Here is a 55,587-nt window from a genome sequence, read left to right as displayed (position 1 = left end):
GTGGCCGCGGCCGACTATGCCGAGTCGGCGATCCTGCTGCCGGCGCTCGCCGGTCTGCGCGCGGCCGCGCCCCACACGCGGCTGGCCGTGGTGGAGGCGGTGCCCTCGCGCATGGCGCGGCAGCTGGAGCAGGGCGAGATCGACCTGTTCTTCCACACCAGCGTGGGCGCGCCGTCCGGGCTGCACCGGCGCGTGCTGTTCAACGAGCGCTATGTGCTCGCCGGGCGCACCGGCCATCCGCGCCTGAAGCGCCGGCCCACGCTTGCGCAGTTCTGCGCGCTGGAGCATGTGGTGGTGTCGCTCGGCGGCGGCGGCTTTGCCGGGCCCACGGACGATGCGCTGGCGCAGCAGGGGCTCGCGCGGCGCGTGGCGCTCTCGGTGCCGCATTTCCTTTTCATGATGTCGGTGCTGGCGAGCACCGACATGGTTGCGATGCTGCCAGAGCGGCTGGCGCGCGGCGCGCCGGGGCTGCGCGTGGTGGAGGCGCCGCTGGAAGTGCCGGGCTACGAGATGGCGATGCTGTGGCACGAGCGGCGCCATCGCGACCCGGGGCATCGCTGGCTGCGGGAGCGGATTGCGGCGAGCCTGTAGGCGCCGGGCTACTTGGCCTGAGCCCTGAGGACATCGGACTGCCCGGCAGGGCAGGCAAGGGGCGAAGCGCCTGCGCCCTCGAGGCGATAGGCAATCCGAGCCAACTGGCCAGGCCTGTCGGCCGGGTATGGCGGGGCTGCCGGTTCGCGCTGCGGGATGAACCTCTCCAGAACCGGCTCGGCGAGCCCGGGCCGGGCGAGATGCCAGCGGCGGCTGTGCTGGCCCTGCTTCGCGAACACATGGGCGAGGTGCTTCTTGACCGTGTTGACGCTGATCCCGAGTTGCTCGGCGATTTGCTTGTTGGACAAGTCCCGGTGCATCAGCGACAGCACCTCGTCCTCCCGCGCTGTCAGCCGGATTGCAGGCGGCGTCGAACCCGATGCCGGACGCCCGCCCGCCACAGTCCATCGCAGCACGGAAAGATAGAGTGCCTGCAATACCGGCCCCGGAAAGCCCAGGATCCCTGCCAGCACGGCATCGAGCGATTGCGCGAACTGCTCCGCGCTCGCTTCCCATTCGACGCAGCCGCGCGCCTGGATCCGGATCGCCGCATCCAGGCCCTTCGCCGAGGGCTGCTCCCAGCCAAGAAGCCAGTCGGTGGCTGGGAAGTGGCGGCGCAGATCGCCCAGCTTGCCGATCCCTTCCGGGGAAAGAAGCGCGATGTCCACCAGCAGCAGGCGAGGCGCCTGCTGGCGGCAACAGGCTTCCAGGTCGCAGATGCTGTTCATCTGCGCATGTTCGACGCTGTACATCCGCTCGGGACGGTGCCTCGACGCCAACAGGTCCAGTCCCAGCAGCGTTGATGCGCAGCTCGGACAACATGCAATCAGAACCGGAACGCGGGTTGCGAACGCATGCGGCGAAAGAGATGGGCTCTCCACGCGAACGGGATGAAAGCATTTCGATGTCCGCGGTGCGCTCGGCGCGAATGGCGGCAGCGGGCGAGGGTCTGGCGTCGAGGGCCGCGGATCCGCGTTCCAGGCGGAGCCAAGCCCCGCAGACGAGCGTGGGACATGTTCCATGTTTTCCCCCGGGATGCCTGTTCGTTGCACCCTTAAATTAATGATAAAGGGTTACACGATTGTTCGGAATGATTCCTGGGCGTTGCAAGGTATCGAGATGTATGCGGCGGTCCAGGCCGCGATGGCGGCGCGGCGCGTCACCCTATGGGTGACAACTTTCGAACTATGGACAGTGCGCGGGCCCGCGGTTCAGCATCGTCTCCCCTTTGCTGATAAGTGAACCTGCTCCATTGCCAGCAAGCGCGGCCCGTTTCGAGTTGCGCGGTTCTCCGTCGGCCGTATTTTTCCTAACTCGAGGAGCGTTTATGTCTGTGCTGATCACGACGGCCATCTCGACCGTCACCCTGGATGAATCCGCCGGGCTGCAGAACTCTGTCGCTACCCCCGCACCTGCGCAAGACGCTAACGACAATGACATCCTCGCAAGCTCGCTGCCGACCGCTTTCAGCAGCCGCCTGAGCACCCTGGGTGCGGCGGCTCCAACCAAAGCCGCCTTGAGCGGCTATGCGGGGGGGAGCAGCACCGGCGCCAACGCATTCACGTTCACCGCAACCGGCACGGTCACCGATCTTTCGTTCACCGGCTCGACGGGCGCTCCGCTCAATGGCCTGGACAGCGGTCTCAACACCGCCGATGGCGAAGACATCTTCCTGTTCACCGATACGGCCAACAACAACATCGTCCTGGGAAAGACCAGCGCCGGTGTCATCGTGTTTGCCGCCTACCTGGAGGAAACGGGAACCCCGGTGTCGGGCGCCAAGATCTGGATGGTCCAGTATGAAGCGATATCGAACCCCGATCCGGCCAACGCCGACGATTCAGTCAACCTGCTGAACAAGGTCTTCGTGAGCGTCAGCCAGGATGCGGAGTTCAATCTCGAAGGTGCGCCATCCGGCCAGAACCTGTTCCTGATGTTCACGAAGGAGAACCCGACCATCGTCAACGGCCGCATTTCCGACGTGACGATCATCGCGACCGGAAAGGACCCGGCCAATCAGTCCGGGGCCGATGCAGCCGACACCCATGACGACATCAACATCAGCACCGGAGACACGATCAACACCAGCAAGGCCGGCGGACCGACCACGTTCGGCACCAACAGCCAGATGATCACCGAGCAGGAAGGCATCCGCTTCACGTTCGTGACCGGCGCCAAGGCCGATGTCACCATCCCGAACCTGGACCAGAACGAAGCCGATCTGGAGTCGAACATCGACTTCACCGGCATGTTCGGTGCGAGGACCGCCGACTTTGACGTTGTGCAGTTGCAAAGCGGAAAGAGTGCCCAGGTCAAGATCAGCGCGTACAGCACGGCGGTCGAGTCCGGCACCAGCTTCGTCGATGGCTATGCGGGCGACACGGTGATCTCGATCACGAGCGTGCGCGTACTCGACTCCGTGACCGGGGCGGTCTACGAAACCTTCGCGAACGGCGCCGAGGGCGGAGTGAGTTCGGCCATCGGCATCAGCATTACCGGCGGCGTTGCGACGATCACCGGCGTCAAGGCCGGCCAATCCATCGAGTACACGACGTCGGCCGACCACAACCGCGTACTCATCGAAAACGGGGCGGCCCTCAATGCATCGGGCAACACCCACGCCGACTTCGACATCGGGGGGTTCAGGCTGCTGCAGGTCTCCTCCGCAACGGCAGAGGTCGGCTCGACGATGAATTTCGAGGACGACGGGCCGTCCATCGTGCTGGCGACGCCCACCGACACCGCGCTGGTCAACACGCAGGACGCCGACACCATCGGAGCCAACACCGACTCCGCCAACACGAACTTCGCGACCGCCTTCGGCACGGCGTCGAGCAGCTATGGCGCCGATGGAGCGGGCTCCACCGACGCGGCCTTCGCGCTCGGCGTGAAAACGCAAGGTGGGGACTCAGGCCTCAAGAGCGATGGCGCGACCATCTACCTGTATCTGGTGAGCGGCAAGGTCATTGGCTCGACCTCCGGCACCGAAGCCGGCATTCTTGCGACCAACACTATTTTCGACCTGGCCGTGAGCGCAAGCGGTTCGGTGACGCTGCAGCAGTTCTCGGAAATCGACCACGCGCTTCCGGGGTCCTCGTCGAACTACGCGGCCCAGCAGGCCACGATGGCCGACGACCTTGTCACGCTCAGCGATACGGTGACGATCACCGACCAGGACGGCGATACCGCGAGCGATTCCAAGGCGCTCAACATCGGCGGCAACATCAAGTTCGATGACCACGGCCCCTCGGTCGTGCTGGCAACGCCCACCGACACCATCCTGCTCAACACGCAGGACGCCCAGACCATCGGCGCAGCCACCGACTCCGACACGCAGAACTTCGCGACGGCCTTCGGCGTCACATCGAGCAGCTACGGCGCCGACGGGCCGGGCACCACCGGTTCGGCCTTTGCGCTCGGCCTGTCCGCGCCGGGCGGAGCATCCGGACTCACGAGCGACGCCGTCTCCATCAAGCTGTACCTGGTGGGCGGGAATGTCATCGGTTCGACGGCCGCCGCCGCGGGCGCCATCACGGCGGACAACACCATCTTCGACCTGGCGGTGAGCGCGACTGGTTCGGTGACCTTGCGGCAGTTTGCGGAAATCGACCACGCGCTGCCGGGCGCGGGTTCCAACTACGCGGCCCAGCAGGCCACGCTGGCCGACACGCTGGTCACCTTGACCAACACGGTGACGGTCACCGACGGGGACGGCGACACCGCCAGCGATTCGAAGGTGCTCAACATCGGCGCCAACATCAAGTTCGACGACCACGGCCCGACGGTGACCGCCATCTCGGACCTCACCGGAGCGAACGACGCCCAGCCCATTGCCGGCACCTACAACTTCTCCGTGGGCGCGGACGACGTGGACAACGCGTCGATCGACGGCATCGTGCTCAACAGCCTCACGGGAACGACCGCCGGCGGGCGCCCCATCACCGATGCGGCCGTCGCGCACTTTGCCGAAGACGCCACGACGGTCACCTACAACTTCAGCTTCAACTACTACCCCGGGCCGACGTCGACGACGACGCAGGCGGCAACCGGCACGGTCATCTTCAACAAGACGGACGGCACTTTCACCTTCGACCTGGACCAGGTCTTCGGTGGACAGACGACGTTCTCCACGAGTGCGCCGCTGACCTCCTTCAACTACGACACGGAAGGCAACAACTCGCCGGAGATCGTGGTCCAGCAGTACAGCAGCGACTTCTTCGGCGTGCTGTCCGCCAGGGCTGCCACGCCTCCAAGCGACACCAGCGACCTGGTGTCAGGCACCGATCACGCATATACGGCGGGCGAAACCTTCAACAGCGTGAGCGCCGGCTTTGTCAATGTCGCGACCAACACGCTTGGTGTGAACTCCGACACCGTCCAGGCCGGCGAGTTGCTGAACTTCGACTTCTACAGGTCGAATCCGGTGAGCGATCCCAACCTGACGAGTCCGCCGCAGCGGCCCAACGCCACCGTCGTCGGCACGGACAAGGCCTACGCAGACGGATTGAACATCACGATCGATCAGATCACGGACGGCGAAGACGTGGCCGTCATGCTGAAGCTGGTCAGCAAGACGGACAGCAGCGTCTCGATGACCACGCTGCTCGTTGCCAACGCTGCGACGGACTACCAGTCCGCCGCAGGAGGCATGAAGATCGTCAGCATCGGCACGGACGACTACGACAGCGCCCACTACAAGATCGCGGGCGTGCAGGTCATGAGCAGCACCGAAGACATCACCGGCACGGGCATCAGCCTGAGTACCCACGGCTCGGTGAACCTGACGGCGACCGGGATGAACTATGCAGATACGTCGGACAACGACGTGTTCAAGATCATCAAGATCGACGTGATCACATCGGCGACCATCAATTCGGACGTGGACCTGAACTTTACCGGCCAGGTGATCGACGGCGATGCCGACTACGCGAACTTCGACTTTGGTGTCCACCTGGAGATCGATGGCGTGGCCAACCTGATCGGCACACCCACCCAGCAGACGGAGGCCGTCTAGGGTATCGATTGTCGAATCTGCGAGGTGCCATGAAACCTCAGGAAAAGTCTGGCGAACTGCGCGGGGCGGTGACAGCGCTCAACGCCTGCTTCGTGCGGGCGGCCTGGTTCAGCGTGTGCTCGGGCCTTCTCCTGCTGGCGCCTAGCGCGTACATGCTCGAGGTGTACGGGCGGGTCGTGAACAGCCGCAGCACGCTCACGCTGGCCATGCTGACGCTGCTGGTCCTGGCCGCCTACGGCCTGATGGAAGTGCTCGACTGGGCGCGCGCCGAGGTGATGTACCGGGCTGGGCAGAAGCTCGATCAGAGGCTGCGCAATCGCGTCTTCGCCGCCATCTTCGAAGCCGGCCTCAAGCGCTTGCCGGGCGGCACCGTGCAGCCGCTCAACGACCTTCGCACCTTGCGCGAATTCCTGTATTCACCGCCGCTGCTGGCGCTGATGGAAGCGCCGGTGGCTCTGGTCTTCATGGGGCTGATGTTCGCCATCAGCCCCGTGCTGGGCTGGTCGGCCGTGGTGGGCTCGCTGCTGCAGGTGTTCGTCGGCTGGCTCAACGACCGGAACACGCGTCCGCCGCTGGTGGCGGCCAATCGATGCGCGATCGAGGCGCAGCAGTATGCGGATGCGGCGCTGCGAAATTCGCAGGTGATCGAGTCGATGGGCATGCTGCGGGACGTGCATCGCCGCTGGATGGGCAAGCGGCGCGATTTCCTGCAGCGCGAAGCCCTGGCCTCGGACAACGCCGGGGCCTGCCAGGCCGTCGGCAAGTTCATGCAGGTCGCCATGGGTTCCCTGTTGCTCGGCCTCGGGGCCTGGCTGCTGCTGAAGAACCAGCTCAACGGCGATGCCGGGATGATCATTGTCGGCTCGATCCTGGGCGGCCGGGCCCTGGCACCGCTGGTGCAGCTGGTGGCGCAATGGCGCATGGTGGTCCACGCGGGCGATGCATGGCTGCGCCTGGGCAGCCTGTTGAGCGCCATCGCGCCGCGGCCGCAGACGATGGCCCTGCCGCCGCCCAGAGGCGCGCTGCAGGTCGAAAGCCTTGTCGCGGGCGCTCCGGGCGGCGGCCCGGCCATCTTGAAGAACGTGGCTTTCAGCCTGCTGCCTGGCGAGGTGCTTGCAGTTGTCGGCCCCTCCGCCGCGGGGAAGACGACCCTGGCGCGCCTCATCGTGGGCCTTTGGCCGGCCGCGAGCGGCAAGGTGCGGCTGGACGGCGCGGACGTGTTCGCGTGGGACAAGGCCGAACTCGGCCCGCACATCGGCTATCTGCCCCAGGACGTGGAGTTGCTCGAAGGCACCTTGGCCGAGAACATTGCGCGCTTTGGAGAGGTGCGGCCTTCGAAGGTCAAGGAGGCTGCGCTGGCCGTCGACCTGCATGCCGGCATCACGAGCCTTCCGCTGGGCTATGACAGCCCGGTCGGGCGCGAAGGCACGGCACTGTCGGGCGGCCAGCGGCAGCGGGTTGCACTGGCGCGCGCTCTTTACGGCGAGCCCGCGCTGGTGGTGCTCGACGAACCGAACTCGAGCCTCGACGATGCCGGTGACGCCGCATTGACGGCCGCCATCCTGAAACTCAAGGCGCGCGGCACCACGTTCGTCGTCATGACGCACCGCACCAGCGTGCTGGCCGTGGCCGACAAGATGCTGGTGCTGAGCGACGGCGCGATGCAGGGGTTCGGCCCACGCGACGAAGTGCTGGCCGCGCTGCGGCGAGCCGGCGAGCAGGCGATGGAGCGCGTGCGCAAGGCGGCCAACGCCGCGAGCGTCGCGCCAGAAGCGGGCGCGCAGCCATGAACAAGCCTTCGTTCTTCAGCCGCAGCGAACTGGCACGCGCGCTCTGGGGGTTCCGCAGGGAGTTCCTGCTGGTCGGGTCGCTGAGCTTTCTGGCCAACCTGCTCATGCTCGCGCCGACCCTCTACATGCTGCAGGTATTCGACCGCGTGCTGTCCAGTCAAAGCGAGCTGACATTGCTCGCGGTGTCCTTGATCACGCTGCTCCTGTTCATGGCGCTGGCCTTGTCGGAATGGCTGCGATCGCGCCTGCTGGTCCGGGCCAGCCTGCGCTTCGACCGGCAACTGAGCACGCGGGTGTTCAACGGAAGCTTCCTGGCTTATCTGGCCCAGTCGGCGTCCAGCCAGTCCAGGCCGTTCGCAGACCTCAACCAGATCCGCCAGTTTCTCACCGGCTCCGGCGTCTTTGCGCTCTTCGATGCGCCCTGGACGCCGATCTACATTGCGGTGATCTCCTTTCTTCATCCCTGGCTCGGCATCCTGGCGCTGGGGTTCGCGCTGGTCCAGGCCGCACTGGCCTGGTTCGGACAGCGGCAGACCGTCGCGCCGTCGGAAGAGGTCCTGAAAGCCGCGGGAGAGACGGCGGGCGACTTGCAGGACAAGCTCCGGAACATCGAGGTGCTCGAATCGATGGGCATGGTCGCCAATCTGCAAAGGCGCTGGAATCGCCAGCATGCGGCCACCATGGACAAGGGTGCGCTCGCGCAGGGCCTCATCAACCGCGTTGCCGGCTGGAGCAAGTTCATACGCTACAGCCAGCAGTCGCTCGCATTGGGGGCCGGCGCGCTGCTGGTGATCGATGGCCAGTTGTCGCCAAGCGCCATGATTGCGGCGAACGTGCTGATGAGCCGTGCGCTCGTGCCGATCGACCAGTTGGTCGGCACATGGCGCGGCTTCTTCTCCTGCCGCAGCGCGTTCCAGCGTCTCGAAAGGCTGCTGGACGAATTTCCCGAACGCGGCCACCCCCCTTCCCGGGGCCGGCCGACCGGCACCATCAGCCTGGAGGCTGTCTCTGCAGGGGCCGCCGGCCGCGCGGCGCCGATCCTCCAGGGTATTTCTTTTGCGGTTCCCGCAGGAACCGTGGTTGCGGTGCTGGGCCCTTCGGGCTCGGGCAAGTCGACGCTCGCGAAGGTGGTGGTGGGCATCTGGAGCCCGTCTTCCGGCGCGGTGCTGCTCGACGGGGAGCCGATCGGCGGCTGGAACCGCCTGGAACTGGGGCCGCATATCGGCTATTTGCCGCAGGACGTGGAGTTGTTCGGCGGCACCATCGCCGAAAACATCGCGCGGCTCGGGGAGATCGACTCGCGCAAGGTCATCGAGGCCGCAAGCAGCGCGGGCATGCACGAGACGATCCTGCGTTTTCCCAAAGGCTACGACACCCCCATCGGCGATGCAGGCAGTCTGCTGTCTGGCGGGCAGAGGCAGCGCATCGGACTCGCGCGTGCGATCTATGGCGACCCGTCGCTCATCGTCCTGGATGAGCCGAATGCCAACCTCGACGACGCCGGGGAGGCCGCATTGGTGTGCGCCATACGGCAGTTGAAGGCCAAGGGAAAGACGGTGTTCCTGGTGACGCACCGCCAAGGCGCGGTTTCGATTGCCGACCGCCTCATGGTCTTGCGGGACGGCGTGCTGGCCGCGGACGGGCCGCGCGATGCCATGCTCGCATCCCTTCGTCGCCCGCAGCCGCCGGTGCGAACGGCGGTCCTGGTGCAGTCGGCTTGAGCCGGCGCTTTCCTCCTGTCATCGATTCATCTCCGGGAGCTTCAAATGGCCAGACCGAATCTGCGGGACGTCGCTTCCAACCCCCTGCCGGCCGAGGACAACGGTCTGTCGCAGGACGATGCCAACGGCCTCGGAAACGAGTTCGGCCGTGCAGGGCGCATCGGTGCGTGGGCGCTGGCTGCCGGATTCGGCGGCTTTCTGCTGTGGGCTGCCTTTGCTCCGCTGGACGAGGGCGTGCCGAGCCAGGGGCAGGTGGCCATCGACACCAAGCGCAAGGCTGTCCAGCACCAGATCGGCGGCATTCTCAAGGAGGTGCGGGTGGGCGAGGGCGACCAGGTCCAGGAAGGCCAGTTGCTGTTCAAGCTCGACGACGCCGCGGCCAGGGCGAGCTTCGAAACCGTGCGGCAGCGCTATCTGGGCTTTCGTGCCATACAGAGCCGGCTGCTGGCCGAACAGGCGGGCCAGGACACCATCGACTTTCATCCGGACCTGCAGGCGGCGGCCTCGGACCCGCTGATCCGCCAGCAGATGTTCAACCAGGAGCACCTGCTCAGGTCGCGCCGCGCCGCCTTGCGCGCCGACCTGCAATCGATCGAAGAGAACATCCAGGGCCAGCAGGAGCTGTCCCAAGCCTATTCAAGCATGTTGGGCAGCCGCCGGACCCAGCTGTCGCTCCTCGACGAAGAACTGGGCCAGATGCGCAAGATGGTCGGCGAAGGCTTTGCCCCGCGCAATCGCCAGCTGGAGATGGAGCGGCAAGTGGCGGAATCGAACACCTCCATCGCAGAACTCATCGGCAACATGGGCCGGGCGCGGCGATCGGTCGCGGAGCTTCGCCAGCGCGCCATCGTTCGGCAGCAGGAGTACCACAAGGAGGTGGAAACCCAGCAGGCCGAAGTCAGCCGCGAGGTGCTTGGAGATTTCGAGAAGTTCGTTGCCTTGCGCGATGAACTGGGCCGCACCGAAATCCGCTCGCCCGCTTCGGGCCAGGTGGTGGCGCTGGTGGCGCAGACCGTTGGCGGCGTGGTCGCGCCAGGGCAGAAACTGATGGACGTGGTTCCTGCCAACGAGCCCTTGCTGCTCGAGACCAGGGTGCCGCCCCACCTGATCGACCGCGTCCGCGCCGGCATACCGGTGGATGTGCGCTTCTCGAATTTTGCCCATTCTCCGCAGCTCGTGGTGCAGGGCAGGCTGGTCTCGGTCTCCGGCGACCTGCTGGTCGATTCGCAGACCAACGCGAGCTACTACCTTGCGCGGGTGGCCGTGACGCAAGAGGGCCTGAAGAAGCTCGGAAAGCGCTCGCTGCAGCCGGGCATGCCGGTCGAGGTGGTCTTCAAGACGGGAGAGCGCTCGCTGCTCGTCTACCTCTTGCATCCGCTCACCAAGCGCATCGCCGCCTCGATGACGGAAGAATGAAGGTGAAGCAAGACCTGCTGCCGCGGATACGGCTGCAGGCGCTTGCGGGCGGTCCCAAGGCCGATGCGATCGACGAGATCGACGGCTGGCTCGTGTGCCGGCCCAGCCCCCTCAGATCACCGGCACGCTGGTTTCCTTGAGCACGCGCAGCACGAAATGCGACTTGCTGTGGCGGATGCCCGGGATCTTGTAGAGCTTTTCGCGCAGCAGCCGTTCGTAGTCGCGCGTGTCGCGCACCGCAATGCGGATGTAGTAGTCGTAGTCGCCCGACACAAGATAGGCCTCCTGGATCTCCGGAATGGTCGCGAGCACGCGGCCGAAGTCGTAGAGCGTTTCGTCGGTGTGGCTTTCGAGCGTGACCTGCACGATCACGGAATCGTGGTAGCCGAGCTTGGCCGGATCCACGTCGATGGTGTAGCGCTTGATGACGCCATGGGCTTCGAGCTTCTTGATGCGCGTCCAGCAGCTGGTGGGCGACAGGCCGACCTCGTTGCCGATCTCCTGCAGGGTCTTGCGCGAATCGAGCAGCAGCACCCGCAGGATCGCCATGTCGATCTTGTCGAAAGATCCTTCTTCAATGGAGGCTGTTTTCCGAAGAGTTTTCATGAATTGGACCGAAAGAGCCAAAAGAAAGAAGCAAATTCTGCATCAGAAGCGGAAAAATAGACGGCATGCGACTGCTCGACCTTCCCCTCACGCCTTCCCCGTCCCTCCACCCCGAAGTCCCCGGCGCCGCCTTCCGCGTGCGCAACGGCGCCGAGGCCCTGCTCGACACGCTGGTCGAGTGCGGCGTCGACACCATCTTCGGCTACCCGGGCGGCGCCGCGCTGCCGCTGTACGACGCGCTGCATGGCGAGCCGCGGCTGCGCCACGTGCTGGTGCGCCATGAGCAGGCCGCGGTGCATGCGGCCGAGGGCTATGCGCGCAGCACGGGGCGCGTGGGCGTGGTGCTGGTCACCTCGGGGCCGGGCGTGGGCAACACCATCACGGGGCTGCTCGATGCCATGAGCGATTCAGTGCCGGTGCTCTGCATCAGCGGGCAGGTCGCGACCGCGGTGATCGGCACGCAGGCCTTCCAGGAGAGCGATGCGCTGGGCATGTCGCGCCCCGTCACCAAGTGGAACCAGCAGGTGCGCACGGCGGACGATGTGCCTTCGCTGGTGCGCCGCGCGCTGGAGATCGCCGCCTCGGGCCGGCCGGGGCCGGTGCTGCTCGACGTGCCGAAGGATGTCCAGCTCGCGCGCCTCGCGCATGGCACTGCGCCAAAGCCGCTGCGCGCGCTCCGCACGGGCAGGGCGGCGCTGCCGCCGAAGGCCATGCTGCAGCGCGCGGCCGACCTGCTCTCGACCGCGCGCCGGCCCGTGCTCTACGGCGGCGGCGGGCTGATCAACTCGGGGCTGGCCGCCTGCGAGGCCTTCGCGCAGCTGGTGCAGCGCCTGCATGCGCCGTGCACGCTCACGCTGATGGGGCTCGGCGCCTTCCCCGCGTCCGACCCCAAATTCATCGGCATGCTGGGCATGCACGGCATGCTCGAAGCCAACCTTGCGATGCACGAGGCCGACCTGGTGGTGTGCGTCGGTGCGCGCTTCGACGACCGCGTGACCGGCAAGCTCGACGAGTTCTGTCCGCATGGGCGCAAGATCCACATCGACATTGATCCGGGCAGCATCAACAAGGTGGTGAAGGTCGATGTGCCCATGGTGGGCGACTGCGCCGCGATCCTCGACGCCGTGCTTGCGCTGCTGCCGGCCGAAGGCCTTGCGCCCGAACGGCTCGCGCCTTGGTGGGAGCGCATCGAGCGCTGGCGTGCCGAGGCGTGCCTGCGCTTCGCGCAGCGTGGCGACGCCATCCTGCCGCAGCAGCTGATGTCGTCGCTGCAGCGCGCCATCGCGGGCCGCGACGCGATCGTCTCCACCGACGTGGGCCAGCACCAGATGTGGGCCGCGCAATACCTGCGCTTCGACCGCCCGCGCCGCTGGCTCACCTCGGGCGGCGCCGGCACCATGGGCTACGGGCTGCCCGCGGCCATCGGCGCGCAGATCGGCCACCCCGATGCGCTGACGGTCTGCGTGAGCGGCGACGCCTCGGTGCTCATGAACATCCAGGAGCTGTCGACGGCGGTGCAGCACCGCGCGCCTGTGAAGCTGGTGCTGTGCAACAACGGCTACATGGGCATGGTGCGGCAGTGGCAGGAGCTCAACCACGGCAACCGGCTGAGCCACAGCTGGAACGAGGCGCTGCCCGATTTCGTGGCGCTGGCCAAGGCCTTCGGCTGGGGCGCACGCCGCGTGTCGGACCCGGCCGAACTCGAAGCCGCGCTGGCCGAATGCCTGGCCAGCGAAGGCCCGTTCTTCCTCGACGTGCAGGTCGCCGCGCAGGAAAACTGCTTTCCGATGATGCCGGCCGGGCAGGGGCACCACCGCGTGATGCTGGCGAAGGACCGCTGGTACGAAGAAGCCTAGACGCTCTGCAGGCGCACGTCGGCGGCCGGGATCGCATTGAGCTCGGCCCAGTCCATCTCCTCCTCGAGCCGGTGGTAGGTGTCGTCCTCGATCCGGCCACTCGCGCGCAGGCCGTCGAGCGCCTGCCGCTGCGCGCGGATGGCCGTGGCGCGCAGGCGGTCGTGCGCCGTCTTCGCCTGCGGCTCGGCCGTGTCCGACGCCAGCACGCGCGCTGCGCGGTACTCGTCGCGCACGGCCTCGGCCTCGGTGCCGTTCTCGGCTTCGAGCGCAGACAGCGCCGCATCCATCATGGCGGTGCGCGCGAGCGAGATCTCTTCTTCGAGCGATGCATCGGGCGCGATCCTCAAGGCCCTGATCAGCGGCCCGATCGTGAAGCCCTGGATCACCAGCGTGCCGAGCACGACCGCGAACGCGCTCAGCACGATCAGGTCGCGTCCCGGAAAGTCGGGCGGCAGCGCGAAGGCCGTGGCCATGGTGACCAGCCCACGCATGCCCGACCATCCCACCAGCAGCCCGATGCGCTTCGACGGAATCGCGATGCGCCGGGGCTTGAAGCCCAGCCGGTGCTTGGCCGCGCGCATCACCGCACCGTAGAACAGCACCCAGCCCACACGCACGGCGATGACCAGCGCCAGCACGATGCCCGCGAATTGCAGCGCGTGCGCAAGCGCGGGCCCCGAAAGCCGGTCGACGATGCCGCGTGCCTGCAGGCCCATCAGGAAGAACGCGAGCACGTTGAGCGTGAACACCACCGCGCCCCACACCGCGTAGGAATGCACGCGGTCGCGCGGTGCGTTGCGGCCCGGCGCGTATTGGCCCAGCGTCATGCCGAACGCGACCACCGAGATGATCGGCGACAGGTGCAGCCGCTCGGCCACGATCCATGCGCCGAAGGTCATGACAAACTGGAAGATGATGGCCGAGCGCGTGCCGGCAAAGAGCGGTGCGCCCACGTGCAGGTTGAGCTTGGCAAACGCGATGCCGACCAGCGCGCCGCCCGGCACTGCAACCAGCAGCATCGGCAGCGAGCTGGTGATCGGCAGGTGCGCCGAGCCTGCGGCCGACACCGCCACGCCGAACACCAGCAGTGCGACGGCGTCATTGAGCAGGCTTTCGCCGTTGATGACCGACAGCGTGCGCCGCGGAATGCGGAACTGCTGCATCACCGCCGCGGCGGCCACCGCATCGGGCGGTGCGACGATGGCGCCGAGCGTGATGGCCGCGGCCAGCGGCAGGCCGGCGAATGCCCAGCCGGCCCATGCCACCGCAGCGGTGGTCAGCAGCACGGCCACCAGCACCAGCGAAACCAGCGGCAGCCAGTTGCGGCGCAGCTCGCGCGGCGCGGTGTCGAAGGCCGAGTCGAGCAGTGCAGGCGCGATGAAAAGCGCGAGCGCCAGGTGCGGATCGAGGCTGATGTGCGGCACCCAGGGCATCGCGCCCAGCGCCACGCCGGCCAGCGCCAGCATCGACGGGTAGGGCAGCGCAAGGCGCCGCGAAAGCTGCAGCAGCAGGCAGGCCGCGACCAGCATGAGCAGCACGTTTTCGAAGATGTCCACCGGGGCCCCTCAGTTCTTCATGTCGTTCCCAGAATACTAGGAGAGGCTCGGCCGTTTTTTGCGGGATGCCGTCGGTGCGCGCCGCTCAGGCGAAGATTTCTTCGGGAAGGGACTGTGCTTCGGGCGATGCGAGCGAGGCCAGCGGCCGCGGCGTGGCCTCCAGCAATGCCCGCGTTTAGCCATGGCGCGGCGCATCGAACACCGCGCCGCCGCTTGCAGCTTCCCACGAGGCGATGCGCTTTTTTCCTACGCGAGCACAGCTTTACAAAAAAGGAGCATCGGGTTTCGTTTGTTGCGCAGGGTACGGCAACGGGCCCATGCTCGTCTTTGCAGAGAGAGAGAACACGATGGAACCTCACGAACATGCCCCGCAGCACCAAGGCGGGCACCCCTACGGGATGTTTGCAGTGAACATGCTGCTCAGCCTCGCCGTCATGTACCTGGTCATGTTTTCGATGATCGACGGCTGGGGCGACTTCCGGAACAACCTCAACATGTTCTACATGGCGCTCACCATGGTCGCGCCGATGGGAATCATCATGCTCGCCACCATGCGAGGCATGTACCGCAGCAAGGCGCTCAATGCGGCGCTCCATGCGGGGCTCGCGATCCTGTTTGTCGCCGCCCTGGCCGGGACTCGGCAGCAGGGCCTGATCGGCGACAGGCAGTTCATCGCCTCGATGGTGCCGCACCACTCGGGCGCCATCCTCATGTGCCGCGAGGCCGAGCTCAAGGACCCGGAACTGGTCAGGCTGTGCGGGCAGATCTCGAGCTCGCAGCGCAAGGAGATCGATGAGATGAACGCAATCCAGAAGCGACTGGGTGCGAGGTAGCCCGAGCCGCGGTCCCGGCAGCCCGTCAGCGGATCACCAGCCGCGGCGCGCTCCCTTGCGCGCTGGCAGTGCCAATCACCGCGGCGTCGTCGAAGCCATGCCGGCGGAAGATGGCCAGCACCTCGTCGAGCGCCTCGGGCGCGCACGAAACCAGCAGTCCGCCGCTGGTCTGCGGGTCGGTGAGCAGGGCGCGCTCTTCCTCGGCAAAGTTCTGCGGCAGCGCCACATCGGAGCCGTAGCCGGCCCAGTTGCGGCCGGATGCGCCGGTGACGTGTCCCGACTGCACCAGGCCGCGCACGCCTTCCAGCACGGGCACCTGCTGCCAGTCGATCTCCAGCGACAGCTTTGCGCCGCGTGCCAGTTCCAGCGCATGGCCGGCCAAGCCGAAGCCCGTCACGTCGGTCAGCGCATGCACGCCGTCGAGCGCCGCGAGCTCGGGGCCGGGCGTGTTCAGCCGCGTCGTGGTGGCGATCATGCGTTGGTAGCCGGCCGCGTCGAGTGCCTCCTTCTTGAGCGCCGCCGACAGGATGCCCACGCCCAGCGGCTTGCCCAGCACCAGCAGGTCGCCGGCCTTGGCGCCGGCATTGCGCTTGACGCGCTTCGGGTGGACCAGGCCGAGCGCGACCAGCCCGTAGATGGCCTCGACCGAATCGATGGTGTGGCCGCCCGCGATCGGAATGCCCGCCGCCCGGCACACCGATTCGCCGCCTTCGAGGATGCGCCCGATGGTCGCCGTGCTGAGCACGTTGATCGGCATGCCGACCAGCGCGAGCGCCAGGATCGGCTTGCCGCCCATCGCATACACGTCGGAGATCGCGTTGGTGGCCGCGATGCGGCCGAAGTCGAACGGATCGTCGACGATCGGCATGAAGAAGTCGGTGGTGGCGATCAGCGCCTGCTCGTCGTTGAGCTGGTAGACGGCCGCGTCGTCGGCCGTCTCGATGCCGACCAGCAGCTCGGGCGGCATCGGCATGCGCGCCGTGCCCTTGAGGATTTCCGACAGCACGCCGGGCGCGATCTTGCAGCCGCAGCCGCCGCCGTGCGACAGCGAGGTGAGGCGGGGCTCGGCGGCGGGGGCTTGCGGGAGGGCAGCGTTCATGGTGGTGGTGGCTGGAGTTCGTTCAGGAGTTGGAACAGTGCGGCCTGCTCGGCCCTGGGGTCGAACAGCGGCGCGCGCAACGCGCATTGTGTGCGCAAGCTGTCGAGCAGACCGGCCGCGCGGTCTTTGGAGCCCTGGCCCGCGCGGCAGGCCTCGAGCAGCGCCGCCAGTGCGGCGGCATCCCCGTGCGGAAAGTAGCCCGCGTAGTCGTTGCCGAGCATGCCGACATTGCCCGGCACGCGCGACGCCAGCACCGGCGTGCCGCTGCGCACCGCTTCCATGATCACGTGGGCCCCGCCTTCCAGCGCGCTGGTGTGCACCAGCACGTGGGCGCGCTGGATGCGCTGGCGGGTCTGCGCATGGGGCAGGGCGCCGAGCCAGCGGTAGCCCGGGCAGTCGCTTGCCAATGCGCGCGCAAGCTCGCCCAGCCCGGCATCGCCCGCGTCGCCGATGTGGTCGATGCGGATGTCCTCGCGCCCGCACAGCAGGCGCGCCGCGTCGAACAGCGTCTGCGGCGACTTGACCTGCCGCAGGTGGCCGACCATCACCGCGCGCAGTTGGCGTGCGGACTTGGGCAGCTCGGCGCGCGCGGATGTCGACTGGTACACCACGCGCGCCTTGGCCCGGCACTCCGGCGGCAGGGCCTCGGCGCCCAGCGCCTGCAGCACGACCAGGCGCTGCGCCAGCTGCAGCGAGCGCTGCGCCTGCGGGTCGCTGCCGATGTCCTGGTACAGGTCGGTGCCGGTCAGCACCACGCCCAGGCCGCGGCCGGGGTGGGCGTGGGCCCAGTGCGCGATCGATTCCGCGGAGCGCCGCGCGTGCAGCGCCAGCATCACGGTGTCGGCCGATGCGTCTGCATCGGGCCATTGCTGCACCACGCGCGCGCTGCAGACGGGCGACAGCAGGGCCTTCCAGCGCTGGGCGGTGCGCCAGTTGCCATTGTTGGCGCCGGGCAAGGCCGGGCTTACGATGACAAGCGATGGATTCGACATTGCCTGTTTATAGCGTGGCCGGTGCGCCCGAGGCACTCGCGCTGCGCGCGGGGCCGCCGGCATCGGTGCGCGCGGCGCTGCTGGCTGCACGGCGGCGCACGCTCGACCTCGCGGACGATTTCCGGGCCGCGCTGGGGGATGCCTATCCCGGCATCGGCTACGCGCCCGAACTCAATCCGCCGCTCTGGGAGCTGGGCCACGTGGCCTGGTTCCAGGAATGGTGGATCGGCCGCAACCGGCAGCGCGCACGCGGCGTGGCCTGCGAGCCGGACCACGCGCGCGAGCCTTCGCTGCTGCCGCAGGCCGATGCCTGGTACGACTCCGGCCGCGTGGCGCACCGCACCCGCTGGGCGCTCCCGCTGCCCGATGCCGAGGCCACGCGCGACTACCTCGAACGCACGCTCGCGCAAACGCTGGCCCTGCTGGACGAGCTCCCGCCCGATGCGCACGACGATGCGCTCTACTTCTTCCGCCTGGTCGCCCTGCACGAGGCCATGCATGCGGAAGCGGCGGCCTACATGGCCGAGGGCCTGGGCATCGCGCTGCGCGAGGGCGGGGTTGCGCCGCAGCTTGCAGAGGATGCCGAACTGGAACTGCCGGCGCAGCGCTTGCGCATGGGTTCCGATGCAGGCACCGGCTTTGCGTTCGACAACGAGCTCCTGTCCCACGACGTGAGCATCGAGCCGCTGCGCATCGATGCGCAGGCCGTGAGCTGGGCGCGCTTCCTGCCGTTCGTGGAAGCCGGCGGCTACGAGCACCCGGCGTGGTGGTCCGACGCGGGCCGCGACTGGCTCGCGCGCCAGCTGCTGCGCCACCCTGCCCATCTGCGTGCGGCGGGCACCGGCTGGCAGCAGCGGCGCGGCGGCCGCTGGCTGCCGCTCGACCCGCAGGGCGCAGCGGTCCACCTGAACGCGCACGAAGCCGAGGCCTGGTGCCGCTGGGCCGGGCGGCGGCTGCCGACCGAAGCCGAATGGGAGTGCGCGGCGCTCACGCTGCCGGGCTTCGCCTGGGGCCGGGTCTGGGAATGGACCTCGAGCCCGTTCGAGCCTTACCCAGGCTTCGCGCCCCATCCCTACCGCGACTACTCGGCGCCGTGGTTCGGCACCCGGCGGGTGCTGCGCGGCGCCTGCCACGCCACGTCGGCGGCGCTCGCGCATGCGCGCTACCGCAACTTCTTCGAGCCGCACCGCCGCGACATCTTCGCCGGCTTCCGCAGCTGCCGGGCCCCCGGCGGGTGATTGGGGTCTTGCGGTCTAATCCCCGCCTTGTTCTTCGCTTTTCGGGAGTCTCATGAAATTCGCTGTCTTGCCGCGCTTCGTGCTGGCGCTGGCCCTGCTGGCCGGTGCCATCGCCGCGCAGGCCCAACAAACCTTCCGCATCACCGCGATCCCCGACGAATCGCCGACCGAGCTCGCGCGCAAGTCGGCGCCGCTGGCCGCCTACCTGGAGCGCAAGCTGGGCGTGAAGGTCGAATTCACGCCGGTCACCGACTACGCCGCCGCCGTCGAGGCCCTGGCCAACAAGCAGGTCGACCTGGCCTGGCTCGGCGGCTTCACCTTCGTGCAGGCCAGCCATCGTTCGGGCGGCAAGGTGGTGCCGCTGGTGCAGCGCGAGGAAGACGAGAAATTCCGCTCGGTGTTCATCACGACGAATCCGGACATCCGCTCGCTCGCCGACCTCAAGGGCCGCAACCTGAGCTTCGGCTCGCAGTCCAGCACCTCGGGCCACCTGATGCCGCGCAGCTTCCTGCTGGCGGCCGGCATCGACCCCGACCGCGACCTCAAGCGCGTGGCCTATTCCGGCGCGCACGATGCCACGGTGGCCGCGGTCGCATCCGGCAAGGTGGACGCGGGGGCGCTCAACATCTCGGTGTGGGACAAGCTCGTGGCCGACAAGAAGGTCGATCCGGCGAAGGTGCGGGTGTTCTACACCACGCCCGCCTACTACGACTACAACTGGACCGTGCATGCCGACATGCCGGCCGCCCGGCGCGAGCAGCTGGTGCGCGCGTTCATCGAGCTGAGCCCGGCCACGCCTGAGGGCAAGGACATCCTCGCGCTGCAGCGTGCCACGCGCTTCGTGCCGACGCGCGCCGAGAACTACAAGGGCATCGAGGCCGCGGCGCGCAACGCCGGGCTGCTGAACTGACCGGCGCAATGCAGGAGCGAAGCTGGTGAACATCGAGCTGCGGTCGGCCTCCGGCCGGCACCCGGCGGCCCCCGCCGCGGCGCCGCCGGCGCTGCGGGCGCTGGACCTGCACGTGGCGGCGGGCGAGCAGGCTGCGGTGATCGGCCCTTCGGGCGCCGGCAAGACGACGCTGCTGCACCTGATGGCCTGCGCGCTGGCGCCCGCGGCCGGCAGCATCGAGCTCGACGGCCGCGATCCCTGGCGGCTGCCCCGGCGCGAACTGCAGCGCCTGCGCGGCCGGCTGTTCCTGGCGCCCCAGGTGCCGCCGCTGCCGCCGCGCCAGCGCGTGGTGACCGCGGTGCTGGCGGGCCGGCTGCCGCGCATCGGGCTGTGGCAGGCGCTGCGCAGCCTGTTCTATCCGACCGGCATCGCGCAGGCCGACGCCGCGCTCGCGCGCTTCGACATGGCGGACAAGCTCTTCGCGCGCGTGGACCGGCTGTCCGGCGGCGAGCGGCAGCGCGTGGGGCTGGCGCGCGGCCTGCTGTCCGAGGCGCAGCTGGTGCTGGTCGACGAGCCCTTGTCGGCGCTGGACCCGGCCCGCGCCGGGCAGGCGCTGGACACCCTCACGCAATGGGCGCGCGACAGCGGGGCCACGCTGGTGGCCACCCTGCACGACGTGCCGCTCGCGCTGCAGCACTTTCCGCGCATCATCGGCCTGCGCGACGGATTGCTGGCCTTCGACCTGCCGACCGCGCAGGTGACGCCGGCCTTGCTGCGCGAACTCTATGCGCAGGAGCCGGCGCAGGCCGGCGTCCTCGACGAGGGTCCGGTCGCAGCGGCTCCTGTCGTGATGCACTGCCGCTGAGCATGGCCGCCGTCCCGTCACGCACAACACCGGCCGAGCGCGACCCCGCCTGGGCGCACCGCGTGTTCTGGCTGCTGGCCGCGGCCGTGGTGCTGTGGCCCATGCTCGTGCTGACCGAATTCAAGCCCTGGCTGCTGCTGGCGCCTGGCGGCATGGAGCCGGCGCTGCAATTTCTGGCCGGCTTCGTGCCGCCGCGCATGGACGCGGAGTTCCTGGCGCTGGTGGCGCGGGAAACCTGGCGCACGGTGGCCATTGCCACGGCCGGGCTCACGCTGGCCATGGTGCTGGCGGTTCCGCTCACGCTGCTGTCGGTGCGCTCGCTCTCCATCTCCGGCCTGGCCGGCCGCATGGCGGCGCTGCCGGCGGTGCTGCGCTTTTCGGTGCGCGGCCTGCTCATCGTGCTGCGCAGCGTGCCGGAACTCATCTGGGCGCTGGTGTTCGTGCGCGTGGTCGGGCTGGGCGTCACGGCCGGCGTGCTGGCCATCGCGCTCACCTATGCCGGCATGCTGGGCAAGGTCTACGGCGAGATTTTGGAAAGCGGCGATGCCCATCCGACCGAGACGCTGCTGCGCAACGGCGCCGGCCGCATCCAGGCCTTTTTCTACGGCCTGCTGCCGCAGAACGCGGCCGAGCTCACCAGCTACACCGTCTATCGTTGGGAGTGCGCCATCCGCTCGTCCGCGGTGCTCGGCTTCGTGGGCGCGGGCGGGCTCGGCCAGCAGATGGATGCGTCGATGAAGATGTTCAACGGCGCCGAGGTCAGCACCATGCTGCTGGTGTTCGTGCTGCTGGTCGCGGCCACCGACCGGCTGAGCGCCTGGCTGCGGCGCGCCCTGGCCTGAGAGCCTCCTCGCCATGCCCAAGACCGAACCGCAACCATCCGCCGCCAACGAGGTCTACCGGCTGCCGCCGCCGCTGTTCGATGCGCGCTGCCGCGCCTGCTGGATGGTCGCTGCCTTGGCGGCGCTGGTGGTCGCGAGCTTCTGGTCGCTCGACCTGCAGTGGGCGCGCTTCTTCTCGATCGATTCGCTGGCCCGCATGGGCCGCTTCGCCGGCGAGCTCGCCAAGCCGGCCCTTGGTGCGGCCTTCCTGCAGAAGCTGCTGCCGGCCGCGCTCGAGACGCTGGCGATGTCGGTGGTCGGCACCTTGCTGGCCGTGGTGGCCGGCCTGCTGCTCGCGCTGCCCGCGAGCAAGCTGCACGCCGGCGACCCGGCGCGCTGGCGCGGCCCCACGCGGCTGCTGCTCAACGCCCTGCGCAGCGTGCCGGAACTGATGTGGGCCGCGCTGCTGCTGATAGCGGCCGGCCTCGGGCCTTTCGCGGGCACGCTGGCGCTGGCGGTGCACACCTCCGGCGTGCTGGGCCGCCTGTTCGCCGAAAGCATCGAGAACGCGGCCCAGGGCCCCGCCTTTGCGCTGCGCGTGCGCGGCGTGCCGGAAGGGCGGGTGTTCCTCTATGCGACGCTGCCGCAGGTGCTGCCGCAACTGATGAGCTATGCGCTCTACCGGTGGGAGAACAACATCCGCGCCGCGGCCGTGCTGGGCGTGGTCGGCGCCGGCGGACTGGGCCAGATGCTGGCCTTCCACCTGGGCCTGTTCCAGATGCGCGAGACCAGCGCGGTGCTGCTGGCCATGATCGTGCTGGTCGCGCTGGTGGATGCCGCGAGCTACATCGCGCGGCGGCTGATGGGGCGGTGAACCGCGCTCGGGCGGCCGCTGCATGAGAAACTACAGCTGAAGGCCATCTGTATGAACGAAAGCGCCAAGCTGTTGAATTTGAAAGAAAAAGTCGTTTCCGTCGCTCCCATGATGGATTGGACGGACCGCCATTGCCGTTACTTCCATCGCCTGATGTCGCGCCACGCGCTGCTCTATACGGAGATGGTCACGACCGGCGCGCTGGTGCATGGCGACGTCCCGCGGCACCTGCGCTTCAACGAGGAAGAGCATCCCGTGGCCCTGCAACTGGGCGGCAGCGAGCCGGCCGATCTCGCGCATTGCGCCAGGCTCGGCGAGGAGTGGGGCTACGACGAGATCAACCTCAACTGCGGCTGTCCCAGCGAGCGGGTGCAGCGCGGCGCCTTCGGTGCCTGCCTGATGGCCGAGCCGGCGCTGGTGGCCGATTGCGTGAAGGCCATGGTCGACGCCACCCGCCTGCCGGTCACGGTCAAGCACCGCATCGGCATCGACAAGATCGAGAGCTACGAGTTCGTGCGCGACTTTGTCGGTGCGGTGAGCGAGGCCGGCTGCCGGGGCTTCATCGTGCATGCGCGCAACGCCTGGCTGCAGGGCCTGAGCCCGAAGCAGAACCGCGAGATTCCGCCGCTGCGCTACGAGCTCGTGCACCGCCTGAAGCACGAATTTCCGGAGCTGGATTTCTCGATCAATGGCGGCATCTCGGCCAACGCGCAGGTGCACGAGCACCTGCGGCTGCTCGACGGCGTGATGGTCGGCCGCGAGGCCTATCACAACCCCTGGTGGCTGGCCGAGTGGGACGCGGAGTTCTACGGCGCCGCGCCGCAGCCGCTCACGCGCGAGGACGTCGAGGCGCTGATGTGCGACTACATGGTCCGCGAGGCGGCCGAACATGGCACGCAGTGGTCGTCGATTGCGCGCCACATGCTGGGCCTGCGCAACGGCCTGCCCGGCGCGCGCCGCTGGCGCCAGGTCTGGAGCGACCATCGCCTCAAGGCGCGTCCGCCGCACGAGGTGATGGCGCTGGCGCACGAACCCGCGGCGCAAGAGGCCTGAAGCCGCGCGGCCTCAGGCTGCCATCAGCGTGGCCTCGGGCACGTCCTCGATGGTGGTGCGGCGCAGCTCGCGGCGCTCGCCGATGTCGTAGCGCCGGCCGCGGTGCAGGGTGCTGCGGTTGTCCCACATCACGAGGTCGCCCACCTGCCATTCGTGCGTGTAGACGAATTCGCGGCGCGTTGCATGCTCGAGCAGATCGGACAGGAACATGCGGCCCTCGGCGACCGGCCAGCCGATGATCTCGCGTGCATGCACGCCCACGAACAGCAGCTTGCGCCCCGAGCCCGGGTGCGTCTGCGCCAGCGGCCACACGGCGGGTGGAATGGCTTTCTTCTGGTCGTCGGTATAGGCCTCGTCGCCCAGCAGGATGCGGGTGTGCAGCGCATAGTGCTCGGCGCACAGGCCTTCGATCTCCGAGCGGGTGCGCTCGGGCAGGGCGTCATAGGCGGCGCGAAGATCCGCGAACTCGGTGTTGCCGCCCCAGCTCGGCAGCACCAGTGCATGCAGCATCGAATAGGCGGCGCGCGGGTTCTGGAAGGAGCTGTCGCTGTGCCAGAGCTGGTTGGCAAAATTCGACAGGTTCTTGGGCGAATCGCGGCGCGCCACCTTGCCTTCTGCATCGACGTTGGAGATGTCGATGAGCCGTTCGTCCTCCAGCCGCTCGGGGCGCTTGAAGACCTTCTTCAGGCCCAGGTCGAGCGGGCCGAACGACTTCGCGAAATCGATCTGCTGCTGGCCCGTGAGCGGCTGTCCGCGCCACACCAGCACGGCATAGCGGTTCATGGCCGCGTTGATCTGCTTCACCTCGGAAGGCGAGAGCGGCTGCGTGATGTCGATGCCGCGCGCCTCGGCGGCGAAGAGCGGGTGCAGGGGGGTGAGTTCGAGGGAGGACATGGGTCTTGCCAATGAGGATGGAAAATGGCGATGCCTATTCGGCCTGGATGCCGGCTTCGGCGATCACGCGCGACCAGCGCTTCATCTCGCTCTGGACGAAGGCGTCGAACTGCGCGGGGGTGGAAGCCACCACGTCCATGCCCTGTTCCTCGACGCGGCGGCGCATCTCGGGGTCGTGCAGCACTTTGGCGGTGTCGGCCTGGATCTTCGCGACCACCGCAGGCGGCGTGGCGCGCGGCGCGACGAAGCCGAGCAGGGCGCTCACGTGGAATCCCGGCAGGGTCTCGGCCACGGTCGGATAGCCGTAGCCCGGAATCCGCTTCTCGCCGAGCGTGGCGATCATCTTCATCCGGCCCGCCTTGACGTATGGCAGCACCGAAAGAAAAGGGTCGAACACGAGGTCGAGCCGCCCACCCAGCAGTTCGGTGTGCGCCGGCGCGCTGCCCTTGAAGGGCGCGTGCAGCATGTCGAAGCCCGCCTCGCGCTTGAGCAGCTCGGCGCCCAGGTGCGTGGTGCTGCCGGCGCCGGGCGTGCCGTAGCTGAGCTTGCCCGGGTTCTTCTTCGCGTAGGCGATGAGCTCGGCCAGCGTGCCGAAGGGCGCATCGGGCCGCGCGACGATCGCGAGCTGCAGGTTGGCGATCTGCGTGATGCCCGCGAGGTCTTTCACCGTGTCGTACGGAAGGCTCTTGCGCAGCGACGGATTGACCGCAAAGGACGAATTCACCATGCCGAAGGTCAGCCCGTCGGCCGGCGCCTTGGCGACGAAGTCGACGCCAATGGCCGTGCCGGCCCCCGGCTTGTAGTCGACGAGCACCGGCTGGCCCCACATCTCCTGCAGCTTGAGCGAGATCAGGCGCGCCACTGTGTCGGTCGGCCCGCCGGGCGCAAAGGGGACGATGAGCTTGACGGGCCCCTTGGGGTAGCCGCCCGCGTCGCCCGCGGTCGCCGCCGGGGCGGCGGCCGCAAAGCCGGACAGCGCCAAGCCGCTTCCCGCCAACAGCAGCAGGCGCCGGTCTCGCGAGGGAAGAAGGGCGGTTGAGCCGCCAGCGGAATGTCTCGAATTTCTGTATAAATGGAACATTGTTTCGAAATAATGATTCCCGAGCGCCGTCACGTCAACCGCTTTTTGCTGAAGAATGAACGAACATCTAAAAAAAAGGGTTTGGATACATGAATGACGCGATTGGCGGCAAAGAAGAAGTCAGCGCGCTTGCCAGGGGGCTGGCCTTGCTCAAGGTCATCGGAATGGCAGCCGCACCCATCAGCAATCGCGACCTGGCCGAAACCACCGGCATCCCCAAGGCCACCGTGTCCCGCCTCACGGCCACGCTGGTGGCCGCGGGCTACCTGAAGCAGTCGCAGGACAGCGACCGCTTCAGCCTCGGGCCCGCGCTGCTCGACATGAGCAGCCGCTACCTGCGCCACTTCGACCTGCGGACGGTGGCCCGGCCGCATCTTTCAGAGCTGTCCGAATTTGCCGGCGCCAGTGTCCACATGGGCGTGCGCGACGAGCTCGACATGCTCATCATCGATTCGCTGCGCCCCCGCTCCGCGCTGATCAGTTCGCGCATCGAAGTGGGCTCGCGCATGACCATTGCCACCTCGGCCGCGGGCCGCGCCTACCTGGGCGCGCTACCCGCCGCCGAGCGGGCCGAAGTGCTGGAGCAGATCCGCCTGGAGAGCGGCGAGAACTGGCCCTCGATCGAACCGCGCCTGATGGCCGGGCTCGATGAATACGCGCGCCTGGGCTATTGCAGCTCGTTCGGCGAGTGGCATCCGCACATCCATGCCCTGGGCTTTGCGCTCAAGGGCCCGCGCGGCGAGCGCTACGGCGTGAGCTGCGGCGGCCCCGCCTACCTGCTGCCCAAGGACGTCATGCTCGGCCGCGTCGCCCCCAGGCTCCTCGAAACCGCCCAGCGGATCTCCCAGGAAGCCGGCACCGTCAGCACCGACTGATCCCCGCCGCTGCCACGGCTCCCTTCGTGAAACACCGGGGATCCGGCTTTGCCGGTCCTCTGGTGTTGCCCCCGGAAGGGGGTTGGCGGAGCGACACGAAGTGCGCGAAGACTGGGGGAGAACTCAGTTCGCGGCTTCCAGGCCGTTCGTGAAATGCTCGCGCATCCGCGCCATCGCCGCCGCGGCATCCCGTGCCTCGATGGCCGCCATCACCGACCGGTGCTCCGCGAGCGATTCCGCGATGCGCCCCGCCTTCAGCAGCGAGTTGTGCCGGTTGAGCTTCATCACCTTGCGCAGGTCGGCCACCATCTGGTCGCGCCACTTGTTGTTCGCAATGGCCAGAAGGCACATGTGGAAGCGCTCGTTGACCGCGAAGAAATGCTCGCGGTCTTCCTTGCCGGGGGCGCCTGCCGCTTCGAGTTCGGCATGCAGCGCCTTGAGCTCCGCGCGCTGGGCCTCGCTCGCGCGCTCGGCCACCACGCCGGCCGCATCGCTTTCCAGCAGCGAGAGCAGGTGGTAGACGTCCGCCAGGTCCTGCTCGGACACCTCGGTGACGTAGGCGCCGCGCCGCACCTTCATGGTCACCAGGCCTTCGGCGGCCAGCACCTTCAGGGCTTCGCGCAGCGGCGTGCGGCTGATGCCGTATTCCTCGGCCAGCTTGAGTTCGTCGATCCAGCTGCCCGGCTCGAGCTCGCGGCGGAAGATCCGCTGGCGCAGCAGTTCGGCCACCTCTTCATAGAGGGCGCGCGGGGTGAGGGTGAGGGCGGACATGGGGCGGACTGTACCGCAAAAACGGGTTTGAATTAATAATTACGGATCGGTTAGACTCGCGGCCGGCTTGCAAATCCCTTGCAGGCGAATTTGCGACTACCCTGCAAGACACTGCGAAAAGCCCCTCATGAGCAGCAAACCCGAACCCACCTTCAAGCCGGCCAACCTCGACGACTGGGCCAAGGCCGCCGCCAAGTCGGCACCGGGCGGCGACCTGGGCGCGCTCAACTGGCTCACGCCGGACGGCATCACCGTGAAGCCGCTCTATACCGCGGCCGACCTGCAGGGCCTCAAGTACACCGACACGCTGCCCGGCTTCGAGCCCTACCTGCGCGGCCCGCAGGCCACCATGTACGCGGTGCGCCCCTGGACCATCCGCCAGTACGCGGGCTTCTCGACCGCCGAGGAATCGAACGCTTTCTACCGCAAGGCGCTGGCCGCCGGCGGGCAGGGCGTGAGCGTGGCCTTCGACCTGGCCACCCACCGCGGCTACGACAGCGACCATCCGCGCGTGACCGGCGACGTCGGCAAGGCCGGCGTGGCCATCGATTCGGTCGAGGACATGAAGATCCTGTTCGACCAGATCCCGCTCGACAAGGTGAGCGTGTCCATGACCATGAACGGCGCCGTGCTGCCGGTGCTCGCGGGCTACGTGGTCGCGGCCGAAGAGCAGGGCGTGAGCCAGGACCAGTTGAGCGGAACCATCCAGAACGACATCCTCAAGGAGTTCATGGTCCGCAACACCTACATCTTCCCGCCCGCGCCGAGCATGCGGATCATCGGCGACATCATCGAGTACACGGCGCAGAAGATGCCCAAGTTCAACTCGATCTCGATCAGCGGCTACCACATGCAGGAAGCCGGCGCCAACCAGGCGCTGGAGCTGGCCTTCACGCTGGCCGACGGCAAGGAGTACGTGAAGACCGCGCTGGCCAAGGGGCTCGATGTCGACGGCTTTGCCGGGCGCCTGAGCTTCTTCTGGGCCATTGGCATGAACTTCTATCTCGAAGTGGCCAAGATGCGCGCCGCGCGCCTCTTGTGGTGCCGCATCATGAAGGAGTTCAACCCCAAGAACCCCAAGAGCCTGATGCTGCGCACGCACTGCCAGACCTCGGGCTGGAGCCTGACCGAGCAGGACCCGTACAACAACATCGTGCGCACCACCATCGAGGCCATGGCCGCGGTGTTCGGCGGCACGCAGAGCCTGCACACCAACGCGCTCGACGAAGCGATTGCGCTGCCTACCGAGTTCAGCGCCCGCATCGCGCGCAACACGCAGCTCATCATCCAGGAAGAGACGCACATCACGAATGTGGTCGACCCCTGGGCTGGCAGCTACATGATGGAGAAGCTCACGCAGGACATGGCCGACGCGGCCTGGGCCATCATCGAGGAGGTCGAGGCGATGGGCGGCATGACCAAGGCCGTGGACAGCGGTTGGGCCAAGCTCAAGATCGAGGCCGCCGCCGCCGAGAAGCAGGCGCGCATCGATTCGGGCAAGGACGTGATCGTCGGCGTCAACAAGTACAAGCTCAAGAACGAAGACGCGATCGACAGCCTCTCCATCGACAACGTGATGGTGCGCGACCAGCAGGTGGCGCGGCTGCAGAAGATCCGCGCCTCGCGCGACACTGCGAAGGTGCAGGCGGCGCTCGATGCGCTCACCGAGGCTGCCGAAAACGGCACCGGCAACCTGCTGGCGCTGAGCATCGACGCGGTGCGCGCGCGCGCCACGGTCGGCGAGATTTCCGACGCCCTCGAAAAATCATTCGGCCGCCATCGGGCCGACACGCAAAAGGTGACCGGTGTGTACGCAGCTGCCTATGACTCGGCCGAAGGCTGGGAAACCCTCAAGACCGAAATCAACGCCTTCGCCGAGGAACAGGGCCGCCGCCCGCGCGTGATGATCTCCAAGCTGGGCCAGGACGGGCACGACCGTGGCGCCAAGGTGGTGGCCACCGCGTTCGCCGACCTGGGCTTCGACGTGGACATGGGGCCGCTGTTCCAGACGCCCGAGGAATGCGCGCGGCAGGCCATCGAGAACGACGTGCATGCCGTCGGCGTGAGCACGCTCGCGGCCGGCCACAAGACGCTTGTGCCCGCCATCATCAACGAGCTCAAGAAGCAGGGCGCCGACGACATCATCGTGTTCGTCGGCGGCGTGATTCCGCGGCAGGACTACGACTTTCTCTACGAAGCCGGCGTCAAGGGCATCTACGGTCCGGGCACGCCCATCCCGGCCAGCGCCAAGGACGTGCTGGAGCAGATCCGCGCGGCGGTTTCGGCCTGAGAAGCAGAGCGTGGGCGATCTCTTGTCGCGGCTGTCGCTGCAGCCGGTTGAATCCAGCGATTTCGAGGCCATGCTGGCCCTGCGCGTCGATGCGATGCGCCCCAGCCTGGAGCGCGTGGGGCGCTTCGACCCGGCGCGCTCGCGCGAGCGGCTGCAGGCCGGTTTCGTCGTGCCCTTCATGCACCACATCGTGCTCGACAGCGAGCTGCGCATCGGCTTCGTCACGCTCAAGCCCGAGGGCGCGGATGCGCTGCGGCTCGACCACCTCTACCTGCGCACCGGCTTCCAGGGCCTGGGCATCGGCGAGTGGGTGCTCGAGTGGGCCAAGTCGCAGGCGCGCGAACAGCGGATGGACATCAAGCTCACCGCGCTCGTGCAGAGCGATGCCAACCGCTTCTACCTGCGGCACGGCTTCGTGCTCGAAGGCGAAGAGGGCGTCGACCTGCACTACCGCTGGCGCGTGTCGTCCCCGGAGGACGCGTGCTGAACAAGCCGGCGGCTGCACTGGAGCGCGCGATTGCCGAATCAGGCGGCATGGCGCAGCGCCGCGCGATTGCCAAGGCCATCACGCTGCTCGAATCGACCCGCGCCGACCACCGCGCGCAGGCCGACGAACTGCTCACCGCGCTGCTGCCGCGCACCGGCCATTCGTTTCGCCTCGGCATCTCCGGCGTGCCGGGCGTCGGCAAGTCGACTTTCATCGAGGCGCTGGGCCTGCTGCTGATCGGCAAGGGCCACCGCGTGGCGGTGCTCACCATCGATCCTTCCTCCACTGTCTCGGGCGGCTCCATCCTCGGCGACAAGACGCGCATGGAGCGGCTCTCGGTGCACGAGCGCGCCTACATCCGCCCCAGCCCCTCGAGCGGCACGCTCGGCGGCGTGGCCGAGAAGACGCGCGAGGCCATGCTGGTGTGCGAGGCCGCAGGCTACGACATCGTGATCGTCGAGACCGTGGGCGTGGGCCAGAGCGAAACCGCCGTGGCCGGCATGACCGACATGTTCGTGCTGATGCAGCTGCCCAATGCGGGCGACGACCTGCAGGCCATCAAGAAGGGCGTGATGGAACTGGCCGACCTCGTCGTCATCAACAAGGCCGACATCGACAAGGATGCCGCGACGCGCGCGCAGGCCCAGATCACCTCGGCGCTGCGCCTTTTCGGCCACCAGGGCAACCCGGACCATGCGCATGCCGTGCACGACGCGCACAGCGGCGCAGAGGTGCGCTTCTGGCTGCCCCAGGTGCTGCAGCTGAGCGCATTGGCCGGCACGGGCGTCGACGCCTTCTGGGATGCCGTCACGCAGTTCAGGCAGCTGCAGAGCGCCAACGGCAAGCTCGCCAGGCGCCGCGAAAAGCAGGCCACCGCGTGGATGTGGGAGCGCATCGACGCCGGGCTCAAGCAGGCTTTCAGGCAGCACGCGCAGGTGCGCGAATTGCTGCCGCAGCTCACGCGCCAGGTGGCGGAGGGCGCGCTGCCCGCATCGACGGCGGCGCGCCAGCTGCTTGCGGCGGCCGCCATCACCGCCAGGCCATGACCCCACACCAAATTCAGGACCACAGCTTCGGAAGCACACCATGCAAGAACTGATCGAACAACTCGAAAAGCGCCGCGCCCAGGCGCGCCTGGGCGGCGGGCAGAAGCGCATCGACGCGCAGCACGCCAAGGGCAAGCTCACGGCGCGCGAGCGCATCGAGCTGCTGCTCGACGACGGCACTTTTGAAGAATGGGACATGTTCGTCGAGCACCGCTCGGTCGATTTCGGCATGGCCGAGCAGAAGATCCCGGGCGACGGCGTGGTCACGGGCTACGGGATGATCAACGGCCGCCTCGTGTTCGTGTTCAGCCAGGACTTCACGGTCTTTGGCGGTGCGCTCAGCGAAGCGCATGCCGAAAAAATCTGCAAGGTGATGGACCAGGCCATGAAGGTCGGCGCGCCGGTCATCGGCCTCAACGATTCGGGCGGCGCGCGCATCCAGGAAGGCGTGGCGTCGCTCGGCGGCTATGCCGACGTGTTCCAGCGCAACGTGATGGCCTCCGGCGTGGTGCCGCAGATCAGCATGATCATGGGCCCCTGCGCGGGCGGCGCGGTGTACTCGCCCGCCATGACCGACTTCATCTTCATGGTGAAGGACAGCAGCTACATGTTCGTCACCGGCCCCGAGGTGGTGAAGACCGTGACGCACGAGAGCGTCACGGCCGAAGAGCTCGGCGGCGCCGTCACCCACACCACGCGCAGCGGCGTGGCCGACATGGCGTTCGAGAACGACGTCGAGGCGCTCATGATGCTGCGCCGCCTCTACAACTACCTGCCGCTCAACAACCGCGAGAAGCCGCCGGTGCGCCTGGGCAACAACGGCCAGGGCGATCCGGCCGACCGGCCCGACTACTCGCTCGACACGCTGGTGCCAGACAATCCCAACAAGCCCTACGACATCAAGGAGCTGATCCTCAAGGTGGTGGACGATGGCGACTTCTTCGAGCTGCAGCCCGACTACGCCAAGAACATCGTGATCGGCTTCGCGCGCATGGAAGGCCAGACCATCGGCATCGTGGCCAACCAGCCGCTGGTGCTCGCGGGCTGCCTGGACATCAAGAGCAGCATCAAGGCCGCGCGCTTCGTGCGCTTTTGCGACGCCTTCAACATTCCGGTGGTCACTTTTGTCGACGTGCCCGGCTTCATGCCCGGCACGGGGCAGGAGTACGGCGGCATCATCAAGCACGGCGCCAAGCTGCTCTACGCCTATGCGGAGTGCACGGTGCCCAAGATCACCGTCATCACGCGCAAGGCCTACGGCGGCGCCTACGACGTGATGGCCTCCAAGCACCTGCGCGGCGACGTCAACCTGGCCTGGCCGCGTGCCGAGATCGCGGTGATGGGCGCCAAGGGCGCGGTGGAAATCATCTTCCGAGAGGACAAGAACGACCCCGAGAAACTCGCCGCCCGCGAAGCGGAATACAAGGCGCGGTTCGCCAACCCATACGTGGCGGGCGCGCGCGGCTACATCGACGACGTGATCCTGCCGCACGAGACGCGCAAGCGCATCTGCCGCTCGCTCGTGATGCTGCGCGAGAAGAAGCTCGAGAACCCGTGGCGCAAGCACGGAAACATCCCACTGTGAGCGGCACGGAGAAGAAGAACATGTTCAAGAAGATACTGATCGCCAACCGCGGCGAAATCGCCTGCCGTGTGATCCAGACCGCGAAGAAGATGGGCATCCTCACCGTCGCGGTCTACTCCGACGCCGACAAGGAGGCCCGCCACGTCGAGCTGGCCGACGAGGCCGTGCACATCGGTGCCGCGCCCAGCCGTGAGAGCTACCTGCAAGCGGACCGCATCATCGCGGCCTGCAAGCAGACGGGCGCCGAGGCGGTGCACCCGGGCTACGGCTTCCTGTCGGAGAACGAGGCCTTCGCGCGCAAGGTCGAGGAAGAGGGCATTGCCTTCATCGGACCCAAGCACTATTCGATCGCGGCCATGGGCGACAAGATCGCCTCCAAGAAGCTCGCGAACGAGGCCAAGGTCAACACCATCCCGGGCTGGAACGACGCCATCGAGACGGCCGAGCGCGCGGTCGAGATCGCCAAGGACATCGGCTACCCGGTGATGATCAAGGCCTCGGCCGGCGGCGGCGGCAAGGGCCTGCGCGTGGCCTACAACGACAAGGAGGCCTTCGAGGGCTTCACCTCGTGCCGCAACGAGGCACTGAGCAGCTTCGGCGACGACCGCGTGTTCATCGAGAAGTTCGTCGAGGAGCCGCGCCACATCGAGATCCAGGTGCTGGGCGATTCGCACGGCAACGTCATCTACCTGAACGAGCGCGAATGCTCGATCCAGCGCCGCCACCAGAAGGTGATCGAGGAGGCGCCTTCGCCGTTCATCAGCGACGCCACGCGCCGTGCGATGGGCGAGCAGGCGGTGCAGTTGGCCAAGGCCGTGAAGTACCAGAGCGCGGGCACGGTGGAGTTCGTGGTCGGCAAGGACCAGAGCTTCTACTTTCTGGAGATGAACACGCGGCTGCAGGTGGAGCACCCGGTGACCGAATGCATCACGGGGCTCGATCTTGTCGAGCTGATGATCCGCGTGGCGGCCGGCGAGGAACTGCCGCTCACGCAGGAACAGGTCAAGCGCAACGGCTGGGCCATCGAGTGCCGCATCAATGCCGAGGACCCGTTCCGCAATTTCCTGCCTTCGACCGGCCGCCTCGTGAAGTTCCAGCCGCCGGGCGAGACCATGTTCGCGGCCGACACCGAGCGCCTGAACGGCGTGCGCGTGGACACCGGCGTGTACGACGGCGGCGAGATCCCGATGTACTACGACTCGATGATCGCCAAGCTCATCGTGCACGGCAAGGATCGCCAGCATGCGATTGCCCGCATGCGCGAGGCGCTCAACGGCTTCGTGATCCGCGGCATCAGCAGCAACATCCCGTTCCAGGCCGCGCTGCTCGCGCATCCGAAGTTCGTGGCGGGTGATTTCAACACCGGCTTCATCGCCGAGCACTACGGCAAGGGCTTCCATGCGGAAGACGTGCCGCACGCCGATCCGGCTTTCCTGATTGCGCTTGCGGCCTATGTGCACCGCCGCTATCGCGCGCGGGCCTCCGGCATCAGCGGACAGCTCGAAGGCCACGGCGTGAAGGTGGGCGAGCAGTTCGTGGTGGTGGAGCTGGGGCCGGAGGGCAGGCATGTGCACCATCCGGTGTCGGTCACCGACTTCCATGGCAAGACCGGCGCCAGCGCCGTGGCCGTGGGCGGCAAGAGCTACAAGATCGACAGCGGCTTTGCGCTCGGCGCCATTCGCGTGCAGGGCATGGTCAACGACCGGCCCTTCACCGCGCAGGTCGAGCGCGGTGCCGGCAAGAACCCGCTGGCGCTGCGCGTGTCCCACGACGGCACGCAGATCGAGGCGATGGTGCTGTCGCCCCTGGGTGCGCGCCTGCTCGAACTGATGCCCTACAAGGCGCCGCCGGACCTGAGCAGGTTCCTGATGTCGCCAATGCCGGGCCTCCTGGTCGAGGTGTCGGTGCAGCCGGGTCAGCAGGTGCGCGCCGGCGAGAAGCTGGCCGTGATCGAGGCCATGAAGATGGAAAACGTATTGTTCGCCACGCAGGACGGCGTGGTCGGCAAGATTTCGGCGGGCAAGGGCGAATCGCTCGCCGTCGATCAAATCATTCTGGAGTTCAACTGATGGGTGCCAACGACTTGCAAACAACGATCACGCTGCACCGGCCCGCCAAGGCCGTGGCGCCGCAAGGCCCCTGGACGGTCGAAGCGATTCAGGCCCTGCTCGACAAGCCGCTGATGGACCTGCTGTTCGAGGCGCAGACGGTGCACCGCCAGCATTTCCCGGAAGGCGACATCGAGCTGGCGACGCTGCTCTCGGTCAAGACCGGCGGCTGCCCCGAGAACTGCGGCTACTGCCCGCAGTCGGCCGAGTTCGACACCGGCGTGAAGGCGCAGAAGCTCATGGAAGTCGACGAGGTGGTGCGCGCCGCGCAGGCCGCCAAGGACGCCGGCGCCACGCGCTTCTGCATGGGCGCCGCATGGCGCGCGCCGAAGGACCGCGACGTCGAGAAGGTGGCCGTGCTGGTCGAGGCCGTGAAGGGGCTGGGCCTGCAGACCTGCGCCACGCTCGGCATGCTGGAGCCGCACCACGCGCACCAGCTCAAGGCCGCGGGCCTGGACTACTACAACCACAACCTCGATACCGCGCCCGAGTACTACACCGACGTGGTCGACACGCGCACCTACCAGGACCGGCTCGACACGCTGGCCCATGTGCGCAGCGCCGGCATCAGCGTGTGCTGCGGCGGCATCGTCGGCATGGGCGAGCAGCCGGTGCACCGCGCGGGACTGATCGCGCAGCTGGCCAACCTGGATCCGTACCCGGAGTCGGTGCCGATCAACAGCCTGGTGCGCGTGCCCGGCACGCCGCTGGCCGATTCGGAACCGGTCGATCCCTTCGACTTCGTGCGCATGATCGCGGTCGCGCGCATCACGATGCCGACCGCACGCGTGCGGCTCTCGGCGGGCCGCCAGCAGATGGGCGATGCGGTGCAGGCGCTGTGCTTCATGGCCGGCGCGAATTCGATCTTCTACGGCGACAAGCTGCTCGTCACCGGTAACCCCGACGTCGAAGCCGACACGGTGCTGCTGCGCAAGCTCGGCCTCAATGCGCGGCAGGTGCAGGAGCAGCCCGAAGGTTGCGCCGCATGATCACCGCCGCCGCACGCCCCTTCAAGGTGCTGGGCATCCAGCAGATCGCCATCGGCGGCCCCGACAAGCTGCGCCTGCAGAAGCTCTGGGTCGATATGCTGGGGCTCGAGGTCACGGGCACCTTCAAGAGCGAGCGCGAGAACGTCGACGAAGACATCTGTTCGATGGGCAGTGGGCCGTTCAAGGTCGAGGTCGACCTGATGCAGCCGCTCGACCCCGAGAAGAAGCCGGCCGTGCACGCCACGCCGCTCAACCACGTGGGCCTGTGGATCGACGACCTGCCCAGGGCCGTCGAGTGGCTCACTGCGCAGGGCGTGCGCTTTGCGCCCGGCGGCATCCGCAAGGGCGCCGCCGGCTTCGACATCTGCTTTCTGCACCCGAAGGCGAACGACGAGTTTCCGATCGCGGGCGAGGGCGTGCTGATCGAGATGGTGCAGGCGCCGCCCGAGGTGGTGAGCGCCTTCAGCGCGCTGGCCGCTACGCGTTGAGCACCTTCCTGATAGGCGGCTTCACGTCCGAGCGTTGAGGCGGCAGCATCGGCTGGTGCTCGCGCGCCGGGTTCAGGATGATCGAGGTGGCGGTTTCGGTGAGGATGCAGAACTTGGTGACCACCGCATCGAGGTGGCTCACGTCGATGACCGCGATCTCCAGGATCCAGCTGTCGTCGCCGGTCACGTTGTAGGCATTGACGCATTCGGGCGTCTGCTGCACCAGTTCCACCACGCGCGCATAGTCGGCGCGGCCCACGCGGATGATCGCGCGGATGCCATAGCCGAGCTTGCCGAGGTTCACGGTCGCGCGGTAGCCGCTGATCACGCCCGCCGCCTCGAGCTTTTTCACGCGCTCCGTCACGGCCGGCTGGCTCAGGTGCACGCGGCGGCCGAGCTCGGCCATGGTGAGCCGCGCATCGGCCTGCAGTTCGGCCAGGATGCGGGTGTCATGCGCGTCCAGCGCGGGGTTCAAGCTGAAGTCCATGCAACTCCTTCAAATCGACGGTATGAAACGCAAAGAACCATGAGATGTGCATGGTTGCGAGAAGATTGCTTTCATACCATGGACGGCGTTTCCATACCAACAAGACAACACCGACATGCCCACTCTCGCATCCCCCGCCCAAGCCGCGTCCGGTCCCGCGCGCACCGCACTGCCGCCGCTGCTGTGGCTCTGCCTGGCCGCCACCTGGGTGGTCTGGGGCTCGACCTATCTCGCGATCAAGTACGCGCTGATCAGCTTTGCGCCGTTCCTGCAGATGGGCTCGCGCTTCCTGTTCGCGGGCGTGCTGCTCGCCGCCTGGATGCGCTGGCGCGGCGCGGCCTGGCCTTCGCGCCTGCAGTGGCGCAATGCCCTCGTGGTCGGCACGCTGATGCTGGGTGGCGGCATGGGCGGCACGGCCCATGCCGAGGTGTCGATCGGCTCCGGGCTGGTGGTGGCCTTCATCGCGGTGGTGCCGCTGCTGATTGCGCTGCTCAACCTGATCTGGGGCGTGAAGCCGACGCGGCTGGAGGCGGCGGGCATTGCGCTCGGGCTCATCGGCGTGCTGATGCTGACGCAGGGCAGCGGCTTCCAGTCGTCGCCAGCAGGCCTGGCGGCAATTTCCATTGCCTGCATCTGCTGGTCGATGGGCAGCGTGCTGAGCCAGCGCAGCCTGCCGCTCGCGCCCGGCGCGATGGGTTTCGCGAGCGAAATGATCTGCGGCGGCGTGGTGCTGCTGGTGCTCTCGGTGCTGTCGGGTGAACAGCTGGTGTGGCCACCGCAGCCCGAGGCGGCAGCTGCCTGGCTGTACCTCGTGGTGTTCGGCTCGCTGATCGCGTTCAACGCCTACATGGTGCTGCTCGCAAGGGCGCCCGCCGCCCTGGCCGCGAGCTACACCTTCGTCAATCCGGTGATTGCGATGCTGCTGGGCGTGTGGGTTGCCAACGAGACCGTGACGCGCTTCGAGTGGTACGCGGTGGCCGTGGTGCTGGCCGGTGTTCTGCTGCTGCTCTTCAAGCGCCCGCAGAAGGCGAAAGAGAGCTGAAGCTCGTGCCGTTCAGGTGCCCGGGCGGCGCCAGAAGGCCAGCGTGGCGGCCAGCAGCCACATGCCAGCCGCGCAGCTGCGGTTCAGCGCCTTGAGGCCGCGGCGCGAGAGCCAGCGCACGGCCTGCGTTCCGGCGGCCGCATAGGCCAGCATCACGCAGGTGTCGAGCGCCACGAAGATCGAGCCGAGCAGCAGGTACTGCGTGCCTTGCGGCCTTGTGATGTCGATGAACTGCGGCAAAAAGGCCGCGAAGAACAGCACGGTCTTGGGATTCGACAGCGCCACGAGCAGGCTGCGCATGAGCGCGACGCGGCCATGCGGGCGAACTTCGATGGCGGATTTGGCCAGCGCGGCGCCAAGGTCGGCCCCTTCGCTGCGCCACAGCTTGACGCCGAGCCAGACCAGGTAGGCGACACCCGCCACCCGGATCGCGTTGAAGAGCAGTTCCGATGCGGCGAGCAACGAACCGAGCCCGAGCGCAACCACCGCGATCAGCGTGATGCTCCCGAGCGACGCGCCGGCAATGCCCCAGCTCGCGCGGCGCATGCCGCCGTCGATGCCGTTGGAGAGCGCCAGCAGCATCGTCGGGCCGGGAATGACGGCCAGCGCGAGCGAAGCGACGAGGTAGATCAGCAGCGTGTCGAGGGTCATGGCTTGGCAGTGGGTGGGCGTTGTTGCTGTTGCGAGGCGGCGCGCGCGCGCGCCAGCGCGGCTTCGACGATGGAGCGCTTGCGCGTGTCGGCGGCCTGCGGCTCTGCGACCGCGGGCGCTTCTTGCCCGCTCTTGCGCTTGTCGTTTGCGCGGCGGTGCTCTGCGTGCAGCTTGTAGCGCCGCAATGCGGCCTCGGCCTGCGCCTGCGACCAGGCCTGCCAGCCGCTGCGGCCCGGCGTCTCGACCTCGAGCGAGATGCAATCGACAGGGCACACCGGAATGCAGAGCTCGCAGCCCGTGCAGTGCGCTTCGATCACGGTGTGCATGCGCTTGTTGATGCCCACGATGGCATCGGTGGGGCAGGCATCGAGGCAGAGCGTGCAGCCGATGCACCAGGCTTCGTCGATGACCGCCATCGCGCGCGGGCCTTCGGTGCCGAACTGCGGATCGAGCGGGAGCGGCTCGCGGCCGGTGAGCCGCGCCAGCCTGGCCACGCCTTCGGCACCGCCGGGCGGGCACTGGTTGATGCCGGCCTGGCCGTCGGCCAGGGCTTGCGCGTAGCCGGCGCAATCGGGGTAGCCGCAACGTGTGCACTGCGTCTGCGGCAGTGCATCGTGGATGCGTGCGGCCAGCCCGTTCACTTCCTGCGTGCCGCGGGCTTCTTGGCGGGGGCGGCCGCCACGGCTTTCCTGGCTGCGGTGCTCTTGGTGGCTGCAACGGCCGCCGTGCTCCGGCCCGGCTTGATGCGGTCTTCGGCCGGCAGGCTTTCGCGTGCGCCGGCGCGGCGCTGGGGCTGGTCATGGGCCGCGATGAACTTTTGCACCTTGGGATAGACCAGTTCGCGCCAGCGGCGGCCGCTGAAGATGCCGTAGTGGCCGGCGCCCTTGACTTCGTAGTGCTCGCGGTGCGAATCGGCAATGCCGGTGCACAGGCTGTGCGCGGCCTCGGTCTGGCCCGAGCCTGAGATGTCGTCGAGCTCGCCCTCGACGGTCAGCAGGGCGGTCGAATGGATGTCCTGCGGGCGCACGCGCTCGATCTGGCCCTTGGGGTTCTTGACGTCCCAGGTGCCGTTCACGAGTTCGAATTCCTGGAACACGGTGCGGATGGTGTCCAGGTAGTAGTCGGCGTCCATGTCGAGCACGGCGTTGTACTCGTCGTAGAACTTGCGGTGGGCCTCGGCGCTTGCGTCGTCGCCCTTGATGAGGTCCTTGAAGTAGTCGTAGTGGCTCGAGGCGTGGCGATCGGGGTTCATGGCCACGAAGCCCGTGTGCTGCAGGAAGCCCGGGTACACGCGGCGGCCTTCACCCGGGAAGCCCTGCGGCACGCGGTAGATCACGTTGTTCTCGAACCATTCGAAGCTCTTGTTCATCGCGAGGTTGTTCACCGCGGTGGGCGACTTGCGCGCGTCGATCGGCCCGCCCATCATCGTCATCGTGAGGGGCAGCGGCTCGCCGCGGCTGGCCATCAGCGACACGGCCGCCAGCACCGGCACGGTCGGCTGGCACACGCTCACCACGTGGCAGTTGCCGTACTCGGCCTGCAGGCGGCGGATGAACTCCTGCACGTAGTTGACGTAGTCGTCGAGGTGGAACTCGCCCTCCGACATGGGCACGAGGCGCGCGTTCTTCCAGTCGGTGATGTAGACCTTGTGGTCCTGCAGCATGGTGCGCACGGTGTCGCGCAGCAGCGTGGCGTAGTGGCCCGACAGCGGCGCCACGATCAGCACCACGGGCTGGCTCTTGAGCGTCTTGAGGATGTGCGGTTCGTCGGTGAAGCGCTTGAAGCGGCGCAGCTCGCAGAAGGGCTTGTCGAGCTCGACGGCCTCCTGGATGACCACGTCCTCGCCCTCGACCTTGACGGACTTGATGTTGAACTCGGGCTTCTCGTAGTCCTTGCCGAGGCGGTAGAGCAAGTCGTAGCCCGCCGCCATGCGCTGGGCCATGGGCAGCTGGCCCCACACCGCGCCTTGGCCATAAAGCTTGGACGCCGCTTGCGCGAAGTCCGAAAACGGCTCCATGAGGGAACGCTGGGCTTCGTAGAGTTGATAGAGCATCGCTGGTCTTGGAGTGGAATGTTGCAATGCAATATATCAGCGCATTCGCTGACTTGCAGGGGGCCTAACCCCTACATCGGCCCTGCCGAAAGGGCCGTTTTTAAGCCACGAATGTGAAGGAATCGCAAAACGCGGATTCCCTCACATCCTGCTGACGGCTAGATGACCTTGGCGATCGACGCGCAGACGTAGTCGATGTTCTTGCTGTTGAGCGCGGCCACGCACATGCGGCCGGTGTCGGTGCCGTACACGCCGAACTCGTTGCGCAGGCGCACCATCTGGTCCTTGCTGAGGCCCGAGTAGCTGAACATGCCGATCTGCGTGGTGATGAAGCTCATGTCTTCCTTCACGCCAGCGGCCTTGAGGCCGTCGACCAGCTTCTGGCGCATGGCCTTGATGCGCACGCGCATTTCGCCGAGTTCCTTTTCCCACAGGGCGCGCAGCTCGGGGTTGCCGAGCACTGCGGCCACCACGGCGCCGCCGTGGATCGGCGGGTTGCTGTAGTTGGTGCGGATCGCGATCTTGAGCTGCGACAGCACGCGGCCGGCTTCTTCCTTGTTCTCGCACAGCACCGACAGGGCACCCACGCGCTCGCCGTAGAGGCTGAAGCTCTTCGAGAACGAGGTCGAGACGAAGAAGGTCAGGCCCGCGTCGACGAACTTGGCGACCGCCGCACCGTCTTCCTTCAGGCCGTAGCCGAAGCCCTGGTAGGCCATGTCGAGGAAGGGCACCAGGCCCTTGGCCTTGACCGCGGCCACGACCTGGTCCCACTGCTCGGGCGTGATGTCGTAGCCGGTCGGGTTGTGGCAGCAGGCGTGCAGCACCACGACGGTGCCGGCCGGCGCCGCGTTCAGGGCGGCCAGCATGCCGTCGAAGTTGACGCCGCGCTTGGCGGCGTCGTAGTAGGGGTAGCTTTCGACCTCGAAGCCCGCATTGGTGAACAGGGCGCGGTGGTTTTCCCAGCTCGGGTCGCTGATCAGCACCTTGGCCTTGGGGTTGAGCTTCTTGAGGAAGTCGGCGCCGACCTTCAGGCCGCCGGTGCCGCCGATGGCCTGGATGGTGGCCACGCGGCCCGATTGCACCGGCTCGCTGTCGGCGCCGAAGACCAGGCCCTTGACCGCGTTGTCATACGCCACGATGCCGTCGATCGGCAGGTAGCCGCGCGCCGTGGGCGCCTTCATCATGTTCTGTTCGGCGGCCTGCACGCACTGCAAAAGCGGCAGCTTGCCGTTGTCGTCGTAGTAGACGCCGACGCCGAGGTTGACCTTGTTGGGGTTGGTGTCGGCTGCAAACTGCTCGTTGAGGCCGAGGATCGGGTCGCGCGGTGCCATTTCGACCGCGGTGAACATAGACATGGAGAAAGTCCTTTGGGATGAAAGCTTCGCTGGCAACCGGACTTGCGCTACGCTTTCCGGTTGCCTTGAATTTTACCGGCGCCATCGCCACCTGTCGGGAACAGCCATGCCAGAGAACAACGAAGCCATAGCAGACCTGAAGAAACTGGACCCGATCGGGCCGGCGAAGCAGGGCGAATTCATCAAATACCCCGGTTCGCCTTTCGAACTTTTCCAGCCCTACCCGCCGGCCGGGGACCAGCCGAAGGCCATTGACGGCCTGGTCGAGGGCGTGCTCGACGGCGAGGTGTTCCAGACGCTGCTGGGCGTCACGGGCTCGGGCAAGACCTTCACCATGGCCAACGTGATCGCACGGCTGGGCCGCCCGGCCATCGTGTTCGCGCCCAACAAGACGCTGGCGGCGCAGCTCTACAGCGAATTCCGCGAGTTCTTCCCCAAGAACGCCGTCGAGTACTTCGTGAGCTATTACGACTACTACCAGCCCGAGGCCTACGTGCCGCAGCGCGACCTGTTCATCGAGAAAGACTCGTCGATCAACGAGCACATCGAGCAGATGCGCCTGTCGGCCACCAAGAGCGTGCTGGAGCGGCGCGACACGGTCATCGTGGCCACGGTGAGCGCCATCTACGGCATCGGCACGCCCGAGGACTACACGCAGATGCGTTTCATCATGCGGGTGGGCGACCAGATCGGCCAGCGCGACGTGATCGGGCGGCTGATCCGCATGCAGTACACCCGCAACGAGCAGGACTTTTCGCGCGGCACCTTCCGCGTGCGCGGCGACACCATCGACGTGTTTCCGGCCGAGCACAGCGAGCTGGCCATCCGCATCGAGCTGTTCGACGACGAGATCGAGACGCTGCAGCTGTTCGATCCGCTCACGGGCCGCATCCGCCAGAAGATCCCGCGCTTCACCGTATACCCGTCCAGCCACTACGTGACGCCGCGCGACAAGGTGCTGAGCGCGGTCGAGACCATCAAGATCGAGCTGGCCGAGCGGCTCAAGGAATTCGTCTCGCAGGGCAAGCTGGTGGAGGCGCAGCGCCTGGAGCAGCGCACCCGCTTCGACCTGGAGATGCTGGCCGAGATCGGCCACTGCAAGGGCATCGAGAACTACACGCGCCACCTCTCGGGCGCCGCCCCGGGCGAGCCGCCCGCCACCTTGACCGACTACCTGCCGAAGGACGCGCTGATGTTCCTCGACGAGAGCCACCAGATGGTCGGCCAGCTCAGCGCCATGTACAACGGCGACCGGGCCCGCAAGACCACGCTGGTCGAATACGGCTTCCGGCTGCCAAGCGCGCTGGACAACCGCCCGCTCAAGCTGGAGGAGTTCGAGACGCGCATGCGCCAGTGCATCTTCGTCTCGGCCACGCCGGCGCAGTACGAGAAGGACCATGCCGGCAACGTGGTCGAGCAGCTGGTGCGGCCGACCGGCCTGATCGACCCCGAGGTCGAGGTGCGCCCCGCAACCCACCAGGTGGACGACGTGCTGGGCGAAATCCGCATCCGCGTCGACAAGAACGAGCGCGTGCTCATCACCACGCTGACCAAGCGCATGGCCGAGCAGCTGACCGACTACCTGGGCGACAACGGCGTGAAGGTGCGCTACCTGCACAGCGACGTCGACACCGTGGAGCGGGTCGAAATCTTGCGCGACCTGCGCCTGGGCAGCTTCGACGTGCTGGTGGGCATCAACCTGCTGCGCGAGGGCCTGGACATTCCCGAGGTGTCGCTGGTGGCCATCCTGGACGCCGACAAGGAGGGCTTCCTGCGCGCCGAGCGCTCGCTGATCCAGACCATCGGCCGCGCGGCGCGCAACCTGAACGGCAAGGCCATCCTCTATGCCGACCGGATGACAGACTCCATGAAAAAGGCCATCGGCGAAACCGAGCGCCGCCGCGCCCGGCAGATTGCCTACAACGAGGCCAACGGCATCACCCCGCGCAGCATCGTCAAGCAGGTGCGCGACCTGATCGACGGCGTCTACAGCGAAAAGACCGGCAAGGAAATGGCCAAGCTCGACCTGGAGCGCGCCAAGGTCGAGGACATGAGCGAAAAGGACATCGCCCGCGAGATCAAGCGGCTCGAAAAGCTCATGATGGAGCACGCCCGCAACCTCGAATTCGAGAAGGCGGCCCGGGTGCGCGACCAGCTGGCGCTGCTGCGGGAGCAGGCTTTTGGCGCCTCCGGCGGGGACAATATCGCCGTCCTGCCGTCCTAGGAGGGGGTTCCGGTTTCTTCAAGCGATTCCCGCTGGGGTTTACCCGAGCAGACCTGAAGGTCTTCTGCTATACTTGAGCGAAATACTCAACAACAACAAAAAAGAACTTCGCGATGAAGAACCGATCCCACTGGCTGGTTCACCAGCGCCAGGGGTCGGGCAGGGCGGAGACGAAGTCACCGCGGCCTTGGGGCACGGTGTCATTTCAACGGTAAGCACTTGAAGGAGCTTGCGATGCGTCTCACTACCAAAGGCCGTTTTGCGGTCACAGCAATGATCGATCTGGCGCTGCGTCAGAACACCGGTCCGGTCACGCTGGCTGCGATCAGCCAGCGGCAGCAGATTTCGTTGTCGTATCTCGAACAGCTGTTCGGCAAACTGCGCCGCCATGAGCTGGTCGAGTCGACCCGCGGCCCCGGCGGCGGCTACAGCCTCGGCCGCAAGGCTGCGGATATCACCGTCGCAGACATCATTGTTTCCGTCGATGAGCCCATCGATGCCACGCAATGCGGCGGCAAGGAAAACTGCCTGGGCGAAGCCGGCCGCTGCATGACGCACGAGCTCTGGGCCTCGCTGAACCAGCGCATGGTCGAGTTCCTCGATTCCGTCACGCTGCAGAAGCTGGTCGACGACCAGATCGCCAAGGGCGTGCAGATCGAGAACAAGCCAGTCGTCAAGCGCGCGATTTCCGCGCAGCCAGTGGTCAAGCCGATTCGCGTGAACGCGCCGAATTCGGTGTTTGCCCTCGGCAACGCCTTCGCGAAGTCCTGAAGAAGCCGCGGAGCGCCTTCGGGCGCTGCCGCGAGAAGCCCAGATCAAAGAAACAACCCCACGCCAGCCCGAGCCAGCCATGGACGTCACTCCTCATTTCCCGATCTATCTCGATTACGGCGCCACCACGCCGGTTGACCCGCGCGTGGTCGACGCCATGATCCCCTGGTTGCGCGAGCACTTCGGCAACCCGGCGTCGCGCAGCCACGCCTGGGGCTGGGAGGCTGAAGAGGCGGTCGAGAAGGCGCGCGGCTACGTGGCCGAGCTGATCGGAGCCGACCCGCGCGAGATCGTCTGGACCTCCGGCGCCACCGAGTCGAACAACCTCGCGCTCAAGGGCGCGGCCCATTTCTACAAGGGCAAGGGCAAGCACCTCATCACGGTGAAGACCGAGCACAAGGCCGTGCTCGACACCATGCGCGAACTCGAGCGCCAGGGCTTCGAAGTCACCTACATGGACGTCGAGGAAAACGGCCTGCTCGACCTGGACAAGTTCAAGGCGGCGATCCGCCCCGACACCATCCTTGCGAGCGTGATGTACGTCAACAACGAGATCGGCGTCATCCAGGACGTGGTCGCGCTCGGCAACGCCTGCCGCGAAAAAGGCGTGATCTTCCATGTCGACGCGGCCCAGGCCACCGGCAAGGTCGAGATCGACATTGCCAAGCTGCCCATCGACCTGATGAGCCTGGCTTCGCACAAGACCTACGGCCCCAAGGGCATCGGCGCGCTGTACGTGCGCCGCAAGCCCCGCGTGCGGCTCGAGGCACAGATGCACGGCGGCGGCCACGAGCGCGGCATGCGTTCGGGCACGCTGCCCACGCACCAGATCGTGGGCATGGGCGAGGCCTTCCGCATCGCCAAGCTCGAAATGAAGGAAGACATCGCCAAGGCGGCGCGCCTGCAGAAGCGCCTGCTCGACGGCCTGAAGGACGTGGACCAGGTGTTCATCAACGGCGACCTCGAGCAGCGTGTGCCGCACAACCTGAACATGAGCTTCAACTACGTGGAAGGCGAGTCGCTGATCATGGGCATCAAGGGCCTGGCGGTGTCGTCGGGTTCGGCCTGCACCTCGGCCAGCCTCGAACCCAGCTACGTGCTGCGCGCCCTCGGCCGCAGCGACGAGCTGGCCCACAGCAGCCTGCGCATGACCATCGGCCGTTTCACGACCGAGGAAGAAATCGACTACGCCATCTCGACCATCAAGCACAACGTCGCCAAGCTGCGCGAGCTGAGCCCCCTGTGGGAGATGTTCCAGGACGGCGTCGACATCAGCACGATCCAGTGGTCGGCCCACTGACGCATTGAACAAAGTTTGAGAGGTACACCATGGCATATTCATCCAAGGTCATCGACCACTACGAAAACCCCCGCAACGTCGGCTCCTTCGAAAAGGGCGACGACTCGGTCGGCACCGGCATGGTCGGCGCGCCGGCCTGCGGCGACGTCATGAAGCTGCAGATCAAGGTCAACCCCGAAACCGGCGTGATCGAAGACGCGCGCTTCAAGACCTACGGCTGCGGCTCGGCCATCGCGTCGTCCTCGCTCGTGACCGAGTGGGTCAAGGGCAAGACGCTCGACGAAGCCGCGGCGCTCAAGAACGCGCAGATCGCCGAGGAACTGGCGCTGCCGCCCGTCAAGATCCACTGCTCGATCCTGGCCGAAGACGCCATCAAGGCCGCCGTGAGCGACTACAAGGCCAAGCACGGCGCCAAGACGGCAGAAGCCGAACCATCGGCAGTCCACTGACATGGCCGTTACGCTGACCGAAGCCGCCGCGCGCCACGTCACCCGCTACCTCGGCAAACGCGGCAAGGGCGTGGGCGTGCGGCTGGGCGTGAAGACCACCGGCTGCTCGGGCCTGGCCTACAAGCTCGAGTACGTGGACGAGTTCGCGCCTGAAGACGTGGTATTCGAAGACCACGGCGTGAAGGTGCTGGTCGACCCCAAGAGCCTGGCCTACATCGACGGCACGCAGCTCGACTTCGTGCGCGAAGGCCTGAACGAAGGCTTCAAGTTCATCAATCCGAACGAGCGGGACCGCTGCGGTTGCGGAGAGAGTTTCCGCATCTGATGCGCCGTCGCTGACAGCGACCACAGCCGCCACCATGTCATGTGCTGGCGGTTTTTTCTTGCCATGAACCTCAACGACACCGACTTTCAACTGTTCGCAGTCCCCGCAACCTTCGCGCAGGACCGCGCCGTGCTCGACGCCCGGTGGAAGGAACTGCAGCGCGAGGCCCATCCAGACCGCTTTGCCGCGCAGGGCGCCGCGGCGCAGCGCGTGGCGATGCAATGGTCGGTGCGCATCAACGAGGCCTACCAGCGCCTCAAGGACCCGATCCGGCGGGCCAGCTACATCTGCGAGCTCCACGGTGCGCCGCTGAACGCCGAGAACAACACCGCCATGCCGCCCGATTTCCTGATGCAGCAGATGGAATGGCGCGAGGCGCTCGACGACGCCGGCGACGTTGCCGCGGTCGAGCAGCTGCAGGCCGAAGTCGAAGCCGGCCGCGCCCGCGCGCTGTCGTCGCTCGACTGGCTGATCGACGAGAAGGGCGACTACCCGGCCGCCGCGCAGCAGGTGAGAGCCCTCATGTTCATTGAGCGCTTCGGACAGGACGTCGAAGCCAAATTCGATCAGTTGGGACAATAGCCGGTATGGCTCTTCTTCAAATTTCCGAACCCGGCCAGGCGCCCGATCCGCATCAGCGCCGCATTGCCGTGGGCATCGACCTGGGCACCACGCATTCGCTGGTGGCAGCGGTGCGCAATGGCGTGGCCGAATGCCTGCCTGACGACCAGGGCCGCGTGATCCTGCCTTCTGCCGTGCGCTATCTCGACCGCGAGCGGCGCCAGATCGGCTTCGACGCGCTCGCCGCGCGCGCGCAGGACGCCGCGAACACCATCACCTCGGTCAAGCGCCTCATGGGCCGCGGGCTGGCTGACATCGCCAACCGCGAGTCGATGTCGTACCGGCTGGTGGACGAGGGCGGCATGGTCAAGGTGGAGACGGCTGCCGGCATCAAGTCGCCGGTGGAGATCAGCGCCGAGATCCTGGCCACCTTGCGCTACCGCGCCGAAGACACCTTCGACGGCGAGCTCTACGGCGCCGTCATCACCGTGCCGGCCTACTTCGACGAAGGCCAGCGCCAGGCCACCAAGGACGCCGCGCAGCTTGCCGGCCTCAACGTGCTGCGCCTGATCAGCGAGCCCACGGCCGCGGCCATTGCCTATGGCCTGGACAACGCGAGCGAAGGCGTCTACGCCGTCTACGACCTGGGCGGCGGCACCTTCGACATCTCGATCCTGCGGCTCACGCAGGGCGTGTTCGAGGTCATTGCCACGGGTGGCGACTCGGCCCTGGGCGGCGACGACTACGACCACGCGCTCGCCGACTTCGTGCTCGCGCAAACCGGCCTGCAGGTGGGCAGCGACGCCGACAAGGCCGCCGTGCTGGTGGCTGCCCGTGCGGCCAAGGAGGCGCTGACCGATGCCGATTCCGTGGCGTTCCACGCCGAGCTTGCCGGCGGCGCCGCCCGTTTCGACCTGGCGCGCGCACAGTTCGACGCCGCCACCAAGCCGCTCACCGACCGCACGATCGCGGCGGTTCGCAAGGCGCTGCGCGACGCGAAGCTCAAGCCCGACGACTTGCAGGGCATCGTGCTGGTCGGCGGCTCCACCCGCATGCCGCAGATCCGCCGCGCCGTCGCCGAATTCTTCGGCCGCGAGCCGCTCATCAACCTGAACCCCGACGAGGTCGTGGCGCTCGGCGCCGCCATCCAGGCCAACCAGCTGGCCGGCAACAACGGCGCGGGCGATCTGCTGCTGCTCGACGTGATCCCGCTGTCGCTGGGCATCGAGACCATGGGCGGGCTGGTCGAGCGCATCGTGCCGCGCAACCAGACTATTCCCACGGCAATGGCGCAGGACTTCACCACCTACCAGGACGGCCAGACGGCCCTCGCACTGCACGTGGTGCAGGGCGAACGCGACCTGGTCGCCGACTGCCGCAGCCTGGCGCGCTTCACGCTGCGCGGCATCCCACCCATGGCGGCAGGCGCGGCGCGCATCCGCGTGACCTTCACCGTCGATGCCGATGGCTTGCTGAGCGTCAGCGCCAAGGAGCAGGGCAGCGGCGTGGAGGCCAGCGTGGCGGTCAAGCCTTCGTACGGACTCTCGGACGACCAGATCGCGACCATGCTGCAGGAGAGCTTTTCCACCGCGCAGCAGGACATGCAGGCGCGTGCGCTGGTGGAGGCGCGCGTCGATGCCGAGCGCATGCTGCTTGCCACCCAGAGCGCGCTCGATGCCGACGGCGATCTGCTGGGCGAAGAAGAGCGCGCTGTCATCGATGCGTCGATGGCGAAGCTGCGCGAAGCCGCCAAGGGCAATGACGCCGCGGCCATCGAAGGCGCCACCAAGGCGCTGGCCAACGACACCGAAGCCTTTGCCGCCCAGCGCATGAACGCGGGCATTGCGCGCGCGTTGTCGGGCCGCAAGCTCGAATCCCTCTGAGAACCACATGCCCACCATCAAGATATTTCCGCATCCCGAGTACTGCCCCGAGGGTGCAGAAATCACGGCGCCGGCCGGCACCTCGATCTGCGAGGCGCTGCTCGACAATCACATCAACATCGAGCACGCCTGCGAGATGAGCTGCGCCTGCACCACCTGCCACGTGGTCGTGCGCCAGGGCTTCAATTCGCTGAACGAGGCCGAGGAGGGCGAGGAAGACCTGCTCGACCGCGCCTGGGGCCTGGAGCCACAATCGCGCCTGAGCTGCCAGGCGATCCTGGCGCAGGAAGATGTGACGATCGAGATTCCCAAGTACTCGATCAACCACGCCAAAGAAAACCACTGAAAGAGCCACTGCATGTCGCGCCAGATCGTCCTCGACACTGAAACCACCGGCCTGTCCGCGGAGAACGGCGACCGCATCATCGAGCTCGGCTGCGTGGAGCTGTTCGCCCGCAAGCTCACCGGCAACGACCTGCACATCTACTTCAATCCCGAGCGCGAGAGCCACGAGGACGCGCTCAAGGTGCACGGCCTCACGACCGACTTCCTGCGCGACAAGCCGAAGTTCGCCACGCTGGCCAACGACATCGTCGAGTACCTGCGCGGCGCGGAGCTGATCATCCACAACGCGGCCTTCGACGTCGGCTTCCTCAACAAGGAACTCGAGCTGGCCGGCCTGCCGCCGCTGCGCAGCTTCGTCGGCGAGGTGACCGACACGCTGGCCATGGCCAAGCAGGTCTACCCGGGCAAGCGCAATTCGCTCGACGCGCTGTGCGACCGCTTCGGCGTCGACCGCTCGAACCGCACCTTCCACGGCGCCAAGCTCGACGCGCAGCTGCTGGCTGACGTGTACATCAATCTCACGCGCGGCCAGGACGCCCTGCTGATCGACGTGGCCTCGAACGAGCCGGCGCAGGGCACCACGGTGGTGGCCATCGACCTGAGCCAGTTCGACCTGCCGGTGATCATGGCCGCCGAGCAGGAGCTTGCGGCGCACGAAGCCGTGTTGTCGCAGCTCGACAAATCCAGCAACGGGCGCACGCTGTTTCGGCAAAACAGCTGAAATCCTGTGGCATAATCGAAGGCTTCGCGCAACGCGATTAATTCCAAGGCACTGCAGCAGCGGCGCCAAGGGATTGAAAGGGCGGTTAGCTCAGGGGTAGAGCACAGCATTCACACTGCTGGGGTCGGAGGTTCGAAGCCTCCACCGCCCACCAATTTTCTGAATAAAGCGACCTGGATTGTCCAAGTCGCTTTTTTTGCGTCTACCTACTTCATGCCGAACAGGTCATTGCAGGTATCGCAGGCGAAGTACAGCCGCTGTTCCCCGCACTGAACCGCGCCCGTGGCGCCCGCGCGAATCTGCCAGTCGCATGATTTGCCGCGCTGCTTCAGCGTACCTTCGACAAAGCAGGGCGCCTGCTCATAGTTGTCGTGCAGTGTCTTGTAGTCAACCTGTTTGGCCCGCGAGAAGAACTCGCGCGCCTTGGCGTGGTTTTGCGGCACATCCGTCGGGCGGCAGGTGGCGGGTTGGTCGGATCGGAAGTCGGCGACAAAGACGTCCGTGAACCCTGTGCTGCCGGTTGCACACGCTGCAACGAGCAACGCCGCGGCTGCCGTGGCGGCGATCCGAGACTTCATTTCCATATCGCCGAGCTCGCTTCGCCCGGATTTTTGTATGAAACCGTCGGGTGTCTGTAGACATCGGCGGGCTTCAGGTTGAACTGGGCATACAGCTCGTCGATGAGCCATTGCAGCGCCGTGTTCTGCGCAGCCGTCACCGCTTCATAGGTCTTCTCGTCGATGTGCAGTCCCACGAGCTCGATGCCGATGGCCTCGCTGTTGACCGGGTACCGGTCCGGATACGACTTGGCGCGTTCATGCGCATCCAGTGCGTTGATCTGCTGAATCCACGACATTGCCAGCATCTTGGCCATGGCTGCCGTGTCGCACGTGTTCTTGTTGACGGTCAGGCACTTCGACTTGATCAATTTGCCGACGTGATAGCAGCGCGAGTACAGGCTGGCCGTTTGATAGATCTGGCCATTCTTGTCGATGAGGAAATGGGCGCCATTGCCACCATCTCCGTAGCTGTTGAGACTGGACTCGGCGGTCGATGAGTCTGTTTGATGGACGACGATGGCCAGCACCTTGGGCAGGGCGCCGTGTTCGATGCCGGATGAACGTCTGGCGATCACTCTGCTCTGGGATCGATGAGCATCCCGTTCGCGTCGATGGTCGACATATCTCTCTCCCTGTGGAACGACGCGTCAAAGTACATCACATCTGCCTTCGATGCGGAAGCGTACCGTTTCGTCGTACATAGCGGGTCAAGCCCTCGTTGTGGTGGCCTGATTCAAGAAACTGTCGGCTCGCGCTGACGCCGATCGCCGCCCTGTGCTGGCTGAAGGTTTACCGCAGCAGCTTAGAAAAAGGCAAAGGAGAGCATCCGCCATGGCCACCCATCCCGACCTTCCGTCCCCCATCACGCCGGACCTGCCCGTGGAGCCCGACGAAGGGCCGAGCACGCCGCCCGACGAGCCGACCGATCCCGAGCCGCCCCCCACCACGTCCTGAGAAATCCGCCCGCGAGCCGCGATAAGCTCGCACGATGGATGAACTCGATTGCGCCGTCATCGGCGGCGGTGTGGTGGGGCTGGCAGTGGCGCGCGCCTTGGCGCTCGCGGGCCGGGAGGTGGTGGTGCTGGAAGCCGAAGGTGCCATTGGCACCGGCACCAGTTCGCGCAACAGCGAGGTGATTCATGCGGGCATCTACTACCCGCAGGGCTCGCTCAAGGCCAGGCTTTGCGTGGAGGGCAAGGAGGCGCTTTATGACTACGCAGCAGAGCGCGGCGTGCCCCACCGGCGCTGCGGCAAGCTGATCGTTGCGACTTCGGCCGAGCAGGTGGCCCAGCTGGAAGTCATCCGTGCCAAGGCGGCCGCCAACGGTGTTGGCGACCTCGTGCTGCTGACTGCGCAGCAGGCCATGGCCCTGGAGCCGCAGCTCCACTGCGTGGCGGCATTGCATTCGCCGAGCACCGGCATCGTCGACAGCCATGCCTTGATGCTGAGCCTGCTCGGCGACCTGGAGAACGCGGGCGGCATGCTGGCGCTGAAATCGCCCATCGCCCGTGCGGAATGCGGCCGGGACGCTATCGTCCTGGTAGCTGAAGACGGGACGGCGCTGCGCTGCAACACCGTGGTCAACGCGGCCGGGCTCCTCGCGCCCGAACTGGCCCGCCGCTTCGAAGGCCTGCCGTCGGCGGCCGTGCCCACCGCCTACTTTGCCAAGGGCAGCTATTTCACGCTGTCGGGCCGCGCGCCCTTCAGCCGCCTCGTCTATCCGGTGCCCGAACCCGGCGGATTAGGCGTGCACCTGACGATCGACCTGGGCGGGCAAGCCAAGTTCGGCCCCGACGTGCAATGGGTGCAATCGGCCGACGACCTCGTGGTGGACCCGGCGCGCGGCCATGGCTTCTACGCCGAGGTGCGCAAGTACTGGCCTGCCTTGCCCGACGGAGCGCTGATTCCGGGCTACGCAGGCATGCGGCCCAAGATCTCGGGCCCGGACGAGCCGGCGCGCGACTTCATGATCGACGGACCCGAATCGCACGGCGTGCACGGGCTGGTCAATCTCTTCGGCATCGAGTCGCCCGGGCTCACGAGCAGCCTGGCGATCGGGCGGTACGTCGAGCGCCTGCTCGCGGCGGGCTGACCGCGGACGCAATGCCGGGCCCATCGCGTGCAGAAGTCTGCATAACTGCCGTGCATGAGGGGCTTTTGTGCCTGTAACATGACACCACGCCATTTGCTGGCGTGAAGCCGCCGGCGCGGTGCCGGTGTCATCACGGAGGAAAGTTTCCAATGAGTGCATCCAACAATATCGAAGCGGCAGCCGAAGACATCGCGAGCGACGTGCGCGGCGTGCTGGCCAGCAAGGACCTGGATTCGGTTCCCCACATCAAGGCGCTGCGCCAGCGCATCGACACCAAGCTCGCCATTGCACGCGAACTTGCCGCGGAAAAGAGCAAGCTGGCCGCCAAGAAGGCCCGCGAAGCGGCCAACTCTGCCAACGCCTACGCCCACGACGAACCGTGGCAGATCGCCGGCGCCGCGCTGGCTGTCGGCGTGCTGGTGGGCCTGCTGCTTGGCCGCCGCTGACCTGAACGCAAGCCGCCGCCGCGCCGTTCCTCGCCGAGCCGGATTCGGCGCATGAGATTGCTGTCCCTGTTCGGGCTCGATGCCCGTTTGCGGCGGCTGCGGATCGCTGCGGCCGAAGGTGCGCTGGCGGCCGAAGACCGCGTGCAGCTCCTGCGCATGGCGTGGGAGGACGAGAAGCAGCGCCTCAAGCTGATGCTGGTGCTGGTGGTGGCGGTGCTCGGCCTGACCACGGTGGCGGTGGCCTTGCTGTCGATGGCGGTGGTGGTGCATTTCTGGGAAACGCCGCACCGCATCGCGGCGGCGTGGTCGGTGGCCGGCGTGTGGGTCCTGCTCTGGCTGGGCGCGGCGCTGGGGCTGTTCCTGACCCTTCGCAATGCTTCCAACAGCTTCATGCCGGCACGCCGCGAATTCGAACGCGACTGGGCCTGGGTGCAGGACAGCTTCGGCCTCGGCAAGGATCCCGACCAGGATGAAGAAGCGCCGCGCCCCCGGCGGCCCGCCACGCGCGAGGAACTGCTCGCCCGCATGGATCGCCAGCGCGAGCGCATTGCCACCATGCAGGGCGCAGGCCCGGCACGGCCCGCCGGCGCAACGGCTGCTTCCTCCGAGGCACCGCCGGCCGACGAATCGGCGGCAGCTGCGGCATTGCGCATTGCGCGGGAGCACCCCGTGGCCACCGGCGTCGCCGCCGCGGTGGCCGTGGTGGTGATCCGTCCCAAGCGGCTGCTGCGCTGGGCTGCGTTCATTGCGCCAGTGCTCTGGCGCATGCGCTGAGAAAGAGAAAAGCGCGGAGGCTCAGGCGGCGCTGCGGCCTTGCAGCAATGCCTGCGCCGCTTCGCGCACCAGCGCCGGGCCGCGGTAGATGAGGCCGGTGTAGATCTGCACCACGTCCGCGCCCGCGGCAATCTTGGCCCTGGCATCGGCCGCGCTCAGGATGCCTCCCACCCCGATGATCGGAAAAGCCGGCCCCAGCGCCGCGCGCAGTTGCGAGACCACGCGGTTGCTCGCCTCGCGCACGGGGGCGCCCGAGAGCCCGCCTGCTTCGTTGGCATGCGGCAGGCCGGCAACCGCATCGCGCGCCAGCGTGGTGTTGGTGGCGATCACGCCGTCCATGCCGTGGCGCTGCAACGTGGCGGCGATCACGGCGACCTGGCCCTCGTCCAGGTCGGGAGCGATCTTCACGAACAGCGGCACGCGCCGATGGCTGCGCTCGGCCAGCGCATGGCGGCGCTCGGCGATGGCGCCCAGCAGGGCGTCGAGTGCCTCGTCGCTCTGCAGCGTCCGCAGGTTGGCGGTGTTGGGACTCGAGATGTTGATGGTCACGTAGTCGGCATGCGGGTACACGCCGTCCAGGCAGACCAGGTAGTCGTCCACCGCCTTCTCGATGGGCGTGGCGGCGTTCTTTCCGATGTTGAGCCCGAGCCGCATCGGCTTCCTGCCGCCGCTGCCGCTCCTGCGGAAGCGCGCCTTCTGCACGTTGGCAAGAAAGGCATCGAGCCCTTCGTTGTTGAACCCGAGCCGGTTGATGAGCGCGTCGCGCTGGGGCAGGCGGAACATGCGCGGCTTGGGGTTGCCCGGCTGCGCCTTGGGCGTGACCGTGCCGACTTCGACGAAGCCGAAACCCATGGCGGCAAAGGCGTCGATGCAGCGGGCGTTCTTGTCGAGGCCAGCGGCCAGGCCGACGCGGTTGGGAAATTCCAGCCCCGCCAGCGTGACCGGATCATCGACGCGCGGCGCGGCGTAGGCGCAGGCCAGCGGCGTGTTCTGCGTGCGGGCCAACCCGTCGAGCGTGAGTTCGTGGGCATGCTCCGGGTCGAAGCCGAACAGAAAGGGCCGGGCCAGGCCGTAGAGCGAAGAGGGGAGCAGGGGCATCGGATAATTCTCGACTTCAATGAGCCAAGGATTCTCCGCGATGACTGCACCCGTTTCCCCTTCTTCCGCCGCCGGCGCCGCGAACGGCGCGGGCGCCATCTCCCAGGACGAACTCAAGGCCCAGGTCGGCCGCGCCGCGCTGGCCTACGTGGCCAAGGGTGAAATCGTCGGCGTGGGCACGGGCTCCACGGTGAACAAGTTCATCGACGCGCTGGCCACCATCAAGGACCAGATCAAGGGCGCGGTGTCCAGCTCGGTGGCCTCGACCGAGCGCCTGCGCGCCCTGGGCATCCCGGTGTTCGACAGCAACGAGGTCGACGAACTCGGCGTCTACATCGACGGCGCCGACGAGATCGACCCCCGCGGTTTCATGGTGAAGGGCGGCGGCGCGGCGCTCACGCGCGAGAAGATCGTGGCGGCGCAGTCGCGGCGCTTCGTCTGCATCGCCGATGCATCCAAGCTGGTCGATACGCTCGGCGCCTTTCCGCTGCCGGTGGAGGTGATTCCGATGGCGGCGCGCCGCGTGATGCGGCAGTTCGAGGCCATGGGCGGCATCGCGCAGGTGCGCGAGAAGGACGGATTGCCGCTCGTGACGGACAACGGCCAGCACATCGTCGACGTG

Annotated in this window: 53 protein-coding genes and 1 tRNA gene (2 of these 54 cut by a window edge); 38 read left to right on the top strand and 16 right to left on the bottom strand. The window is 67.2% G+C overall.

The features are described from left to right. Positions 1-591: the 3' portion of a LysR family transcriptional regulator gene (locus AC1DSC_RS06900; protein WP_018902846.1), read on the top strand. Its footprint begins 303 nt before the window's first position; 591 of the gene's 894 nt are visible here — the last part of the coding sequence; its start codon lies off the left edge, out of view; the stop codon is at positions 589-591. An 8-nt stretch (positions 592-599) separates the two neighbouring features. Here the strand turns inward: AC1DSC_RS06900 and AC1DSC_RS06895 are convergent, their stop codons facing one another. Then, a complete protein-coding gene (locus tag AC1DSC_RS06895; RefSeq protein WP_018902845.1) occupies positions 600-1,343 on the bottom strand; it encodes a helix-turn-helix transcriptional regulator in 744 nt (247 codons plus the stop codon). 575 nt (positions 1,344-1,918) lie between these two features. Here AC1DSC_RS06895 and AC1DSC_RS06890 point away from each other — a divergent pair. The 5 genes from AC1DSC_RS06890 to AC1DSC_RS06870 are packed head-to-tail and all read left to right on the top strand — an operon-like array spanning position 1,919 to position 10,672. Next, positions 1,919-5,605 (top strand): DUF5801 repeats-in-toxin domain-containing protein, encoded by a 3,687-nt coding sequence (locus AC1DSC_RS06890; RefSeq protein ID WP_018902844.1) that lies wholly within the window; start codon positions 1,919-1,921, stop codon positions 5,603-5,605. A 29-nt stretch (positions 5,606-5,634) separates the two neighbouring features. Continuing rightward, the gene (locus AC1DSC_RS06885; protein ID WP_038106472.1) at positions 5,635-7,395 is read left to right on the top strand and encodes a type I secretion system permease/ATPase; all 1,761 of its coding nucleotides are present in this window, start codon (positions 5,635-5,637) and stop codon (positions 7,393-7,395) included. Then, the gene (locus tag AC1DSC_RS06880; protein ID WP_018902842.1) at positions 7,392-9,116 is read left to right on the top strand and encodes a type I secretion system permease/ATPase; all 1,725 of its coding nucleotides are present in this window, start codon (positions 7,392-7,394) and stop codon (positions 9,114-9,116) included. The genes AC1DSC_RS06885 and AC1DSC_RS06880 overlap by 4 nt, the downstream gene beginning before the upstream one ends. 45 nt (positions 9,117-9,161) lie before the next feature. Next, positions 9,162-10,532, top strand: coding sequence for an HlyD family type I secretion periplasmic adaptor subunit (locus AC1DSC_RS06875; protein WP_018902841.1), 1,371 nt, complete (start codon positions 9,162-9,164; stop codon positions 10,530-10,532). After that, positions 10,529-10,672, top strand: a complete 144-nt coding sequence (locus tag AC1DSC_RS06870) for a hypothetical protein (RefSeq protein WP_018902840.1) — start codon at positions 10,529-10,531, stop codon at positions 10,670-10,672. Before AC1DSC_RS06875 ends, AC1DSC_RS06870 begins: the two co-directional genes overlap by 4 nt. Here the strand turns inward: AC1DSC_RS06870 and AC1DSC_RS06865 are convergent. After that, the gene (locus AC1DSC_RS06865; protein ID WP_196230422.1) at positions 10,644-11,138 is read right to left on the bottom strand and encodes an Lrp/AsnC family transcriptional regulator; all 495 of its coding nucleotides are present in this window, start codon (positions 11,136-11,138) and stop codon (positions 10,644-10,646) included. The two genes, AC1DSC_RS06870 and AC1DSC_RS06865, sit on opposite strands and share 29 nt — an antisense overlap. 65 nt (positions 11,139-11,203) lie before the next feature. On the opposite strand from AC1DSC_RS06865, the gene ilvB reads away from it, so the two are divergent. Next, positions 11,204-12,994 carry a biosynthetic-type acetolactate synthase large subunit gene (gene ilvB, locus AC1DSC_RS06860; RefSeq protein WP_062361886.1) on the top strand — a complete coding sequence of 597 codons (1,791 nt, stop codon included), beginning with the start codon at positions 11,204-11,206 and terminating at the stop codon, positions 12,992-12,994. Here the strand turns inward: ilvB and AC1DSC_RS06855 are convergent. Beyond that, a complete protein-coding gene (locus tag AC1DSC_RS06855; protein ID WP_018902838.1) occupies positions 12,991-14,550 on the bottom strand; it encodes a cation:proton antiporter in 1,560 nt (519 codons plus the stop codon). The genes ilvB and AC1DSC_RS06855 overlap by 4 nt on opposite strands. Before the next feature lie 347 nt (positions 14,551-14,897). On the opposite strand from AC1DSC_RS06855, the gene AC1DSC_RS06850 reads away from it, so the two are divergent. Then, positions 14,898-15,383 carry a DUF305 domain-containing protein gene (locus tag AC1DSC_RS06850; RefSeq protein WP_230537695.1) on the top strand — a complete coding sequence of 162 codons (486 nt, stop codon included), beginning with the start codon at positions 14,898-14,900 and terminating at the stop codon, positions 15,381-15,383. A gap of 25 nt (positions 15,384-15,408) precedes the next feature. Here the strand turns inward: AC1DSC_RS06850 and senC are convergent, their stop codons facing one another. Together senC and senB are read right to left on the bottom strand one after the other, a co-directional pair. Beyond that, a complete protein-coding gene (gene senC, locus AC1DSC_RS06845) occupies positions 15,409-16,482 on the bottom strand; it encodes a selenophosphate synthetase SenC (RefSeq protein ID WP_012747182.1) in 1,074 nt (357 codons plus the stop codon). Beyond that, on the bottom strand, positions 16,479-17,474 hold the full coding sequence (gene senB / locus AC1DSC_RS06840) for a selenosugar synthase SenB (protein WP_080642484.1): 996 nt from the start codon (positions 17,472-17,474) through the stop codon (positions 16,479-16,481). The genes senC and senB overlap by 4 nt, the downstream gene beginning before the upstream one ends. On the opposite strand from senB, the gene senA reads away from it, so the two are divergent. Genes senA through dusA form a run of 6 tightly spaced genes read left to right on the top strand, consistent with a single transcriptional unit; the run spans position 17,462 to position 23,214 of the window. Beyond that, positions 17,462-18,712, top strand: a complete 1,251-nt coding sequence (gene senA, locus AC1DSC_RS06835) for a selenoneine synthase SenA (RefSeq protein WP_062361878.1) — start codon at positions 17,462-17,464, stop codon at positions 18,710-18,712. The two genes, senB and senA, sit on opposite strands and share 13 nt — an antisense overlap. Before the next feature lie 52 nt (positions 18,713-18,764). Next, positions 18,765-19,622 carry a putative selenate ABC transporter substrate-binding protein gene (locus tag AC1DSC_RS06830; RefSeq protein WP_012747185.1) on the top strand — a complete coding sequence of 286 codons (858 nt, stop codon included), beginning with the start codon at positions 18,765-18,767 and terminating at the stop codon, positions 19,620-19,622. Between the two features lie 25 nt (positions 19,623-19,647). Then, on the top strand, positions 19,648-20,466 hold the full coding sequence (locus tag AC1DSC_RS06825; RefSeq protein ID WP_018902834.1) for a phosphonate ABC transporter ATP-binding protein: 819 nt from the start codon (positions 19,648-19,650) through the stop codon (positions 20,464-20,466). Between the two features lie 2 nt (positions 20,467-20,468). After that, positions 20,469-21,308 (top strand): PhnE/PtxC family ABC transporter permease, encoded by an 840-nt coding sequence (locus AC1DSC_RS06820; protein WP_012747187.1) that lies wholly within the window; start codon positions 20,469-20,471, stop codon positions 21,306-21,308. Positions 21,309-21,321: 13 nt separating this feature from the next. Next, the gene (gene phnE, locus AC1DSC_RS06815) at positions 21,322-22,161 is read left to right on the top strand and encodes a phosphonate ABC transporter, permease protein PhnE (RefSeq protein WP_018902833.1); all 840 of its coding nucleotides are present in this window, start codon (positions 21,322-21,324) and stop codon (positions 22,159-22,161) included. A gap of 51 nt (positions 22,162-22,212) precedes the next feature. Further along, positions 22,213-23,214, top strand: a complete 1,002-nt coding sequence (gene dusA / locus AC1DSC_RS06810) for a tRNA dihydrouridine(20/20a) synthase DusA (RefSeq protein WP_018902832.1) — start codon at positions 22,213-22,215, stop codon at positions 23,212-23,214. A 12-nt stretch (positions 23,215-23,226) separates the two neighbouring features. Here the strand turns inward: dusA and AC1DSC_RS06805 are convergent, their stop codons facing one another. After that, positions 23,227-24,108 (bottom strand): TauD/TfdA dioxygenase family protein, encoded by an 882-nt coding sequence (locus AC1DSC_RS06805; protein WP_018902831.1) that lies wholly within the window; start codon positions 24,106-24,108, stop codon positions 23,227-23,229. A 34-nt stretch (positions 24,109-24,142) separates the two neighbouring features. Then, positions 24,143-25,090 carry a tripartite tricarboxylate transporter substrate binding protein gene (locus AC1DSC_RS06800; RefSeq protein WP_020610549.1) on the bottom strand — a complete coding sequence of 316 codons (948 nt, stop codon included), beginning with the start codon at positions 25,088-25,090 and terminating at the stop codon, positions 24,143-24,145. A gap of 188 nt (positions 25,091-25,278) precedes the next feature. Between AC1DSC_RS06800 and AC1DSC_RS06795 the strand changes: the two genes are divergently transcribed. Further along, entirely contained in the window at positions 25,279-26,064 is a 786-nt protein-coding gene (locus tag AC1DSC_RS06795; protein WP_018902829.1) for an IclR family transcriptional regulator, read from the top strand. A 123-nt stretch (positions 26,065-26,187) separates the two neighbouring features. On the opposite strand, the gene AC1DSC_RS06790 is transcribed toward AC1DSC_RS06795, so the two are convergent. Then, a complete protein-coding gene (locus AC1DSC_RS06790; RefSeq protein ID WP_012747247.1) occupies positions 26,188-26,835 on the bottom strand; it encodes a GntR family transcriptional regulator in 648 nt (215 codons plus the stop codon). Positions 26,836-26,962: 127 nt separating this feature from the next. Between AC1DSC_RS06790 and scpA the strand changes: the two genes are divergently transcribed. Genes scpA through AC1DSC_RS06755 form a run of 7 tightly spaced genes read left to right on the top strand, consistent with a single transcriptional unit; the run spans position 26,963 to position 35,828 of the window. Continuing rightward, positions 26,963-29,125, top strand: a complete 2,163-nt coding sequence (gene scpA, locus AC1DSC_RS06785; protein WP_018902828.1) for a methylmalonyl-CoA mutase — start codon at positions 26,963-26,965, stop codon at positions 29,123-29,125. Positions 29,126-29,135: 10 nt separating this feature from the next. Next, positions 29,136-29,612, top strand: a complete 477-nt coding sequence (locus AC1DSC_RS06780) for a GNAT family N-acetyltransferase (RefSeq protein ID WP_018902827.1) — start codon at positions 29,136-29,138, stop codon at positions 29,610-29,612. Beyond that, on the top strand, positions 29,606-30,658 hold the full coding sequence (meaB, locus tag AC1DSC_RS06775; protein WP_018902826.1) for a methylmalonyl Co-A mutase-associated GTPase MeaB: 1,053 nt from the start codon (positions 29,606-29,608) through the stop codon (positions 30,656-30,658). The genes AC1DSC_RS06780 and meaB overlap by 7 nt, the downstream gene beginning before the upstream one ends. A 40-nt stretch (positions 30,659-30,698) precedes the next feature. Then, complete coding sequence (locus AC1DSC_RS06770) at positions 30,699-32,243, top strand: acyl-CoA carboxylase subunit beta (protein WP_007828159.1); 1,545 nt, start codon at positions 30,699-30,701, stop codon at positions 32,241-32,243. A 20-nt stretch (positions 32,244-32,263) separates the two neighbouring features. After that, a complete protein-coding gene (accC, locus tag AC1DSC_RS06765; protein WP_026283787.1) occupies positions 32,264-34,312 on the top strand; it encodes an acetyl-CoA carboxylase biotin carboxylase subunit in 2,049 nt (682 codons plus the stop codon). Then, positions 34,312-35,340: a biotin synthase BioB gene (gene bioB, locus AC1DSC_RS06760; RefSeq protein ID WP_018902824.1), complete on the top strand. Its 1,029-nt coding sequence runs from the start codon at positions 34,312-34,314 to the stop codon at positions 35,338-35,340. Before accC ends, bioB begins: the two co-directional genes overlap by 1 nt. Next, positions 35,337-35,828: a VOC family protein gene (locus AC1DSC_RS06755; RefSeq protein ID WP_038106567.1), complete on the top strand. Its 492-nt coding sequence runs from the start codon at positions 35,337-35,339 to the stop codon at positions 35,826-35,828. Before bioB ends, AC1DSC_RS06755 begins: the two co-directional genes overlap by 4 nt. On the opposite strand, the gene AC1DSC_RS06750 is transcribed toward AC1DSC_RS06755, so the two are convergent. Continuing rightward, positions 35,818-36,315, bottom strand: a complete 498-nt coding sequence (locus AC1DSC_RS06750; protein ID WP_012747254.1) for an Lrp/AsnC family transcriptional regulator — start codon at positions 36,313-36,315, stop codon at positions 35,818-35,820. The genes AC1DSC_RS06755 and AC1DSC_RS06750 overlap by 11 nt on opposite strands. 115 nt (positions 36,316-36,430) lie before the next feature. Between AC1DSC_RS06750 and yedA the strand changes: the two genes are divergently transcribed. Beyond that, a complete protein-coding gene (gene yedA, locus AC1DSC_RS06745) occupies positions 36,431-37,357 on the top strand; it encodes a drug/metabolite exporter YedA (RefSeq protein WP_018902822.1) in 927 nt (308 codons plus the stop codon). A gap of 12 nt (positions 37,358-37,369) precedes the next feature. Here the strand turns inward: yedA and AC1DSC_RS06740 are convergent, their stop codons facing one another. From AC1DSC_RS06740 to AC1DSC_RS06725, 4 genes are all read right to left on the bottom strand, one after another. After that, positions 37,370-38,008 carry a LysE family translocator gene (locus AC1DSC_RS06740; protein WP_018902821.1) on the bottom strand — a complete coding sequence of 213 codons (639 nt, stop codon included), beginning with the start codon at positions 38,006-38,008 and terminating at the stop codon, positions 37,370-37,372. Beyond that, positions 38,005-38,649 carry an RnfABCDGE type electron transport complex subunit B gene (locus AC1DSC_RS06735; protein ID WP_012747257.1) on the bottom strand — a complete coding sequence of 215 codons (645 nt, stop codon included), beginning with the start codon at positions 38,647-38,649 and terminating at the stop codon, positions 38,005-38,007. Before AC1DSC_RS06735 ends, AC1DSC_RS06740 begins: the two co-directional genes overlap by 4 nt. Next, positions 38,646-40,061 (bottom strand): polyhydroxyalkanoate depolymerase, encoded by a 1,416-nt coding sequence (locus tag AC1DSC_RS06730; RefSeq protein ID WP_018902820.1) that lies wholly within the window; start codon positions 40,059-40,061, stop codon positions 38,646-38,648. Before AC1DSC_RS06730 ends, AC1DSC_RS06735 begins: the two co-directional genes overlap by 4 nt. A 158-nt stretch (positions 40,062-40,219) precedes the next feature. Then, positions 40,220-41,416 carry an amino acid aminotransferase gene (locus AC1DSC_RS06725; RefSeq protein WP_012747259.1) on the bottom strand — a complete coding sequence of 399 codons (1,197 nt, stop codon included), beginning with the start codon at positions 41,414-41,416 and terminating at the stop codon, positions 40,220-40,222. Positions 41,417-41,522: 106 nt separating this feature from the next. Here AC1DSC_RS06725 and uvrB point away from each other — a divergent pair, with 106 nt between their 5' ends. The 10 genes from uvrB to AC1DSC_RS06675 all read left to right on the top strand — a co-directional run bounded on the left by uvrB (position 41,523) and on the right by AC1DSC_RS06675 (position 50,149). Continuing rightward, the gene (gene uvrB / locus AC1DSC_RS06720; protein ID WP_012747260.1) at positions 41,523-43,640 is read left to right on the top strand and encodes an excinuclease ABC subunit UvrB; all 2,118 of its coding nucleotides are present in this window, start codon (positions 41,523-41,525) and stop codon (positions 43,638-43,640) included. 234 nt (positions 43,641-43,874) lie between these two features. Next, positions 43,875-44,411: a Fe-S cluster assembly transcriptional regulator IscR gene (gene iscR, locus AC1DSC_RS06715; RefSeq protein WP_007828186.1), complete on the top strand. Its 537-nt coding sequence runs from the start codon at positions 43,875-43,877 to the stop codon at positions 44,409-44,411. A 79-nt stretch (positions 44,412-44,490) separates the two neighbouring features. After that, a complete protein-coding gene (locus tag AC1DSC_RS06710) occupies positions 44,491-45,711 on the top strand; it encodes an IscS subfamily cysteine desulfurase (protein ID WP_012747261.1) in 1,221 nt (406 codons plus the stop codon). A gap of 29 nt (positions 45,712-45,740) precedes the next feature. Continuing rightward, the gene (gene iscU / locus AC1DSC_RS06705) at positions 45,741-46,160 is read left to right on the top strand and encodes a Fe-S cluster assembly scaffold IscU (protein WP_012747262.1); all 420 of its coding nucleotides are present in this window, start codon (positions 45,741-45,743) and stop codon (positions 46,158-46,160) included. Between the two features lies 1 nt (position 46,161). Next, on the top strand, positions 46,162-46,485 hold the full coding sequence (iscA, locus tag AC1DSC_RS06700) for an iron-sulfur cluster assembly protein IscA (RefSeq protein ID WP_012747263.1): 324 nt from the start codon (positions 46,162-46,164) through the stop codon (positions 46,483-46,485). 63 nt (positions 46,486-46,548) lie between these two features. Next, on the top strand, positions 46,549-47,067 hold the full coding sequence (gene hscB, locus AC1DSC_RS06695; RefSeq protein ID WP_018902819.1) for a Fe-S protein assembly co-chaperone HscB: 519 nt from the start codon (positions 46,549-46,551) through the stop codon (positions 47,065-47,067). A gap of 5 nt (positions 47,068-47,072) precedes the next feature. Further along, positions 47,073-48,929, top strand: coding sequence for a Fe-S protein assembly chaperone HscA (gene hscA, locus AC1DSC_RS06690; protein WP_018902818.1), 1,857 nt, complete (start codon positions 47,073-47,075; stop codon positions 48,927-48,929). Positions 48,930-48,936: 7 nt separating this feature from the next. After that, positions 48,937-49,275 carry an ISC system 2Fe-2S type ferredoxin gene (fdx, locus tag AC1DSC_RS06685; RefSeq protein WP_012747266.1) on the top strand — a complete coding sequence of 113 codons (339 nt, stop codon included), beginning with the start codon at positions 48,937-48,939 and terminating at the stop codon, positions 49,273-49,275. A 12-nt stretch (positions 49,276-49,287) separates the two neighbouring features. Further along, positions 49,288-49,995: a DNA polymerase III subunit epsilon gene (dnaQ, locus tag AC1DSC_RS06680; RefSeq protein WP_012747267.1), complete on the top strand. Its 708-nt coding sequence runs from the start codon at positions 49,288-49,290 to the stop codon at positions 49,993-49,995. A gap of 79 nt (positions 49,996-50,074) precedes the next feature. Further along, positions 50,075-50,149, top strand: a tRNA-Val gene (locus AC1DSC_RS06675). A gap of 52 nt (positions 50,150-50,201) precedes the next feature. Here the strand turns inward: AC1DSC_RS06675 and AC1DSC_RS06670 are convergent. Beyond that, on the bottom strand, positions 50,202-50,579 hold the full coding sequence (locus AC1DSC_RS06670) for a hypothetical protein (protein WP_026283784.1): 378 nt from the start codon (positions 50,577-50,579) through the stop codon (positions 50,202-50,204). Beyond that, entirely contained in the window at positions 50,570-51,130 is a 561-nt protein-coding gene (locus AC1DSC_RS06665; protein WP_230537694.1) for a peptidoglycan recognition protein family protein, read from the bottom strand. The genes AC1DSC_RS06670 and AC1DSC_RS06665 overlap by 10 nt, the downstream gene beginning before the upstream one ends. A 256-nt stretch (positions 51,131-51,386) precedes the next feature. On the opposite strand from AC1DSC_RS06665, the gene AC1DSC_RS06660 reads away from it, so the two are divergent. The 4 genes from AC1DSC_RS06660 to AC1DSC_RS06645 all read left to right on the top strand — a co-directional run bounded on the left by AC1DSC_RS06660 (position 51,387) and on the right by AC1DSC_RS06645 (position 53,867). Beyond that, positions 51,387-51,509 (top strand): hypothetical protein, encoded by a 123-nt coding sequence (locus AC1DSC_RS06660; RefSeq protein ID WP_018902816.1) that lies wholly within the window; start codon positions 51,387-51,389, stop codon positions 51,507-51,509. A 34-nt stretch (positions 51,510-51,543) separates the two neighbouring features. Beyond that, on the top strand, positions 51,544-52,647 hold the full coding sequence (locus AC1DSC_RS06655; protein ID WP_012747271.1) for an NAD(P)/FAD-dependent oxidoreductase: 1,104 nt from the start codon (positions 51,544-51,546) through the stop codon (positions 52,645-52,647). Between the two features lie 149 nt (positions 52,648-52,796). Next, the gene (locus AC1DSC_RS06650; RefSeq protein WP_012747272.1) at positions 52,797-53,093 is read left to right on the top strand and encodes a glycine zipper domain-containing protein; all 297 of its coding nucleotides are present in this window, start codon (positions 52,797-52,799) and stop codon (positions 53,091-53,093) included. Between the two features lie 51 nt (positions 53,094-53,144). Further along, complete coding sequence (locus AC1DSC_RS06645; RefSeq protein ID WP_018902815.1) at positions 53,145-53,867, top strand: phage holin family protein; 723 nt, start codon at positions 53,145-53,147, stop codon at positions 53,865-53,867. A 21-nt stretch (positions 53,868-53,888) separates the two neighbouring features. Here the strand turns inward: AC1DSC_RS06645 and AC1DSC_RS06640 are convergent, their stop codons facing one another. After that, positions 53,889-54,965, bottom strand: coding sequence for a quinone-dependent dihydroorotate dehydrogenase (locus AC1DSC_RS06640; protein WP_018902814.1), 1,077 nt, complete (start codon positions 54,963-54,965; stop codon positions 53,889-53,891). A gap of 40 nt (positions 54,966-55,005) precedes the next feature. Here AC1DSC_RS06640 and rpiA point away from each other — a divergent pair, with 40 nt between their 5' ends. Then, positions 55,006-55,587, top strand: the 5' portion of a protein-coding gene (rpiA, locus tag AC1DSC_RS06635; RefSeq protein ID WP_018902813.1) for a ribose-5-phosphate isomerase RpiA. 150 nt of this gene lie beyond the right edge of the window; the window shows 582 of its 732 coding nt (coding positions 1-582); it begins with the start codon at positions 55,006-55,008; the stop codon falls past the right edge of the window.

The sequence above is a fragment of the Variovorax sp. 01N425 genome, from assembly GCF_056399465.1.
This window is presented reverse-complemented; position numbering and strand designations above follow the sequence as displayed.

What these genes read in the sequence shown, in the direction of transcription:
- AC1DSC_RS06895 (WP_018902845.1), bottom strand. Translation starts at nt 1,343, where the DNA reads ATGTACAGCGTCGAACATGCGCAGATGAACAGCATCTGCGACCTGGAA.
- AC1DSC_RS06890 (WP_018902844.1), top strand. Translation starts at nt 1,919, where the DNA reads ATGTCTGTGCTGATCACGACGGCCATCTCGACCGTCACCCTGGATGAA.
- AC1DSC_RS06885 (WP_038106472.1), top strand. Translation starts at nt 5,635, where the DNA reads ATGAAACCTCAGGAAAAGTCTGGCGAACTGCGCGGGGCGGTGACAGCG.
- AC1DSC_RS06880 (WP_018902842.1), top strand. Translation starts at nt 7,392, where the DNA reads ATGAACAAGCCTTCGTTCTTCAGCCGCAGCGAACTGGCACGCGCGCTC.
- AC1DSC_RS06875 (WP_018902841.1), top strand. Translation starts at nt 9,162, where the DNA reads ATGGCCAGACCGAATCTGCGGGACGTCGCTTCCAACCCCCTGCCGGCC.
- AC1DSC_RS06870 (WP_018902840.1), top strand. Translation starts at nt 10,529, where the DNA reads ATGAAGGTGAAGCAAGACCTGCTGCCGCGGATACGGCTGCAGGCGCTT.
- AC1DSC_RS06865 (WP_196230422.1), bottom strand. Translation starts at nt 11,138, where the DNA reads ATGAAAACTCTTCGGAAAACAGCCTCCATTGAAGAAGGATCTTTCGAC.
- ilvB (WP_062361886.1), top strand. Translation starts at nt 11,204, where the DNA reads ATGCGACTGCTCGACCTTCCCCTCACGCCTTCCCCGTCCCTCCACCCC.
- AC1DSC_RS06850 (WP_230537695.1), top strand. Translation starts at nt 14,898, where the DNA reads ATGGAACCTCACGAACATGCCCCGCAGCACCAAGGCGGGCACCCCTAC.
- senC (WP_012747182.1), bottom strand. Translation starts at nt 16,482, where the DNA reads ATGAACGCTGCCCTCCCGCAAGCCCCCGCCGCCGAGCCCCGCCTCACC.
- senA (WP_062361878.1), top strand. Translation starts at nt 17,462, where the DNA reads ATGGATTCGACATTGCCTGTTTATAGCGTGGCCGGTGCGCCCGAGGCA.
- senB (WP_080642484.1), bottom strand. Translation starts at nt 17,474, where the DNA reads ATGTCGAATCCATCGCTTGTCATCGTAAGCCCGGCCTTGCCCGGCGCC.
- AC1DSC_RS06830 (WP_012747185.1), top strand. Translation starts at nt 18,765, where the DNA reads ATGAAATTCGCTGTCTTGCCGCGCTTCGTGCTGGCGCTGGCCCTGCTG.
- AC1DSC_RS06820 (WP_012747187.1), top strand. Translation starts at nt 20,469, where the DNA reads ATGGCCGCCGTCCCGTCACGCACAACACCGGCCGAGCGCGACCCCGCC.
- phnE (WP_018902833.1), top strand. Translation starts at nt 21,322, where the DNA reads ATGCCCAAGACCGAACCGCAACCATCCGCCGCCAACGAGGTCTACCGG.
- dusA (WP_018902832.1), top strand. Translation starts at nt 22,213, where the DNA reads ATGAACGAAAGCGCCAAGCTGTTGAATTTGAAAGAAAAAGTCGTTTCC.
- AC1DSC_RS06805 (WP_018902831.1), bottom strand. Translation starts at nt 24,108, where the DNA reads ATGTCCTCCCTCGAACTCACCCCCCTGCACCCGCTCTTCGCCGCCGAG.
- AC1DSC_RS06795 (WP_018902829.1), top strand. Translation starts at nt 25,279, where the DNA reads ATGAATGACGCGATTGGCGGCAAAGAAGAAGTCAGCGCGCTTGCCAGG.
- AC1DSC_RS06790 (WP_012747247.1), bottom strand. Translation starts at nt 26,835, where the DNA reads ATGTCCGCCCTCACCCTCACCCCGCGCGCCCTCTATGAAGAGGTGGCC.
- scpA (WP_018902828.1), top strand. Translation starts at nt 26,963, where the DNA reads ATGAGCAGCAAACCCGAACCCACCTTCAAGCCGGCCAACCTCGACGAC.
- AC1DSC_RS06770 (WP_007828159.1), top strand. Translation starts at nt 30,699, where the DNA reads ATGCAAGAACTGATCGAACAACTCGAAAAGCGCCGCGCCCAGGCGCGC.
- accC (WP_026283787.1), top strand. Translation starts at nt 32,264, where the DNA reads ATGTTCAAGAAGATACTGATCGCCAACCGCGGCGAAATCGCCTGCCGT.
- bioB (WP_018902824.1), top strand. Translation starts at nt 34,312, where the DNA reads ATGGGTGCCAACGACTTGCAAACAACGATCACGCTGCACCGGCCCGCC.
- AC1DSC_RS06755 (WP_038106567.1), top strand. Translation starts at nt 35,337, where the DNA reads ATGATCACCGCCGCCGCACGCCCCTTCAAGGTGCTGGGCATCCAGCAG.
- AC1DSC_RS06750 (WP_012747254.1), bottom strand. Translation starts at nt 36,315, where the DNA reads ATGGACTTCAGCTTGAACCCCGCGCTGGACGCGCATGACACCCGCATC.
- yedA (WP_018902822.1), top strand. Translation starts at nt 36,431, where the DNA reads ATGCCCACTCTCGCATCCCCCGCCCAAGCCGCGTCCGGTCCCGCGCGC.
- AC1DSC_RS06740 (WP_018902821.1), bottom strand. Translation starts at nt 38,008, where the DNA reads ATGACCCTCGACACGCTGCTGATCTACCTCGTCGCTTCGCTCGCGCTG.
- AC1DSC_RS06730 (WP_018902820.1), bottom strand. Translation starts at nt 40,061, where the DNA reads ATGCTCTATCAACTCTACGAAGCCCAGCGTTCCCTCATGGAGCCGTTT.
- AC1DSC_RS06725 (WP_012747259.1), bottom strand. Translation starts at nt 41,416, where the DNA reads ATGTCTATGTTCACCGCGGTCGAAATGGCACCGCGCGACCCGATCCTC.
- uvrB (WP_012747260.1), top strand. Translation starts at nt 41,523, where the DNA reads ATGCCAGAGAACAACGAAGCCATAGCAGACCTGAAGAAACTGGACCCG.
- iscR (WP_007828186.1), top strand. Translation starts at nt 43,875, where the DNA reads ATGCGTCTCACTACCAAAGGCCGTTTTGCGGTCACAGCAATGATCGAT.
- AC1DSC_RS06710 (WP_012747261.1), top strand. Translation starts at nt 44,491, where the DNA reads ATGGACGTCACTCCTCATTTCCCGATCTATCTCGATTACGGCGCCACC.
- iscU (WP_012747262.1), top strand. Translation starts at nt 45,741, where the DNA reads ATGGCATATTCATCCAAGGTCATCGACCACTACGAAAACCCCCGCAAC.
- iscA (WP_012747263.1), top strand. Translation starts at nt 46,162, where the DNA reads ATGGCCGTTACGCTGACCGAAGCCGCCGCGCGCCACGTCACCCGCTAC.
- hscB (WP_018902819.1), top strand. Translation starts at nt 46,549, where the DNA reads ATGAACCTCAACGACACCGACTTTCAACTGTTCGCAGTCCCCGCAACC.
- hscA (WP_018902818.1), top strand. Translation starts at nt 47,073, where the DNA reads ATGGCTCTTCTTCAAATTTCCGAACCCGGCCAGGCGCCCGATCCGCAT.
- fdx (WP_012747266.1), top strand. Translation starts at nt 48,937, where the DNA reads ATGCCCACCATCAAGATATTTCCGCATCCCGAGTACTGCCCCGAGGGT.
- dnaQ (WP_012747267.1), top strand. Translation starts at nt 49,288, where the DNA reads ATGTCGCGCCAGATCGTCCTCGACACTGAAACCACCGGCCTGTCCGCG.
- AC1DSC_RS06670 (WP_026283784.1), bottom strand. Translation starts at nt 50,579, where the DNA reads ATGGAAATGAAGTCTCGGATCGCCGCCACGGCAGCCGCGGCGTTGCTC.
- AC1DSC_RS06660 (WP_018902816.1), top strand. Translation starts at nt 51,387, where the DNA reads ATGGCCACCCATCCCGACCTTCCGTCCCCCATCACGCCGGACCTGCCC.
- AC1DSC_RS06655 (WP_012747271.1), top strand. Translation starts at nt 51,544, where the DNA reads ATGGATGAACTCGATTGCGCCGTCATCGGCGGCGGTGTGGTGGGGCTG.
- AC1DSC_RS06650 (WP_012747272.1), top strand. Translation starts at nt 52,797, where the DNA reads ATGAGTGCATCCAACAATATCGAAGCGGCAGCCGAAGACATCGCGAGC.
- AC1DSC_RS06645 (WP_018902815.1), top strand. Translation starts at nt 53,145, where the DNA reads ATGAGATTGCTGTCCCTGTTCGGGCTCGATGCCCGTTTGCGGCGGCTG.
- AC1DSC_RS06640 (WP_018902814.1), bottom strand. Translation starts at nt 54,965, where the DNA reads ATGCCCCTGCTCCCCTCTTCGCTCTACGGCCTGGCCCGGCCCTTTCTG.